This is a genomic window from Neomesorhizobium albiziae (genome assembly GCF_900114255.1).
GTDB lineage: Bacteria > Pseudomonadota > Alphaproteobacteria > Rhizobiales > Rhizobiaceae > Neomesorhizobium > Neomesorhizobium albiziae.
In genome coordinates this window covers 1-55412 of sequence record NZ_FOSL01000005.1, presented here as the reverse complement: position 1 = coordinate 55412, position 55412 = coordinate 1, and the positions used below count along the sequence as shown (strand labels likewise).

The following is a 55412-nucleotide window of genomic DNA, read 5'->3' as shown; positions in this document are numbered from 1 at the left end:
CTGCGGACATCGATCTCCACCATCTCGACACCGAGTTCAATGGCGCTGGCAATTCCCTCGAAAGAGTTCTCGGGGTGCACGATCATGCCTTTTTCCATCCAGCCACCGCGATGCGCGACGATCATCACGTGGTCGCGCCACTGGTTGGCGTGCTCGAACCGTTCGAGAATCTGGCTGGCGCGCGTGGTTTCTGCAAAGGCCGGCGCCGCAAGCCAGAGGGCAACCGCCGCAAGGATCGCGCCCAAACGAATCATCCGCATCCAATCGCTCCATCGGAGGCTGTCAGACGCATGACGCCCTAAACACGATGGATGACAGCGCAATGAATCAACGTGACGAGGCGATGACAGCCGGACCCGGACAAACGTGACGAAAGGGGTCGCATTTCGGAAAAGAATGTCCAATAAGAGCCGTTCCGAAGATGACAGAGGGGACACCAAATGCCATCGACTTCGATCGACAACGCCTTCACCGCACGCAAGACGACGGGTGCCGCCAGTGACCCGACCTATGCCGGCGCGCTCTCTTTCATGCGCCGCAAGTTCAGCAAGGACGTGAAGGGCGCCGATGCCGTGGTGTGGGGAATCCCGTTCGATGCTGCAGTCTCCAACCGCCCAGGCGCGCGCTTCGGCCCGCAGGCGATCCGGCGCGCATCGGCGATCTTCGACAACGATCCGCAGTATCCGTTCAACCGCGACCTGTTCGAGGCGATGAGCGTCATCGACTACGGCGACTGCCTGCTCGACTACGGCAACCACCAGAAGACGCCGGCAACCATTGAGCGCGAAGCGGCCAAGATCCTCAAATCGGGCGCATTTCTCTTGTCGCTCGGCGGCGACCATTTCGTCACCTGGCCGCTGTTGAAGGCGCATGCGGCGGTGCACGGGCCGCTGGCTCTTGTCCATTTTGACGCACACCAGGACACGTGGCTGGACGACAACAAGCGCATTGACCACGGGTCCTTCGTGGCGCGCGCGGTGCGTGATGGCATCATCGATCCCGATCGCTCCATCCAGATTGGCATCCGCACCCATGCGCCTGATGATTTCGGCATCAGGATCATCTACGGTTATGAGGTCGAGGACATGCGGCCGGCAGACATCGCCTATGCGATCGCCGAGCGCACGGGCGGCAAGAAAACCTACCTGACCTTCGATATCGACTGCCTTGACCCGGCGTTCGCGCCAGGCACCGGCACCCCGGTTTCGGGCGGCCCGACGCCGGCGAAAATCCTTTCGGTGCTGCGCCAGCTCGGCCATGTCGACATTGTCGGCGCCGACGTCGTCGAGGTTGCGCCGGCCTATGATCATGCCGATATAACGGCGATTGCCGGCGCCACCGTCGCGATGCATTTTCTCGGCCTTCTGGCCGAGCAGAAGGCGCGCAGCGCGGCGCTGGCGGATTGATTCAATAGCTTGCGGGATTGAATCCGGAAACGGGCCTATCCCTTTGAATTCTCGATCGGAATGCGACCATGAAACCGAAAATCTTCATCGACGGCGAACACGGCACCACTGGCCTGCAGATCAGGGCGCTGCTTTCCGGCCGCGATGACCTCGAAATTATCTCCATTCCAACCGAACGGCGCAAGGAAGCCGCGGCAAGGGCCGAATATCTGAACGCGGCCGATGTCGCGATCCTCTGCCTGCCCGACGATGCCGCGCGCGAAAGCGTGGCGCTGATCGCCAACGACACCACCCGCGTCATCGACGCCTCGACGGCACATCGCGTGGCCGACGGCTGGACATACGGTTTTCCAGAGATGGACAATGCGCAAACCGCGGCAATCGCCAAGGCGAAGCGCCTCGCCAATCCGGGCTGCTGGCCGCAGGGGCCGATCGCGGTGTTGCGTCCGCTGGTGACGGCGGGGCTGATGCCCGCCGATTTCCCTATAACCGTCAACGGCATTTCCGGCTATTCCGGTGGCGGTCGGCCGATGATCGAGGACTATGTCGCCAAGGGCGAGGACGCGCCGGAGTTCCTGCCCTATGGGCTGACGCTCAAGCACAAGCATGTGCCCGAACTGCGCACTTATGCCAGGCTCGAGCACGACCCGCTGATGCAGCCAGCAGTCGGCAATTTCGCGCAAGGCATGATTACGGTGGTGCCCTTGCAGCTTGGAAGCCTGAAGAATGTGCCGACCGGCGCCGAACTCCACGCGGCAATCGCCGATCACTACGCCGGCCTTGCCGGCGGCGTCGTCGAGGTCGCGCCGCTCGGCGATCTGGAGCGTACGCCGGAGATCGATCCCGAGGTCTACAACGGCACCAACCGCATGAAGCTGCACGTCTTTGCAAACGACAAAAGGGCTCAGGCGCTGCTGATCGCGGTCTACGACAATCTCGGCAAGGGCGCGTCGGGTGCTGCGGTCCAGAACATGGACCTGATGCTGGGGCTCAAACACTAACGCGAATTCGCTTCACATGGATTTGCCTTCCCTTCCGGATCGCTGGAACGTCAGCGATCCCATCCTGATTGCCGAGACGTTTTCGAGCCGCATCTGGAAGGTGCGGCGCGAGGACGGCAGCCTTGCCGTGATCAAGGCGCTCAAGCCATTCGACGATGTCGCCGACGAACTGCGCGGTGCGCATTATCTGTCGTGGCGCGATGGCGTCGGCGCGGTGCGGCTGCTCGGTTTCGAGCGGCAAAGCATGCTGCTCGAATATGCCGGCGACCGGCTGCTTGTCGACGAACTGAACGAGAATGGCGACCGGCGCGCGACAGAAATCGCAGCCGAAGTCATGGCGATGTTGTTCTCGCCGTCCGATGTCCCTCCTCCCGCCGATCTGCAGCCGTTGCGGGAGCGCTTTGCCAGCCTGTTCAAGAAAGCCGGGGCCGATCGCGACGCCGGGCTGGAGAGCCCGTACAGGGAAGCGGCGGAAATCGCGGAACGCCTGCTTTCGAACCCGGTCGAATTGCGCGTTCTGCATGGCGACCTGCACCACGACAACATCCTGCATGGCGAGCGCGGCTGGCTGGCGATCGATCCCAAGGGTATTCTCGGCGACCCCGGCTTCGACGCCGCGAACTTTCTGTTCAATCCGTTGGATCGCCACGACCTTACGCGCGATCCGGAGCGCATCGCCCACATGGCCGAGACCTTCGCCACGGTGCTCGGGCAAAGCCCCGCCGCGATCCTCGATCACGCCATCGCCTGGGGTTGCCTGTCGGCGTCATGGCATGCCGAAGACCGGAACGAGGTTGAAGAAACCAGCGAACTGGCGGTCGCCGCCGCTGTTCGCGCGGTTCGCGCTAACTTCTGAGCATGATCCAGAAAAGTGGAAACCTCTTTTCGGAAGAGATCATGCTCCAACAAAGATAGAGCCCATTCCGATTCGAGGATTAGGCTCTGAGCGCCGCCTCGCCTGGCAGGGGATAAGCCCCCTTGGTGCCACGCCAGTGGGCGGTGGCGAAAATCAGCACCACCATGGCGAAGGCCTGGTGCAGCAGCGCCCAATGCATGTGCGCCTGCATCAGCAAGGTGCCGACGCCGATCGCCGCCTGCCCCAGCACCAGCACCGCCAGCAGCCAGGCGCGGCGCGCATGCGTGCTGCCCGGCATCGCCCGCGACGTCGCGAAGGCGTGCCAGAAGGCAGCGGCGAGCACAGCGTAGGCCACCATGCGGTGCACGAACTGCACCGTTTTCGGGTTCTCGAAGAAATTGCGCCAGGCCGGGTCGATAATCAGCAAGTCGCCAGGCACGATCGCTCCGTCCATCAGCGGCCAGGTGTTGTAGCTCAAACCGGCATGCAGGCCGGCGACGAGCCCGCCGAGATAGATCTGCACCAGAATGAGTAGCACCATGATGCCGGCGAAACGCTGGACGCCGCGATCGGCGGGCGCTTCCGTGTGGGTCGCCAGTCCGCGCGCGATATAGACCGTCGCGGTGATGATGATGCAGGCGAGAGTCAGATGCGTCGCGAGCCGGTACTGGCTGACCGAAACGCGTTCAACCAGCCCCGATGCAACCATCCACCAGCCGATGAAGCCTTGTAGGCCGCCGAGCGCCAGCAGTCCGACCATCCGCCATTTCAGCGGGCGCTCCAGCCGGCCGGTCAGCCAGAAGAAAGCCAGCGGAATGGCGACGAGAAAACCGACGCCGCGGGCCAAAATGCGATGCGCCCATTCCCACCAGAAGATGCCCTTGAACTCGTCGAGGCTCATGCCCTTGTTGAGCTTTTCATACTGCGGAATCTGCTGGTACTTTTCGAACTCTTCCTGCCATTCCGCAGGGTTGAGCGGCGGAATGACGCCGTGGATTGGTTTCCACTCGGTGATCGAAAGGCCGGACCCGGTCATGCGTGTGGCGCCGCCCACCATGACGATGGCGAACAGGACGACCAGCACTGCATAGAGCCATAGCCGGACCATCCTGCGGTTGCTCTGGACTCGGTCGGTCGTGGCCGACGCAGATGTGTTGGTGATCGAAGCCATGTCGCCGTTCAGGTTCCTTATCCGCCGGATAGGTGAACCATTGGCGCAGCGCTTGCAAGGGAAAGGCTCGCGCGACACGCCGTCGCGCCGCGCTGGCCGACCGGCGGCCGGTGTTGCGCTAAGATGCGCGAAGCCTTACGACGCCTGCATGAATTCCGGAGCATGAGAGCGCCAACGATCAAGCGGCTCTCCAAAGGACAAAGATGCCCGTTCGCCTGAGGAAGCTCATCGGAACCATCCTTCTGGTTCTCCTGGTGATCGTCTACGCCATCGTCGCGACAATCATTGCCGTCGCGCAACTTGCGGAATCCGGGCCTGTCGTCCACCTGGCCTTCTTCCTGTTCAGCGGCTTGCTCTGGATCCTGCCTGCAATGGCGATCATCAAGTGGATGCTGAAGGCGCCGAAGACCACCTCCTGACTGTGGAGCCCAGGCACCTCAGACGGTGACCAGCACCTTGCCCCTGTTGGTGAGCGGCGCGGTGATGCCGGAAAGCATAGTCCGCAGATACCGGATGCGCTGGTAGCGGCCGTTGAGCGAAATGCGCGGCAACGCATGAAGATGGCCGGCATGTTGGGAGTGCAGCAGGCCGTGACGCGTTGTTACCGCCGAGACGAAGCCGGCTTCCCCCGCAATGCCGGCTTCTCGAGGGCCGACGGCTGAAACATAGCCATAGGGATAGGCCAAGTGCAGCGGCGCGCGGCCAAGCCGGTCTTCCAGGATGGCCCGGGCTTCCGTCATCTCGCGCATCGCCTTCTCCGCCGGCAACCGGCGCAGGCTGTAGTGATGCACTGTATGGGCGCCGATCGTCGCCAGCGGATGGCCGGCAATAGTGCGCAGTTCGTCCCAGTTCATCAGCGTTTTGCAGCGCGGCAGGTCGAAATCGACGCCGGCGCGACGGGCAAGTTCCCGAACCACCGCGCACTGTTCTTCTTCCGGGATTTCGCCGGTTAGATAGTTCTCCAGGCGCCGGTTCGCCTCGGCCTTCTTCTTGGGGCTCGAAGCATCGAGCGTGATAGTGCCTTTCGCAGCCGGCAGATCGATCCGGTCGCTGGCGCCGACGATATCTTCGATCACGTTCCACCACAGGTCGACGGCGCCGTCGATCAGCCCCGGTGCGACATAGATGGTGAACGGCGTTCCGTGCTTCTCGAAAACCGGCAGCGCTTCGGTCAGATTGTCCCGGTAGGCGTCGTCGGCGGTGATCGTCGCGAACAGTTCATGGCCCGTCCCTGCCCGGATACGGTCGACCGCTTCGTCCATCGAAACAAAGCGATAGCCGCGACCCTTCATGTCGCCGATCACCTGGTCGAGGAAGTCCGGCGTGATGCTCAGATGTCTGTTGAAACCAAGCGGGCCGCCCGGCTGGGCGGTGACCCGGTGCAGCATCAAAATGGCGCCGATACCGCCGACCAGCGGCTTGGCCAGCGATGCCAATCCCGAATAGTGGGCGGCATCCAGGGCGAGCTTGCGCAAAACCTCCGCCCTGTCGAACATTCATTCACCTTTTGCGGCTAGAGCATTTTGCAGCCCGGTGGATTTACCTGGCGTCGCACAAATGCGGCTAAAACGAACAGATAGAGCGAAAAGCCCATTTCAACCTGAACGCATTTCGCTCTAACGTCGCGCGGCATGAAATGCGAACGGACCATACCGCCTGCGTCGGATGATTACGCGTGAAGGATTGAAGTATGGTTGACGCGTCCTCCGAAGCCGCGACCGGAGCAGCCAGCGGGCGGACGCCCGATGCCGCGCCGAAAGCCACCGTCCACCTCGCCGCCGAAGACGCCATCGACGCCTATCGCGCGGCCTGTGCCGATGCGGTTGTCTCCCCGGCGCAGAGTTTCGCCTGGATCAACGCGTGGGTTGCCAGCATCCGGCCGGATTTCCTTGTGGCCGCGCTGGACGCCGGGGACGGCCCGGCCTTCGCCATCGCGCTTGAAGTCACGCGGTCGGGGCCATGCCGGGTCGCACGTTTCATGAGCGGCCGCCATGCCAACGGCAATTTCCCGCCCTTGCCTCGAAAAACAGCACAATCCGTCACGCCGGGCGACCTCGACGCAATCGTCGCGGCGATCAGAGTTGCCAGGCCCGATGTCGACATGCTGGCTTTCGAACGTCTCGCCGACCGGATGGAAGACCGCGAAAACCCGCTGCTTGCGCTGCCGCATTCGCCAAGCGCCAACCTGTCGCTGGGCGTCGATCTCGCCGGCGGCTTCGACGAACTTCTCGACCGCGCCAATGGCAAGCGCAAACGCAAGAAGCACCGCTCGCAAGTGCGCAAGTTCGAGGCCGCAGGCGGTTTCCGGCGGATCGAAGCGAAGACACCGACCGAAGCCACCGCCATGCTCGACGCGTTCTTCGTGATGAAGGAAGACCGCTTCCGCGAGATGGGCATCACCAATGTGTTCGGCGAACCCTCGGTCCGGTCGTTTTTTCGCGCCTTGTTCGCCGAGGCCCTTGCCGAGGAGGAGCCTGCCTTCTTGCTACATGGCCTCGAGATCGGCGGCAGGTTGCGCGCCGTCACCGGTTCCAGCCGCGCTGCGGATCGGCTGATCTGCGAATTCGGCTCGATTGCAAAGGGCGACCTCGGCAATGCCAGCCCGGGCGATTTCCTGTTCTTCGACAACATTCGCGAAGCCTGTGAGAAAGGCTTCGCGATCTACGACTTCAGCGTTGGCGACGAGCCCTACAAGCGCCTGTGGTGCGATATCGAGACCACCCATTTCGATGTCTTCGTGCCGCTGACCGTCAAAGGCCGCCTGATGGCCGCCAGCATGCGCGCGACAAGCCGCTTGAAATCCGCGGTAAAGAAGAGCCCAACGGTCTGGCGCATCGCCAAGGCGCTGCGCAGGCGCGGTAGCGCTCCTGCTCACACCCAGGACGATTAGAGCATCGGACCGAAAGTGTGAGGCGTTTTCTGACCGATTTAGCGTTCGCAGCTAAGCGGCCGAACGGTCCGGCTGCGGCGACGCCGGAGGCACGTGGCCCGACGGCGACACCAGCGTCAGCTTGTCGTAGCCGCCCGCTGCCAGGTCCGCCGCCGTTTCGGCGATTGCCTTGTCATCCGGTTGGATCACACTGACCAGTATCTCGGTGCCATCGGACACCAGGCGACGGATGCCTTCGGCGTCGGCCGGGCCGCATTCGACAACAACCACATCGTAGGCAGTCGTCAGCGAATTCATGATGATCGGCAGACGGTCGGCATGCCGCATGGCGAGTTCGGGGTCGACGGTGCCCAGCGGAATGACATGGCAATCCGAATAGAGATCGCCGTGGATCACCTCGGAGAACTGCGCTTCCAAGGCGAGCAGGTCGGTAATGCCGGGGTAAGATGCGCGTTCCAGCATCGGCAGCGATGCCGCCCCGTGCGAGGTCAGGTCGAGCAGCAGCACGCGCAGGCCGGCATCGGAGACCTCGCGGGCCACCATCACCGCCGCCGCCGCCGCCTCGTCGCCCTCGGGCGAAACGAAGATGGCGCGCGACGCGCCTCCGGCAATCAGCTTCTCGGCTGCCATCTCGACGGTGATTTCTCCGAGGCTGGACGGTTTCGCAATCTTTCGCTCTACCCGGGGCCGCGCGCGCGCCGGCGCAACCGGCTTTCGCGCCTCCGTGGGTTGCGCGGCAGGGGCCGGCTCGGCCTGCGGCTCCGGCATCGAGACCTGCTCGATTGGCTGTGGCCGCGCACCCGGAGCCGGCCGCATCGCGCGCCCGCTGAACAATTCCTGCAGCAACGTCACGATCGCCATGATCAGCAGCGAGGCGGCAAACGCCGCACCGACGATCGGCACTGTTTTGGGGAAATACGGCTCGGACGGAACGATCGCGCGCGAAAAGATGCGCGCATCGACCGGCAGGTAGTTGCGTTCCTTGCGCGAGGTCGCCTCGCGGTAGCGTGTCAGATAGGATTCGAGCAGCTCGCGCTGTGCGGCCGCTTCGCGCTCCAGCGCCCGCAATTCGACTTCCTCTTCCCCGGCGCGTGCCGATTCCGCCTTCAGCGTGTTGAGGCTCGCCACCAGCTCGTTCTCGCGGAATGACGATGTCTTGGCCTCGGTCTCCAGGCCCTTCAGCACCTTCTCCGTCTCGTTGCGGATCTGGCCGTCGAGGTCAGCAAGCTGCGAACGCAGCGCACGGATGCGCGGATGCCCATCGAGCAGCGTGGTCGACAGATCGGCAATGTCGGCCTTCAGCTGCACCTGGCGCTCGCGCAGGCGCTGGATGAGGCCGGAAGACAGCACTTCCGGCAGCGTATCGAGCGACGTGCCACTCCTCAGCGCCGCACGCACGCCTTCCGCATTAGCCTGTGCCGCCGCACGGTTGGCGCGCACGCGGGCCAGTTCGGTCGACAGTTCGGAGAGCTGCTGGGTGGCGAGCACCGAATTGTTCTGGCCGACCAGCAGGTCGGATTTCGAGCGGAAGGCCGCGACTTTCGATTCAGCCTCTTTCACTCTTGTCCTGAGATCGGCGATTTCCGGCTCCAGCCAGTCCGTCGCATCGGCATTCGACTGCGATTTCGCGTCGCGCTGCATGGCGAGATAAGTGTCGGCGAGCACGTTCGGAACTTCGGCGGCGAGCTTCGGATCCTCCGACGAAAAACCGATCACGATGACGCGCGACTTCTCCACCCGGTAGACCGTCAGCTTCTCGCGAAACGCCTTAAGCACGCGCTCCTCAGGTGGGATTTCGTTGGGATCGGACTTCAGCCCGGCCATGACCATGATCCGGCCGATCATCGACATGTCGGCCGTCTCGTCGAACTCCGGCAGGCTGGCGAGATTGAGCTTCTGCGCCACCCGCTTCAGGATGTCGGTCGAGCCGATCACCTCCACCTGGCTGGTCACCCCCTCCTCGTCGAAGATGGGGCTGGTGTCGCTGGTGTTGTTCGTATCCGGCCGCGTGAAGACAGATTCACGCGTTTCGATCAGCAGCCGTGTCTCGCCCATATAGCGCGGCGTCGCCAGCCAGGCGAAAACCAGCGCCAGACCGGTAATCACCAGCGAAACGACGAGGATGCGAAACCAGTTCGCGGCAAGGCTGGAGAAAAGCCTGCCGAGGTCGACGTCGACATCGTTCGCACTGTTATGAACGCCAGACATGCATTCCGACTCCGGACTTCCAAGCCCGCAACGTAAACAACTATGGTAACTCAGGAGTTAAGGTGCATGCCAGTGGCCGCCGCGGCGGCTGGCGGCCGGCATGTAATCCGCGCTATCCACCCGCCCCTGTTTTCCGTCGATGTCGCGGCAATTGCCCGTCTGCCAGCGGAAGTTTTACCACCCATTAACCCTAACAGGATGATAACGGGCCGATCCGAAGTGTGCCGGTGGGTGTCCGGCCGACGCTTAAAGGTAAATGCCCGGCCATGAAATGCCTTCGTTTCCTTGTTCACGCGATGCTGGCGGTGGTCGTGCTGGCCGGCTGCTCCAGCTACCGGCCGGCGCCGGCGGCGTTTCATGAGGTTCTCGATCAGCCCTACCGGCTGGGCGCCGGCGACCGCATCCGCGTCACCGTGTTCGAACAGGAAGGCCTGACCAACACCTACAGCGTCGACCAGTCCGGCTACATCGCCTTCCCGTTGGTCGGCGCCATCGCCGCACGCGGCCACTCGGCCCAGGAAATCGAAGGCCAGCTCGCCGCCAAACTGCGGCAGGGCTATCTGCGCGACCCCGATGTTTCCGTCGAGGTCGACCGTTACCGTCCAATCTTCGTCATGGGCGAAGTGGGTGCGGCCGGCCAGTATTCCTACGTTCCCGGCATGACCGTGCAGAAAGCCATTGCGGCTGCCGGCGGGTTTTCGGCTCGCGCCAACCAGGCAAATGTCGATATTACGCGAGACATCAACGGAAAGGTCATGACTGGCCGGGTATTGACGTCCGATCCGCTCTTGCCCGGCGACACGATCTATGTCCGCGAACGACTGTTTTGATCCATATGCTCCGGCGACCCGACCGTGACGACGAAGCTGCGCATCGTGCACTGCTTCCGCTCGCCCGTGGGGGGAATCTTCCGCCATGTGCGCGATCTGACCGAGGCACAGGTCGCGGCGGGTCACGTGGTAGGCATCGTCTGCGATTCGACCACCGGCGGCGAGTTCGAGGAGCGGCTCTTCGACGACCTGGAGAGCACGCTGGCGCTGGGCGTGCGGCGCACCCCGATGCAGCGTCATATCGGCCCCGGCGACATCGCCTCGGCCTGGAGAACATACAAGCTTATCAAGGAATTGCAGCCGGACGTTATACACGGGCACGGCGCCAAGGGTGGCGTCTACGCGCGTGTGTTCGGTTCATTGTTGCGGGTTTCAAGGTCTCGCGTCGCCCGCCTTTATTCGCCGCATGGCGGCAGCCTGCACTACGACGAAACGACAATGACGGGGAAATTCTTCTTCGGGCTTGAACGCCTGATGGAACACTTCACCGACCACCTGCTTTTCGTTTCCGAGTACGAGCGGCGGGCCTTCCGTCGCAAAATCGGCAGGCCCCATGCGCCCAACAGCCTCGTCTACAACGGCCTGCGGGAGAGCGAGTTCGAGCCGGTCGCGCCGGCGCCGGACGCCGCCGATCTGCTTTACATCGGCATGATGCGCGATCTGAAGGGACCGGACATCTTCATCGACGCGCTGGCCGCGGCGGAAAAGACGCTCGGCAGGCCGATCAGCGCCGTCATGGTCGGCGACGGCGACGACCTGCCGCGCTATCAGGCGCAGGTCGCCCGCCTCGGGCTTGCCGACCGCGTGCAATTCAAACCGGCCATGCCGGCGCGTCAGGCGTTCGCGCTGGCCCGCCTCGTCGTCGTGCCATCGCGCGCCGAAGCCATGCCCTACATCGTGCTCGAGGCGCTGGGCGCCGGAAAACCGATGATCGCCAGCGCTGTCGGCGGCATTCCAGAGATCTTTGGCGCCGGTGCGCCGGGCCTCGTGGTTCCAGTCCCAGCAGAATTGGCCAGCCTCATGGCGACAGCCCTTCAGGACATGTCGGCCTATTCAGCGCTGATGCCGCAACTGCCGGACCTCAGGCTCCGTTTTGGGTCCGACGTGATGGCCCACCAGATCGAACAGATCTACTTTTCGGCGCTCGGCAAAGCCGTCTGATCCGGGCCAACTGGCGCAACCGCTAAATGAAACTAGACCTGCAAGGGTTTCTTAGCCCATGTTTGATATTCGTCCGCCAACGCCTGCGGGACCGGATATGAACGAAAACGACCCCTCGAAACGCTTTTCGAAGGATGCCGTCCGCAAATTCGACGACGGCGCCAATCGCAAGAATACGCGGACCGAGCTCAACGACGTCGCCCGTCAGGTGGCTTCGCAGTACCGGCGCGACACCATGTCCCCGGTCATGGTCAGCGGCGTGCTCAGATTGGTCGAGTTCGGCCTTCTCTTCCTGTCGGGCATGGTGCTCTACGCATTCTATCTCGGTTTCTCGACACATCTTGCCTGGGAATATCCAACGATCATATTCGGCGCCTCGCTGATCGCCGTCATCCTGCTCGACGTCACCGACTGCTATCAGGTGCAGGCGCTGTTCCAGCCATGGGCCAATTTCGGGCGCATCCTTTTCGTCTGGTCGGGCACCTTCGCGCTTCTGGCGCTTGCCGGCTTCTTCTTGAAAATATCGTCGGATTTTTCCCGCTTCTGGTTCGGCTTGTGGTTCGCAAGCGGTTTCGTGCTGCTGTTCGGGCTGCGGCTGGTATTGTCCGGCATGATCAGGCGTTGGGCCCGCAACGGCACGATGGAACGCCGGGCGGTCATCGTCGGCGGCGGCCAGGCGGCGGAATCGCTGATCCGCTCGGTCGAAAAGCAGCCCTACAACGACATCCGAATCTGCGGCATCTTCGACGACCGCGACAACCGCCGCTCGCCCCCGGTGGTCGCTGGTTATCCCAAGCTCGGCAATGTCGCCGAACTCATCGAGTTCGCCCGCATCGCCCGCATCGACATGCTGATCGTTTCACTGCCGCTGACGGCCGAATCGCGCGTTCTGTCGCTGTTGAAGAAACTCTGGGTCCTGCCCGTCGATATTCGGCTGTCGGCGCATTCGAACCAGTTGCGATTCCGGCCGCGCTCCTATTCCTTCATCGGCTCGGTGCCGATGCTCGACATCTTCGACAGGCCGATCAACGATTGGGATTCGGTCGCCAAGCGGGCCTTCGACATCGTCTTTTCCGTGTTCGGCATCATCGTGTTCTCGCCGATCATGCTGGCCACGGCGATCGCCATCAAGCTGGACAGCAAGGGGCCGGTGATCTTCCGGCAGAAGCGGCACGGCTTCAACAATGAGATCATCGACGTCTACAAATTCCGTTCGATGTATGCCGACCAGGCCGATCCGACCGCCAGGAAGGCGGTCACCAAAAACGACCCGCGGGTCACCAGGGTCGGCCGTTTCATCCGCAAGACGTCGATCGACGAACTGCCGCAATTCTTCAACGCGCTGTTCGGCAGCCTGTCGCTGGTCGGCCCTCGCCCGCACGCCATCACTGCGCAGTCGCACAACAAGCTCTATCACGAGGTTGTCGACGGATACTTCGCCCGCCATCGCGTCAAGCCGGGCGTAACCGGCTGGGCGCAGATCAATGGCTGGCGCGGCGAGATCGACAATGACGAGAAGATCAAGATGCGGACGGAGTACGATCTCCACTACATCGAGAACTGGTCGCTCTGGTTCGATCTGAAGATCCTGTTCCTGACGCCGGTGCGGCTGCTCAACACGGAAAACGCCTATTGAGCGCGATCAGCCATGAACTGCCCCGGCAAGCGGTCAACGCCAAGCTGATTTCGCTGATCACGGCCGCCGCGGTGTCGCTCGGCGTCCTGCTTTCGGGCTTTGTCATCAATGAGCCGGCGCCCTACGAACTCTACATGGCCGCGCTGATCGGCGTCTGGGCGCTGTTTGGCCTGCGCATCTCGAAACCCATCGTCCCGCTGGTCGTGCTCCTCGTCACTTTCAACATCGGCGGCATGATTTCGATGACGCAGATGGCGGAGTTGTTCAACACGCCGCTCTACCTCGCCGTCTCGCTCTTCCTCGCCCTCACCGCCATTTTCTTCGCGGCGGTCACCGAAGCGCAGCCCGGCCTCTACCGGCTGATATTCGGCGCCTGGGTGACGGCCGCAATCGTCACGGCGGCGCTCGGCATTCTCGGCTATTTCCAGGCTTTTCCCGGCGCCGACATCTTCACCAAGTTCGAGCGGGCCTCAGGCGCTTTCCAGGACCCGAACGTCTTCGGCCCGTTCCTCACCCTGCCCGGCATCTACCTGCTGCACCGCCTGCTGACCGGCAGCGTGGCGAGGATGCCGCTTTACGCGGTCCCGCTGCTGATCATCGTCGGCGGTGTCTTCCTGTCGTTCTCGCGCGGAGCCTGGGGATTGTTCGGCGCATCGGCCATCCTGCTGGTCGCCGGGCTTTTCCTGCAAAGCGCCAGTGGCGTCTTCCGGCTGCGCATAGCGGTGATGACCATCGTCGCGGTCCTGCTGCTCGCCATGACCATCATGGTCGCGTTGCAGGTTCCCGCGGTCGCCGAACTCTTTTCAGCCCGCGCCAGGCTGGCGCAGGACTATGACAGCGCCCAGTTCGGCCGTTTCGCCCGCTACGGCATCGGCTTCCTGATGGCGATGGAACACCCGCTCGGCATAGGCCCGCTGAACTTCGGCCGCATCTTCAAGGAAGACACGCACGATATCTGGCTGAAAGCGCTGCTTGACTACGGCTGGCTCGGTTTCGTCTCCTATCTCATGCTGATCTGCTGGACGGTCGCCGCAGGCTTCCGCATCCTGTTCCGCGATCGGCCGTGGCAGCCCTACCTGCTCTGCGCCTATGTCGTGTTCCTCGGACACATCGCGCTCGGCACCGTCATCGATACCGACCATTGGCGGCATTTCTACCTGCTTCTCGGCCTGATCTGGGGAGCGATCGCGCTGGAGTATCGCTACCAGCGCCGGCATCGTGTGGACTTTGCGTAAGCAGCTCAAGCTCCTTCTTTCGAGCACATCGTGCCGGGAACGATTGGGCTGCGCGTCCCGCCTTTAGGTGGGCGAGTGCTCGAAACACGCTGAATTCTGTTGCTTCCTAAAGATAATTCCCCTTTCCTTGCGCAGGAAGACTTGGCGAAATGGAACCAAAATTGGTTTTTCAACAAGATACACTGCGCAACTTGCACCAGCTCCATGACGAATATGGGCAAGGAGAGAAAAACTATTTCGTCGGCACTCATCGCGCCGTTCATCCATCCGTAACGGTTGCGCGGGTGCGCGAGCTGATGCCGCTCATGGGCATTACGCGCGTCGCCAACGTCACCGGGCTCGATCGCATCGGCATCCCTGTGGTCATGGTATGCCGCCCAAATGCTCGGTCGCTTGCGGTTTCGCAAGGCAAGGGTATCGATCTGGAGGCCGCTATTGCTTCGGGCCTCATGGAAGCAGCCGAGCTCTTTCACGCTGAGCACATAGAATTGCCTTTGAAGCTCGGGAGCAATTCGGAGCTGTCCCATTCGCATAGATTTGTCGATATCGATCGCCTGCCGCGCGTTGCCGGCGGCCGGTTCGACCGGAACCTGGTGACGCTGTGGATCGAAGGTGTCGACCTCCTTTCCGACGAGCCGCGCTGGCTGCCATTCGAGTCTGTCCGCACAAACTTCACGCTTCCGTTGCCTCCAGGCAGTGGTTGCTTCGATTGCAGCAGCAACGGTCTCGCCTCCGGCAACACCGCCGCCGAGGCCAGTTGCCACGCTATCTGCGAGATCGTCGAACGCGATGCGACCGCGCTGTGGAACCGGATCGCACCGAGCGCACGCGCCGGGACCGGTGTTAACCTCGAGAGCGTGAAGGACGAAACCTGCCGCGGGATCCTTCGCAAGCTCGAACATGCGGATTTCGATGTGGCCGTCTGGGAGACAACGACCGACGTCGGTGTTCCTTCGTTCTTCTGCCTCATTGAAGACCGGCGCAGTTCCGCCAGCCACAGCGGCATCGGAGCAGGTACGCATCCAGCGCCGGAGATCGCCCTGCTCAGGGCGCTGACCGAGGCCGTCCAGGTGCGCACGACCTATATTTCGGGAACACGGGATGACATTCTGCCGGAGGAATATGGCGAGCGGCATCGCGCGGGCAGAAGGCGGATCGCTGCGCGCCTGCTGGCCGAGCACTCACCGGTCCGGGATTTCGGGGCCATCGCCGACCGATCTCAGAACTCCTTTGCCGCGGACTTGGCGTGGCTTCTCGAACGCCTGAAGGCGGTAGGCGTACGAGAAGTGGTGTCGGTCGACCTGAGCAGGTCCGGATTCGGCATATCGGTGGTGCGCGTCGTTATCCCGGGCCTCGAGGGACCCGACGATCATGACGCTTACGTGCCCGGTGAGCGGGCACGCCGACTGCTCGGGATGGCGACATGAGTGCAGTCATTTTCTGCGGGCCGACCCTACAGATGGAGGAACGCGCAGCCTACGCGGCTTTCGAGTTCCGCTCGCCCGTCCGTCAGGGCGAACTCTACGCGGCTGCCCGCGAGGCCCCGAGGGTGATCGGCGTGATCGACGGCTATTTCGACGGCCAGCCGGCCGTTTGGCACAAGGAAATACTTTGGGCGCTGGCCAACGGCGTTGCAGTGTTCGGTGCCTCGAGCATGGGCGCGCTTCGCGCAGCAGAACTCCATACCTTCGGGATGCGCGGCGTTGGATCGATCTTCGAAGCCTATCGCGACGGCCGATTGACCGACGACGACGAAGTGGCTTTGGTCCACGGCCCTGCCGAAACCGGCTATCTTCGCCTGAGCGAACCGATGGTCAATATTCGCGCAACGCTCGAGCGTGCCGTTTCAGAGCATGTTCTGGATGGGGTTGCAGCTGAAACGATCCTCGCGTTGGCGAAGGCGCAATTTTACCAGGAGCGAAGCTGGGCCAGTGTTCTAGCCGACGCCGCAAATGGACTGCCGGCGGACTCTTATGAACGTTTTTCGGCATGGCTCAAGAAAGGCAAGGTCGATCGAAAGCGTGACGATGCGCTGCTTCTGCTCGACGCGGTGCAAGCGTTTCTGGCAGAGGGAGGAAAGGCGGAATCCCCGACCTTCTCCTTCGAATGGACCGAAACATGGGCAAACGCGCCTTGGCGAAACGCACCGCCAGAAGTCGGCAACGCCGAGGACGAAGAGGCGATCCTCGACGAATTGCGGCTTGATGGAGCTTATGCGCGGGCAAGAAAGGAGGCGCTGTCGCGCCTGCTCGCCAGCAACGAGGTCGCCGCGACAGGCGCTGTTCCCGATCGCAGGGAGATAGCGCGCGAGATGATGGCGTTTCGCTCGCCGCGCGGCCTCGTTCGTCAGACCGACGTGCTTCATTGGGCGGCGGAAAACGATACCAGCGCCGAGCATTTCGAGCAGATGATGGCTGGCCGAGCAAACGTCGAGAAACTCGCCCGGTTGCGGGACGCCGAACTTCGCCCGCTCATTCTTGACCAGTTGCGGGAAGACGACGCCTATGTGGCATTGCGGGAGCGCGCGCGGAGGAAAGCGAGGCTGCATCTGGAACCGGCAAACAAGATCCCCTCGCCGCTGCTCGTCTCCTGGTATTTCGGCAAACGGCTCGGAGTTTCAACGCCGGACGATCTCGGCAACTACGCCGCATCGATCGGGCTTGCCAACCTCGACCGGTTCTACGCGCTGCTCGCCGTGGAATATGTATTTCGCAGTATTCGCTCCAAAGAAATACTCGCTGGCGGCGACTGACAAAAAGCTTTAGTATGTATATCTGTGGGCGGCGTTTGATGACTTGGCCGCCAGTTGCTGCTTTCACTCCGTCTTGCGGAGACAGAAATGCCAGAGAGGGGAAACGGAACCGGGCGTGAGGCGGGAACGCGGTTCCGGCTGTTTGCCCAGCCGCCGTTTCTGAAACCATTTCGGGAGCCGGAGACGGTATGGGTGTCATCGCCCGCTGGCTCTGTAGGCCCCGGCCCTGCCGACGATCGCATGTATGTCGTCGATCCGATCGGCAAGCGGGCAGCCTATGGCCTTTCCGAGGATCGGTTCGGCAATGCCGCCTATGTCCTGCCGCCTTGGCCCGGCCCGGCCTTTCCGCCGGCCCTCCCCGATGCCGACGGCCATTTCGATGGCATCGAGGTTGAAAGTCCGGAATTTGAGGCAGCGCACCTTTTCGGTGTCGTACGGAGAACGCTCGATGTCTGGGAGGGCTATTTCGGCCATCCAATCGAATGGCACTTCGCCCGCGACTTCGACCAACTCGAGTTGGTTCTGCAGCGCAATCTCGTAGAGAATGCCTTCATGGGATACGGCTTCCTGGAGGTAGGAATTCATCGCGCGTCCAACGGGGCCGTCCATCCCTTCAGCTTGAATTTCGACATCATCGCGCATGAAGTCGGCCATTGCATTGTCTATGCAGTGGTGGGCGTTCCCAACCCGGAGACTACATACGCCGAATATTACGGATTTCATGAATCCGCTGCCGATCTGACGGCGCTGATTGCAGCGTTGCACTTCGATTCCGTGATCGATGAGTTGCTGGCCGCCACGCACGGCAATCTCTACACGCTGAACCTCGTCAACCGCATCGCCGAACTGACGGGCAACGACCAGATTCGGCTCGCCGCAAATCCGCTTTCGCTTCTCGACTTCGTCGGCGGGTGGCGCGACGAACATGATCTGGCGCAGCCGCTGACCGGCGCGATCTTCGACATGCTCGTCGACATCTTTCACGAAGAACTGGTGGAGCGCGGACTGTTCAGCGCCGACGCCGAGGATCTTTCAGACCGGATGGAGGATCAGCCCGACTACCATCAGATAGTGCAGCCGATTTTCGATGAGACATATGCCGCCGCTCCGGACGGATTTCGCGAGGCCCTTGTCTCGGCGCGCGATACCGTCGGGATTTATCTGGCGGAAACCTGGCGCCGTCTTTCGCCGGATTATCTCGGCTACGACGATGTCGGTCGAACGCTCTTTGCTGTCGATCAAATGCTCACCGGCGGCCGTTACAGTCGCATCATCGACGTCAACCTGCGCCGCCGCGCTATTGGGGCGGCGCGCGTCGGCCCGCAACTCGCGCCTCGCGACCGGAAGAGCCACTTTGAGTTGCCGCGCGTGTTCATGCCGGAAAGGCAGAGCAACTGCTGTCGTCGACGGTCGAGTTATAGGGAGCGGCTTGAGATGTCGCGACGTCGGGTATGAGATTTCTTTTTAACAATCGACAATTTTCATTCGCGATTGAGAGTGAAGCTCATCTAATGTAAAGATAGAGAAACTTAAAATGATAGAAAATAGGAGAATTAGCGTGAATGACGACTGTTAGCCATTCCGCCTTTCAGAGGGGACGCATCGATGACTGAAACACTGCTTAGCCCGTCAAATGTTTTGCTTTTCGGACGCAAGGTTGAGGATCTTCAAATTGTCGAACCAAAAGACCTTCCCCCCCTTGTACGCAGGATGGTGCATCTCGCCTCGGCTGCTGCGGTCGATTTTGCCAACCCGCTGCCAACAGAGTTGGACAATATTAAAATTCCAACCAGGGGAAAAACAATAATATTATTGAAAAACCAACCAGCTGGTGATCCACATAAAAATGGACTTTATAAGATAAAAGATGGCGTTTGGACTCCGGTCCCACTTACAAAAAAAGTTTTAATTCATGTGCAGCTTGGCAAAAAAAATTCGGGAAAATATTTCACATTGAGTCCTTCGGGAACAGTTGCAGAACAATCAAACCAAGATGATCGGCATGGTCCGTTTTCGGCAGATAGGATAGGACTGGTTAGCCAACTTGAGGAACAGCTTCAATCGGCACAATTCCCTTGTTTTGCCCGTATTTACGGTTTCAGCTTTGAAGGCTTCTATTATGATCTGCCACGCCCGATGCTCTTCTTAGTGCACGGAGAAGGTCTCCCCGCAAGCGAACTCAGGATAAATGCTTCGGGTGCGCCGAGGATTGCACGCGCTCCCGGTAGCCCCTCATTGACCGGACTGGGGCAGGCGGATTTCCAGTTTTCAGACGACATCATGGTCTGGTCCTACGAAAAGGCCGACTATACCATCCGCATGGATGTCGAGACCGGCATGTTCGAACAGGTGCTGCTCGATGCCATGCTCGACGGGCCAGGCGGCTTCGATGCACGCGGTGCTAACGCGCGCGGCGCAAACGCCCGCGGTGCGAATGCGCGCGGCGCAAACGCCCGCGGTGCCAACGCGCGCGGCGCAAACGCCCGCGGTGGCGGGAACAGCGACTGATCGAAGCCCCGGGAGGTCTATGAATCCGGTTCCCACACCATGTCGAAGATCGGCGTGGCGTCGGGATCGATGACGCGGAAGCCGAGCCGCTCATAGAGCCCGATCGCCCTGTTCGTACGAACGACGGCGAGCGATACCGTTCTTCCCTCGCTCCGTGCGCGCTCGAGGAGTTCGGTGATTAGCCGCGTTCCAATTCCTTGCCCGCAATATTCCTCGATCAGGTGGATCTGCGCCAGATTGTAGTCCGTATCGCGCTCACTCACCTGCATCCAGCCAATGTCCGTCCCGTTGAGGGAGATGATGTTCACATCGTCGGCCTTGAAGGACCGGCGAAGCGCAGCGCTGCGCTCCACTTCGTTCCATGATCCGAGTTCGGTCATGAGTGGGCGCATCGAGTTGATATAAATCTTTTCCGCGAAGGCGAATTCATTGCGCCTTGCGCGCCTTACGTCGAATTCCGGATGCTGCACCATTTGGCAAGTATAGATAATTTACAATTATGTCGTGTGGTGAACTTCACATAAGCATGATGGGATTTCTTTGCGTGCAGTGCAATACTGTCACATGATATGTTGACCTTGTTCTGCACGACATTGGGCGCTTTAGAGAAAGGTTGAAACCAGACGATGCCAGGCACCCGCCAGGAACGGCTTAATCACAAACTGTCGGCGATTCTCTATGCCGACGTTCATGGCTATACGCGCCTGATGGACCACGACGAGGCCGGAACGGTGGTGCGCCTTACGCGCTCGCTGGCCCTCATACGCAATCTGGTGGGCGACTACGGCGGCGCTGTCGTGAATACCGCCGGTGACGGACTCGTCGCGATTTTTCCGAGCGCGAGCCAGGCGCTGCATTTCGCCATGGAAATGCAGCTGGAACTCTCCAACGAATCCGCCTGGTCCAGCGGACAGGAACCCTTTGCCTACCGTATCGGCATCACCATCGGCGACACCATCGCCGGCGACGACGGCGTCTACGGGCACAATGTCAACATGGCGGCCCGCATCCAGGCGCTCGCAACTCCCGGCGGAATTTGCATAACCGATACGGTCTACCAGCTTGTGAGGAGCAACCCTGAACTCTCCTTGCGGTCGCTCGGCAAGCAGAAGTTGAAGAATATCGAGGAGCAGGTCGAAGTCTACGCTGTCGAACTCGACGCGGCCGCGGCGCGCGCCGAGCCGATGCCCCTCATGTCGCTGTCGCGGGTGACACAGCGCCTGGTGCCGGACAGTTCGCTTGCGGTGCTGCCGCTAAGAAACGTTTCAGGCGATCCGGCCGATGCGCATCTGTGCCAGGGTGTCGTGGCCGATCTCATTTCAAACCTGTGCCGCTTCCGCAGTCTGATGGTTATTGCGCGGCACTCGTCTTTTCTCGTTTCCGCTCATCTCAAGTCGCTGCGCGAGATCGGGCAGCAACTCGGGGTCCGCTATCTCTTGTCCGGCAGGTTCCGCCGCGTCGGCAACGAGATCCGGTTTTCTTTCGACCTGAACGAGACCGACACGGAAAATACGATCTGGTCGGAACGTTATGAGGGCTCCATCGCGGATATTTTCGCTTTCCAGGACGATGTCACCGCCACCACGGCCGCGCGGCTTGCGGTTCACATCGACATGGCCGAGAACCGCCGCCTTTCGGCGCAGAACCATCCCAATCTCCATGCCTACGGCCTCATCCTGCGTGGCCAAGACCTGAGCTTCCGCTTCAGGCCGGAGAGCAACTCGCACGCAAGGCGGCTTTTCGAGGAGGCTCGCCTGCTCGACCCGCGCTACGGGCGCAGCTACGCCGCAATCTCGCGCACATTCAATTTCGAATGGCGCTACAACTGGACCACTGACCCGGACGCTGCGCTGAACGAGGCGCTCAATCTCGCCCAGCTTGCTGTCAAGTATGACGACCTCGACGCGCGAGGGTATTCGGAAATGGGCCTTGCTCATCTCTACAAGAAGGAGCACGACGAGGCGCTTGCGGCCTATGAGCGCGCATTGCAGCTCAACCCGAATGACGCCGACCTCCTGGCGGAGATGGGCGATTGCCTTGTCTACGTTCGTCAAGCCGAGCGCGCGGTGACGCTGCTTGAGCGGGCGATCAGGCTCAATCCTTATCACCCGGATTCTTATCTCTGGTATCTGGGAGATGCGTATTTCCACCTCGGCGAATATGAAAAGACAATCCAGACGCTTCGCAGGATGCGCGACAACTCGGAAGGGCACCGGCTGCTCGCGGCAAGCCACGCCCTACTCGGTCAATCGGATGAAGCCGAGAGGCACGCTCGTGCGGTGATGGAAGTGCACCCGAATTTCACCGTGGAGCATTGGCGAAAGGTTCCGCCCAATAAATTTCCGGAAGACCTGGAGGTTTTTGTAGAAGGCCTTCGCAAGGCAGGCTTGCGGTAAGTCACCGGGAACATGCCGGCCGCGGCACCGCCTATGTGGTGGGTTGACGCCACCTTCCAATTTGTTCCGTTTTGTCGCCTGCGAAAGATTTTAGCCCTTGCGCCGCAAACCTTGAGAATATAGGGCTCTTTCCGGTTCGGAGCGTAGCGCAGCCCGGTAGCGCACTTGACTGGGGGTCAAGGGGTCGTGGGTTCGAATCCCGCCGCTCCGACCAAAAATTCCGGGAAATCTCACCAGATTGGCCGCCTGCAAACGGCAGGCGGCTATCTTGCCATACACCGAGCGGCCGTGCTTTCGTAAGGGCACTTGCGGCTTTGGCGGTTTTGGCACTGGCGGCTCTGGCCGTTCCGCCGTCGCGCGTCAGATCAACGATCCGGCGCGGCGGCGGGCTGGCGGATCATCGATCGCCATCGCCAGCCAACCCTGCCTTTTTAACCACTTCGAATCTGAATGACTTCTCGTCCTCGAAAACCTGCATGGCGAGATTGAACCCGCCGGTGGCGTCGAGTTCTTTGGCGGGCATGTCGACGGTGCCGCCCAGCCTGTTGACCAGCGCAATCAGCAACTGCGGCAGCATTGCCTGCACCAGCTGCTGGTGCTCATAGGACAGGTTGCGGATCAAACTCATCGCCAGGGTCATTTCAATCGTTAGCCTGACAAATGTATGAACTCCTTGGAGACCAAAGAGTTTCGTTCCGTGCAAAAACTGTAGCAACCGTTCACAAAAGTCGAACGAGATCGCCGCCGTCTTACTCGATTCGGTGAACGGCGCTTATTCTCGCCAGTCTGATGACTGCGCGCGTCCAAGTCGATTTCGCCTCGATGATCAACGGCCTGACTGCATCGGGCTTGTCGCACCAGGAAATTACCCAATCGGCTTGTTTACGCATAGGATCTTTCCGAAAGCCGCTTCGCGCTTTTCGGTCTGATGCTCTAGCCGGTTGAGGCCCTACCGTACCTGATCGAGCAGGCGCTTGCATTCGAGCAGGTCGAACAGCGCCTCCTGCAGCAGCGCCCGGTTGTCGCGCGACAGCTTTCCCGATCCCGGCGGCACCGGGCCTTCGTCATCGGCCTTGCCGAGGCCGAAGAAGCGGCGGTTTGGCTTGGCTTTCGCTTCGCCGACCAGCATTTCGTCGTCGGGCCCGCGCGGCGCCCCCGCGGCGGCAGGCGGCGGGGCGGCTTCGGCCTGCTTGCGCTGCGTGATCGCCTCGATCGCCGTCACATCGCCGGCGCCGATCGCCACCAGGAAATGGTTGCCGTTGTCGCGCAGCAGCTTCTGCACGCCCTTGATCGTATAGCCCTGGTCGTAGAGCATATGGCGGATGCCCTTGATCAGTTCGACATCCTGCGGCCGGTAGTAGCGCCGTCCGCCGCCACGCTTCATCGGCTTGATCTGGTTGAAACGGGTCTCCCAGAAGCGCAGCACATGCTGGGGAAGGTCGAGGTCTTCGGCGACCTCGCTGATGGTACGGAATGCGTCGGGGCTCTTGTCCATGGAAATCACCCGCTGGCTTGACCGATTCGTCACCATTTCAGCGGTTTGAACGACAATATTCAAGCCCGGCGTCAGTTTCGCCGGGTTATCAACCGCTGAAAATGACGCTACGGCAACCGGCGCTTATTTCCCGGATTTGACCTTGTTCGACTGATGTGACCGAAGAATGCGGTTTTTCAAGACGTTAGAGGCCTTGAAGGTCATCACGCGGCGCGGCAGGATCGGCACTTCCTCGCCGGTCTTGGGGTTGCGCCCGACGCGTTCGTTCTTGCCGCGCACATGGAAAGTGGCAAAGGAAGACAGTTTCACTGTCTCGCCGCGCACGATCGCTTCGCAGATTTCATCGAGAACCGTTTCGACCAGTTCAGCGGATTCGGTGCGGGATAGGCCGACTTTGCGGTAAACCGCTTCGGCGAGATCGGCGCGCGTAAGTGTCTTTGCCCCCATGCGACCGTCCAGCCATCCTTAAAAACACAATCGAAACAAGCGACAACGTTAGAAAATTGGTTTGGCAAGGTCAAGGACTGTCGGGCCGGAAGACCGGAATAAAGCTTTACCAGCGCAGCAGCACCGCCCCCCAGGTGAATCCGCCCCCCATTGCCTCCAAAAGTACCAGATCGCCCTTCCTGATGCGGCCGTCCTTGACCGCTACCGCGAGAGCCAGCGGCACCGAGGCGGCCGACGTGTTGCCATGCCTGTCCACCGTGATCACCACTTTTGCGTCGGCGATGCCAAGTTTCTTTGCCGAAGCATCGATGATGCGCTTGTTGGCCTGGTGCGGCACGAACCAGTCGAGATCCTCCGCGGTGATGCCGGCCTCAGAAAACGTCGCCTCGATGACGTCGGTAATCATGCCGACCGCATGCTTGAACACCTCGCGGCCTTCCATACGCAGGTGGCCGACGGTGCCGGTCGTCGACGGCCCGCCGTCGACATAGAGCTTTTCCCTATGGGTTCCGTCGGAGCGCAGGCTGGCGGCCAGGACGCCTTGGTCGGCAATCGTGCCAGCGCCTTCCTGCGCTTCCACCACCAGCGCGCCGGCGCCGTCGCCGAACAGCACGCAGGTGGAGCGGTCGTTCCAGTCGAGAATGCGCGAAAAGGTTTCCGAGCCGATGATAAGCACCCGCCTCGCAAGACCGCCGCGAATGTAGAGGTCGGCCGTGGTGACCGCGTAGACGAAACCCGAGCACACCGCCTGCATGTCGAAGGCGAAGCCGTGGCGCATGCCAAGGCGCTGCTGGATCTCAACCGCGGTCGCGGGAAATGTGTTGTTCGGCGTCGAGGTGGCAAGCACGATCAGGTCGATGTCGTCCGGCGTCAGCCCGGCATTGTCGAGCGCTTCGCGCGCCGCCGCCTCGCCCAGCGAGGCGGTCGTCTCGTCGTCGGCTGCAATGTGGCGCTGGCGGATGCCGGTGCGCTGGGCGATCCACTCGTCGGAGGTTTCGACCATGCCCTCGAAATCGGTGTTCTTCATGATGCGCCGGGGCAGCGCCGAGCCGATGCCGCGCACGACTGATCTGATCATCATAATTCCTACTCGTCGCCGTCGCCGGCTGCTGCGGGTATTTCCGCCTGCAACTGCGGCTGGCGTGCGTGAAACGTATCGAGATCGCTCTTGATCTTCTCGATCAGGCGATTTCGCACCATATCGTAGCCGAGTTCGATGGCGGCGGCGAAACCTTCGTCGTCGGTGCCGCCATGGCTCTTCACCACGATGCCGTTGAGGCCGAGGAAGACGCCGCCATTGACCTTGCGGACGTCCATCTTCTCGCGCAGGCGGTCGAAGGCGCTCTTGGCGAACAGATAGCCGATGCGCGCCATCAGCGTGCGGCTCATGGCGGCGCGCAGATATTCGCCGATCTGCTTTGCCGTGCCCTCCGCCGTTTTCAGCGCGATATTGCCGGCGAAGCCTTCCGTCACCACCACGTCGACAGTGCCCTTGCCGAGGTCGTCGCCTTCGACGAAGCCGCGATAATCCATGGACTTGAGGTTGGCCTCGCGCAGCAGCAGCCCGGCTTCCTTGACCTCTTCCTGGCCCTTGATCTCCTCGACACCGACATTGAGCAGTCCGACAGTCGGGCGGTCGAGCGCAAGCAGGGCGCGCGCCATCGCAGCGCCCAGGATTGCGAAATCGATCAGCTGGTGGGCATCCGCGCCAATCGTCGCGCCGACATCGAGCACCACGCTTTCGCCGCGCACCGTCGGCCACAGGGCGGCGATCGCCGGCCGGTCGATCGAGGCCATGGTGCGCAAGCAGAATTTTGACATGGCCATCAGCGCGCCGGTGTTGCCGGCGGAAATGCAGACGTCGGCATGGCCGTTCTTGACCGCCTCTACCGCCTTCCACATCGAGGATTTCCAGCGCCCGTGGCGCAACGCCTGGCTCGGCTTGTCGTCCATGCGCACCGCCACCTCGCAGTGGACGAACTCGCTGACGCCGGCAAGCCTGGGCAGCTGGTCGAGAACCGGGCGCACCGCGTCGTCGCGGCCGTAGATCAGGAACCTTACGTCAGGGCGGCGCTCGATCACCTTCACGAGGGCCGGCAGGATCACTTTGGGGCCGTGATCACCGCCCATGGCGTCAATGGAGATACGTATCACGCGGCGATCATCTCACAGGTTCTCGGGGTGAAGCGAGGTTTCGAAAAGCTTGGCGAAAATAGCGGTTTTGCGTCCCGGCACAACATCGATTTCGCGCCGCAGCAGCGGAATTCAGGAGTTTTGTGTCGCACTTCCCCAGCGCTTGCCGTCCGGGTAGCATGTTTTTTCACAAGTTCCCAAACGCAAGAGCATCGGAATGGGCAGTTTGTTCCTGGCATTTCTCGGGGTCTCGATCGTCGTCATCGTGACCCCGGGACCGGATACGGCGATCACCATCCGCAACACGCTGCTCGGCGGCCGTGCCGGCGGCGTGTTCACCGCGCTCGGAATCGCGGCCGGCCAAACGGTCTGGGCTGTCGCGACGAGTGCGGGAATGGTCGCGATTCTCGTCGCTTCCGAACCGCTGTTCCTCGCCGTCAAATATGCCGGCGCCCTCTATCTCGTCTATCTCGGCATCCAGGCGCTGCGCGAAGCAATGGCGCCATCGCAGGCTGCCGCGGTCGGCAATGGCCTCGTTCAGCCGTCCTTCCGGCTGCGGCCGCCCGTCGCCTTCCGCCAGGGGCTGATCAGCGATCTCGGCAATCCGAAAATGGCCGTGTTCTTCGCCAGCCTGCTGCCGCAATTCCTACCGCCCGGCCAGGCGAGCTTTTCCGCGTTGCTGCTTCTCGGCGTGGTTTTCGCCGCGATGACGTTCGCCTGGCTGGCCTTCTACGCCGCGGTGATCGCCAAAGCCGGCGATTTCCTGCGCAGGCCGGCAATCAGGCGCGCCGTCGAAGGCGTTACAGGCGTGCTCCTCATCGGGCTCGGCATGCGCATCGCCGCCGAACAGCGATAGTCACCTCAGGAGGGCTTTTTCAGTGCCGACAGGCGCGCGAAGGGCGAATCAGGCACATCCTCGGCCTCATCCTCGGCCTGCCCCAGATCTGCCCCCTGCTTGCGCGGGTAAGGATCGATCGCCAGTTCGAAAAACTCTTCCGCCAGCGCGCCAACGTCGATCGTGTCGCCGGTAAACGTCTCCGGACTGTCCGGCCCATCGGCGGCGAGCAGGATTTCTCCGCCGGCATGGAAGCCTTCACGGCCGAGCTTGGAATCCTCGGGCAGGTAGAGCGCCGACACCTCCTCGAAAATGCGGCTCTCGACCGGTTCCAGGGTGATGATGCATTCCTGGACGATATCGGCCTCGACGTTGCCGCTGACCTTGACCCCGTTGCGCTTCCACGAGGTGACCAGCAGCTCGGCGCGGTAGCGTTCCACCGAGGCAAGCCCGTGCAATTGCGCCAGCCTCGCGCGTTGCCCGGCATCGGCCTCGATCACCACGGGCAAACCCTTGTTGGGCAGCCGCGCGACGTTGGCGAGGAAGGAGACCGGGCTTTCCGGGTTGTGTTTCATGATGGATGTCCTCCTTCCTGTTCGGGTGTCTGCTGGGGATAGCGAATGGTTCCGCCGAGAATCCCTTCGATCCCCTGCCCCGCCAGATGGCGGTCGGCCTCCATCACATAACCCGCAAGCGCGTCGGCTTCCGGCCATTCGCCACTGTCGGGCCGTATGTTGCGGGCAAGGGCTGCCGCCAGAGCCGGCCGGTCGCCGCGGTCCAGCGCCTCGGCATAGGCCATCGTGCGGCCGTAGAACATTTTTGCCAGCTTCTTCATGCGCTTCGGCACGCCGAGATCGCCGATACCGAGTTCGCGCAGCGACAATTCCACGTCGGCAAAGAACTCGTCGGTGAGAACCTGGGCGACCTCGCGCGCCGCGCCGGTTTCGTTGCGCATGCGGTGCAGGAACAGGAAGACGTGCACGGACAGCATTTCGAAGCGGCCGAGCGGCGTATCGGGCACATTCCAGTCGGAATAAAAAGCCGGCTGCCGCGCCGCTGCCACGATTTCACCGTACAGCGCGTCGGTAATCGTCCGGTTGGCTCGACGCTGACGGCCGAACAGGCGTTGGAACATGAGGCGGTCTCCTGGGGACCCGTTTCATTTGCGGCCTTGTTGCATCGGCGCGCAAGCTGGTTTACCGGTTTTGCGGCCTCGTGCAAGCCGGGCCGGGGACAGGGGAATTATGGAGTTGTTGTTGGGCTCGCCAAAATTCAAGACGGGATCGTTGTCGAATTCCGCAATCGCCATTTCACTGCTGGGAGTGGTCGCCGTGCTCAGCGGCTGCAATTCCCCCACCACGAAATCGCTTGGGCTTAATCCGAGCGAAACGCTGACGCAGGGTTACGTCATCGACCAGCAGCAGATCGATCAAGTTCCCGTCGGCTCGAGCCGTGAGCAGGTCATCCTGGCGCTGGGCAGCCCGTCGACCACCGCGACGTTCGACAACGAGGTGTTCTACTACATCTCGCAGACCCGCAAGCGTCCGGTCGCCTTCTTGAACCCGCGCATCGTCGACCAGCGCGTGCTTGCCGTCTATTTCGGCGAGGATGGCCGGGTCGCCAACATCGCCAACTACGGCAAGAAGGACGGCAAGGTGTTCGATTTCATCTCGCGCACGACGCCGACCGCCGGCAAGGACCAGAATTTCATCGGCCAGCTCATGGCCGGCGCCAGTGGCATGCCCCAGAGCCTGCCAGGCATGCCGCAACAGCAGTGATGCGGCTGAGCCGTTAGAGTATTTGCAGCACCGCGCGGCAACGGCCGAGGCGCTCTCAAAGAAAAACCCGCGGGAGCGATCCCGCGGGTTTTGTTTTGTCCGCCCGGTAGAACCGGTCAGGCGCTGTGCGCCAGCACCGCCAGCAGCAGCAAGGCCACGATGTTGGTGATCTTGATCGCCGGGTTGACGGCCGGTCCGGCGGTATCCTTGTAGGGATCGCCGACGGTATCGCCGGTCACCGAAGCCTTGTGCGCCTCGGAGCCCTTGAGGTGCTTGACGCCGTCCTTGTCGACGAAGCCGTCCTCGAAGCTCTTCTTGGCGTTATCCCACGCGCCGCCGCCGGAGGTCATCGAGATGGCGACGAACAGGCCGTTGACGATAACGCCGAGCAGCGAGGCGCCGAGCGCGGCAAAGGCCGAAGCCTTGGAGCCGGAGATCAGCAGCACGCCGAAATAGACGACCAGCGGCGCCAGCACCGGCAGCAGCGACGGGATGATCATCTCCTTGATAGCCGCCTTGGTCAAAAGGTCGACGGCGCGGGCATAATCGGGTTTGGAAGTGCCCTTCATGATGCCCGAATCCTCACGGAACTGACGCCGCACTTCCTCGACGATCGAACCCGCCGCACGGCCGACCGCCGTCATCGCGATGCCGCCGAACAGGTACGGGATCAGGCCGCCGAAGATCAGGCCCGCGACCACATACGGGTTCGACAGGTCGAACGAGACCGTGCCGATGTCGGCGAAGTACGGGAACTGCGTCGGATTGGCCGCGAAGTACTGCAGGTCGTAGCTGTAGGCGGCAAACAGCACCAGCGCGCCGAGACCGGCGGAGCCGATCGCATAACCCTTGGTGACTGCCTTGGTGGTGTTGCCGACGGCGTCGAGCGCGTCGGTCGATTGCCGCACTTCCTTGGGCAGGCCCGACATTTCGGCGATGCCGCCGGCATTGTCCGTCACCGGTCCGAAGGCGTCGAGCGCGACGATCATGCCGGCGAGGCCGAGCATGGTGGTCACCGCGATCGCCGTGCCGTAGAGGCCGGCAAGCTGGAACGTCGCGATGATGCCGCCGACGATGACGATGGCAGGCAGCGCCGTCGATTCCAGCGAGACCGCGAGACCCTGGATGACGTTGGTGCCGTGGCCGGTCACCGACGCCTGGGCGATCGAGTTGACCGGACGCTTGTTGGTTCCGGTGTAGTACTCGGTGATGACGACGATCAGGCCGGTCACCAGAAGGCCGATGAGGCCGCAGACGAACAGGTTCTGACCGGTGATCACGACACCGCCGCCGGTGCCGATTTCGCCCCAGCCGACGGTCAGGGAGGTAGCCGCGCCGAGACCGACGATCGACAGAAGGCCGGTGACGATCAGGCCCTTGTAGAGGGCGCCCATGATCGAGCCGTTGGAGCCGAGCTTGACGAAGAAGGTGCCGACGATCGACGTGATGATGCAGGCGCCGCAGATGGCGAGCGGGTAGATCATGACGCTGCCCAGCACCGCGGTGCCGCCGAAGAAGATGGCGCCCAGAACCATGGTGGCGACCACGGTCACGGCGTAGGTTTCGAACAGATCGGCCGCCATGCCCGCGCAGTCGCCGACATTGTCGCCGACGTTGTCGGCGATGGTCGCCGGGTTGCGCGGATCGTCTTCCGGAATGCCCGCCTCGACCTTGCCGACGAGATCGCCGCCGACGTCCGCACCCTTGGTGAAGATGCCGCCGCCGAGACGCGCGAAGATCGAGATCAGCGAAGCGCCGAAGCCGAGCGCCACCAGCGAGTCGATGACCATGCGGTCGGCCGGCTGATAACCCATCGGACCAGTCAGCACCCAGTAGTAGACGGAGACGCCAAGCAGCGCGAGGCCGGCAACCAGCATGCCGGTGATGGCGCCCGACTTGAAGGCGATGTCGAGACCGGCGGCAAGGCTGTTGGAAGCGGCCTGCGCGGTGCGCACATTGGCGCGCACGGAGACGTGCATGCCGATGAAGCCGGCGGCGCCCGAAAGCACCGCACCGATCAGGAAGCCGATCGCGGCGGTGCCGGAAAGCAGCCACCAGGCAAGCAGGAAGACGACGACGCCGACAATGGCGATGGTGGTGTACTGACGAGCGAGATAGGCCTGCGCACCTTCACGGATGGCGCCGGCAATCTCCTGCATGCGTGCATTGCCCTGGTCGGACGCGAGAACCGATCGCGTTGCCCAGATGGCGTAGACGACTGAAAGCACGCCGCACAGAATGACTACGGAAAGCATGGTCATTAGCGGATTGTTCCTCGATTGTTGCCCGAAAGAACCCCTCCCCGGGCCGTTGAGCAGGGCCGGATGTCCTCAGACGGAATCCGACCCATCGCAGGCGCTTATGCGAAACAGGCTTGTGAACGTCAAGATATTGTTCGGTTTTTGCCCTGATTTCGCCTTGAAAGGTCAGGCCTGCGGTGCATCCGCCAATGGCAGGCGCATCTCCTTCGCCAATTCGAAACCGATCCTGCGATAGACGCCTTCGCCGGCATCCGAGGCGTGCAGGATGACTTTGGTGCAGCCAAGCGACTGCAAATGCCCGACCGCCGCCTTCACCAGCTCGGTTGCGATGCCTTTGCCGCGATGCTCGGCGTCCACAAAGACATGCCAGATGTAGCCGTCGAGTTGAATTTCAGGCTTTCTCACGACCGGATAAGGGGAAACGTAGAGGCCGCAAGCGGCGGAGCCGACGCGCTTGCCATCGATCAGCGCAAAGAATGCGCCGAGGCGGCGCTGCTCCCGTGCTTCTCGAATGAATTGACGCACCCTGGCATCGGCGTCGGCAAGCAGATGTTCCTTCGGCGTCCGGTAGCTCTCCCAAATCGCCAGATAATGCTGAACGAGAATATCGTCCTCATCCCCGGTGATTTCTCGGATTTCCATCATATCGTGGATTTCGCGGTGTTTCGGGCGCGGCCAACGACCAACACTCCCAAGGCCCCAAGACAAAGCGCCACGACTGGAAATACCACCCAGTTCAGCATTTCCCAGCCATAGGCATTGTAGACGGCGCCCGACATCAGCGATGCGAATGCGACGGAACCGAACAGCACGAAATCGTGGAAGCCCTGCACCCTGCCCTTCTCGGAGGGCCGGTAGCTGTCGGCCACCATGGCGGTGGCGCCGATGAAGCCGAAATTCCAGCCGAGTCCAAGCAGGATCAACGCTGTCCAGAACTGCCAGAGTTGGATGCCCGAGAGGCCGACGAGGGCGCAGGCGATCAAAAGCAGCAGCCCGGTTGCAACGATGCGTTCGGCGCCGAAGCGATGGATCAGCCGGCCGGTGAAGAAGCTCGGTCCGAACATTGCCATCACATGCCAGGAAATGCCAAGGGTGGCCTGGTCGGTGGAAAGGCCGCAGCCGACCATGGCAAGCGGTGCGCCGGTCATCACGAAGGTCATCAGCGTGTACGAGCCGATGCCGCAGACCAACCCGATGACGAAGCGCGGTTGCCGGGCTATTTCGCTGAGCGGCCTTGCCGGCATTTGTTCATGCCCATCTTCGCCGGACACGGCTGCGTGCGGGCGCAGGAACGACAGAATGATTGCACCGGCTCCGGCGACGACGATGATCGACATGAAGGAGCCGGCAAACATCACCGGCGCCAGCAATTCCTTGGTGAAGATGACGATCTGCGGTCCGAGGATCGCCGTTACGATGCCGCCGGCGAGCACGAAGGAGATGGCGCGCGCCTTGAATTCTGGGGGTGCGTTGTCGGCCGCCGCGAAGCGGAACTGCTGCACGAAGGCGCCGCCGATGCCGACGATCATCATGCCAATCGCAAACAGCCAGAAATTGCCCTGCAAAAGGGCTGTGCCCGCTAGCGCGCCGCCGCAGCCGGTGACAACTGTACCGGTCATGAAACCGTTGCGCTGTCCCATGCGGCGGATGATGGCGGCAGCCGGCAGGGCGCCGAGTGCGACGCCGAGGTTGAAGCCGGTCACCGGCGCGGTCGCCAGCGACTTGTCGGCGCCGAGCAGGTAGTGGCCCGCGAGCCCACCAATGGAGAGGCAGATCGGAGCGGCCGAGCCGACGATTGCCTGCGAGGCCGCCAGGATGATCGCCGTGCGGCGCGCCTCGCGGGGGGCTGCCGTCACCTGGCGTCCTTGCCGCGTCCTTCGCCACGCACGCGGCGAGAAACCCTGTCGAGCACCGCGTTCACCAGTTTCGGCTCGTCCTCTTCGTAGAACGCCTTGGCGATATCGACATATTCGGAAACGATCACCGCCACCGGCACGTCCGCCCGTTCGGTGAGCTCGTAGACGCCGGCGCGCAGGATGGCGCGCAAGGTCGAATCGAGCCGCGACAGCGGCCAGTCCTCGGTCAGCGACTGGCGGATGACCGGGTCGATCGTCTTCTGGTTCTCGACAACGCCGGCGAGAATGGCGCGGAACCATTGCGCATCGGCCTCGCGATACGTCGCGCCGTCGACTTCTTTGCCGAGCCGGAAGGCTTCATATTCGGCGGTGATTTCAAGCAGTCCGCTGCCAGCGACGTCCATCTGGTAAAGCGCCTGCACAGCGGCAAGCCGTGCTGCGCCGCGCTTGTTGGCGTGGCGTATGCCGTTCGATCCGTCCTTGCCGGCAGATTGCGTCACGGCGATCAAGCTCCCAGCCGTTCGCGGATGGCGATCATGGTGAGCGCGGCGCGTGCCGCAAAGCCACCCTTGTCGCCTTCGCTGCGTTTCGCCCGGACCCAGGCCTGCGCATCGTTTTCGACGGTCAGGATGCCGTTGCCGATGGCCAGCGATTCCTCGACGGCGAGATCCATCAGGGCGCGGCTCGATTCGTTGGCGACGATATCGAAATGATAGGTATCGCCGCGAATGATGGTGCCCAGCGCGACGAAACCGTCATAATCGGTGCCCTCTTCTTCCGCCGCATCCAGCGCAAATGAAATAACGGCCGGGATTTCCAGCGCGCCGGGAACCGTCACCACCTCGTAGGTGGCGCCAGCCTCGTCGAGCGCTGTCTTGGCGCCGTCGAGCAGCGCATCGGCCAGGTCGTCGTGGAACCGCGCCTCTATGATCAGCACATGCGCCTTGTCGGGGCGAATGAATGCCTTGCCGTGTTGTGAGGTGCCTGCCATTTCAGTCTCCGGGGGTCGCCGGTGACTTAGGCCGAAGCGGACGCAACCGCAAGCGATGTGTGATTGTCAGGGGCGACTATTTTGGAGCGCCAGAGTGAACCGTCATATCGACGGACACCGTATCGTCAGCTGTCACGTTGATCTTCCGCCTGACATTCGTCTTCAGCGGCAATAGATAAGTCTCGTTCTTGGGAAAGAGCGATGTGGAGAAAACGACGCCCCCAATCACGGCTTCGACGGGTATCATTCCCCATCCATAGGTGACAACCTTCGATATCCGCCTGATTTCCTCACTGTGCTGCAAAGGTATGGGCACGAAGAAGAACGGGGACGGGCCTCTCCAATAGATTACCTTAGCCTCAAATCGAAACTGAGCCATAGGATCACTGTGGCGCACGCTTCCCTCCTGCAGAGACGATTGCCGTCAAAGGCCCTCCGCCGCCGCTTCCGACAGCCTTGCCGCGTAACGCGCCATGGTGTCGATCTCCAGGTTGACGCGGTCGCCGACCTGGCGTGCCCCCCAGGTCGTTACCTGCAGCGAGTGGTTGATCAGCAATACGTCGAAGCGGACGCCTTCTACCTTGTTGACCGTCAGCGACGTGCCGTCGAGCGCCACCGAGCCTTTCGGCGCGATGAACCTGGCGAGGTCGCGCGGCGCTTCGAGGGTAAAGCGCACCGCTCCCCCCTCTTCTTCCCGCGCGACGATTTCGGCCATGCCGTCGACATGCCCGGAGACGATATGACCGCCGAGTTCGTCGCCGATCTTCAGCGCCCGCTCCAGATTGATCTGCGCGCCCGCCGACCACGTCGACGCCGTCGTCAGCCGCAACGCCTCTTCCCAGGCCTCGACCTCGAACCAGCGCCGGTTCGAGCCGTCCTCCGGCAGGCCCGTCACCGTCAGGCAGACGCCCCCGCAAGCGATCGAAGCGCCGATCGGGATCGTCGCCGGGTCGTATTTCGTCTCGATGCGCAGGCGCACACCTTCCGCCAGCGGAGAAACCCCCGCTACCGTTCCGACATCGGTGACAATTCCGGTAAACATCAGAGTGCCTTCGTCCATTCCGCCAAAGCGTCGTCGCCAAACCGTGCCTCGCGGACCAGCCGGAAGCCATCGGGTATATGATTGCGGTCGAGCGGCGAAACAATGCCTCCGGCGCCGACAGTGCCCGGCCCGGTGAACAGCGCGATGCGGTCGACCAATCCTTCATCGAGGAAATTTCGGGCCGTTTCGGCGCCACCTTCGACCATCAGGCTCGACATGCCGAGGGCCGCCAGGTCTTCCAGCAGTTCGGGCAGCGCGATACGGCCTTCATAGGTTTCGGTGGCGAGGAATTTCACGCCCAGTGCTTCCAGCGCCGATTTCCTCGCTGCATCCGCGTCCAGTCCCACGGCGGCGAGCACGGGCACGCTGCGCGCTGTCGTTGCTAGCTTCGACGCCGGCGAAAGACGAGCCTCCCGGTCGAGCACGATGCGCGCCGGCGAACGGCCTTCCAGCCCCGGCAGCCTGACCGTCAACTCCGGGTCGTCGGCCAGCGCCGTGCCGATGCCGACCAGGATCGCATCCGACGCGGCGCGCATCAGGCGCACCTGGCGGCGGGCGACGGCGCCGGTGATCGCCACTTGCCCTTCACCCAGCCGGCCGATCATGCCGTCGGCGGAAACCGCAAGCTTCAGAGTCACTTCCGGGCGTTTTTGGAGAGATCGAACGAGGTATCCGGCGATGCGCTCGGCGGCTTCGTCGGCCAGCACCCGCTCGACCACCTCCACGCCGGCCGCGCGCAGAATGGCGTAACCCCTGCCCGAAACCCGCGGATCGGGATCGCTCGCCGCTCCCACTACCCGCACGATGCCTGCCGAGACAAGCGCGTTGGCGCATGGCGGCGTGCGGCCATGATGAGCGCAGGGTTCGAGCGTGACATAGGCGGTCGCGCCCCGCGCCAGTTCGCCGGCCTCCGCCAGCGCCTCGGTCTCGGCATGCGGCCGCCCGCCGATCGCGGTGACGCCGCTGCCGACGATCACCGGCCCGGCGCCGTCGTCGCGCACGACCAGCGTGCCGACCGAGGGATTGGTCGAGGTGCGGCCCGAATTTTTCTGCGCCAGCCTGATCGCCGCCGCCATGAAACGGCGATCGGCGGCTTCCTGTTCAGCGCTGGCCGGCGTGGAGACCATCGTTCACTCGAGGTCCTCGTCGCCCTTCAACTCGCCAAGGACATCGTGGAAATCCTTGGCTTCGCGGAAATTGCGGTAGACCGAGGCGAAGCGCACATAGGCGACGTCGTCGAGCGACTTCAGCGCCTCCATCACCAGCCGTCCGATCTCGCCCGACGGCACCTCGGTCTCGCCCGAGCTTTCGAGCTGGCGCACGATGCCGGTCACCGCGCGGTCGATGCGTTCCGGGTCGACATTGCGCTTGCGCACCGCGATTTCCATCGAGCGCAGCAGCTTGTCGCGGCTGAAAGGCACCTTGCGCCCGGATTTCTTGACCACCACCAGGTCGCGCAGTTGCACGCGTTCGAAGGTGGTGAAGCGGCCGCCGCAATCCGGACAGACGCGCCGCCTGCGGATCGCCGCCCCGTCTTCGGCGGGGCGCGAATCCTTCACCTGCGTATCTTCGGACTGGCAGTACGGACAACGCATGGATCGATCCTCGACTGCGATTCTGTTTCGCGAAGAGGCTTAAAGCATTTTGCAGCCAGGTGGAATCATCTGGCGTCGCACAAATGCGGCCAAACAACCTGCATTTTGCAGCCAGGTGGAATCACCTGGCGTCGCACAAATGCGGCCAAATAAACGAAGCCTTTCAGAATTTTTGTAAAAGCCGCGAGGCGCGCGGGGACCGTGCGCGCCTCGCGGAAAGGTCACCCGAGATAGGGATAGAGCGGAAAACGGTCGGCCAGCGCGACCACCTTCTGCTTCACCGCCGCCTCGACCGAAGCGTTGCCTTCGTCGGAGTTGGCGGCCTTCAGCCCGTCCAGCACTTCGGTGATCAGGTTGCCGATCTCGCGGAACTCGGCCTGGCCGAAGCCGCGCGTCGTGCCGGCAGGCGTGCCGAGGCGCACGCCCGAGGTGACGAACGGCTTTTCCGGATCGAACGGGATGCCGTTCTTGTTGCAGGTGATGTTGGCGCGTCCGAGTGCGGCTTCCGCGCGCTTGCCCGTAGCGTTCTTCGGGCGCAGGTCGACCAGCATCAGATGGTTGTCGGTGCCGCCCGACACGATGTCGAGGCCGGCCTCCTTCAGGCTCGAAGCCAGCGCCTTGGCGTTGGCCACGACATCCTGCGCGTAGGCCTTGAACTCCGGCCGCAGCGCCTCGCCGAAGGCAACCGCCTTGGCCGCGATCACATGCATCAGCGGGCCGCCCTGCAGGCCGGGGAACACCGCCGAATTCATCTTCTTGGCGATGTCCTCGTCATTGGTGAGGATCATGCCGCCACGCGGGCCGCGCAGCGATTTGTGGGTGGTCGTGGTCACCACATGCGCATGCGGCAGCGGCGAAGGATGGACGCCGCCGGCGACCAGGCCAGCGATATGCGCCATGTCGACCATCAGGTAAGCGCCGACGCTGTCTGCGATCTCGCGGAAGCGCTTCCAGTCCCAGATGCGGGAATAGGCGGTGCCGCCGGCCAGGATCAACTTCGGCTTGGTCTCATGCGCCTGCTTCTCGATGGCGTCCATGTCAAGGAGATGGTCGTCCTTGCGCACGCCGTAGGAGACGACCTTGAACCACTTGCCGGACATGTTGACCGGCGAGCCATGGGTCAGATGCCCGCCGGAATTGAGATCGAGACCCATGAAGGTATCGCCGGGCTGCAGAAGGGCCAGGAAAACCGCCTGGTTCATCTGGCTGCCGGAGTTGGGCTGCACATTGGCGAAATTGCAGGAAAACAGCTTTTTCGCCCGCTCGATGGCCAGTTCTTCAGCGATATCGACGAATTGGCAGCCGCCGTAATAGCGCTTGCCGGGGTAACCCTCGGCATATTTGTTGGTCATGATCGAGCCCTGCGCTTCCAGCACGGCGCGCGACACGATGTTCTCGGAAGCAATCAACTCGATCTCGTGCCGCTGGCGGCCAAGCTCGCTGCGGATCGAGCCGAAAACCTCGGGATCGGCCTCCGAAAGCGGCGTGTTGAAGAAGGATTCGAAATCTTTCGAGGCGGCCGTTGCAATTGCCATGGCGGTAATCCTTGCTTTCCGGGGTCAGCGGTTGCGCGCATTAGAGCGCCGCGCGTCCTTTTGGACGCGCAAAGGACGCTCTAAGACTTTGAATCTCTGCATCGTGCTTTCCGAAAATCGGAATCGATTTTCGGGCCGATGCAGTAACACAGTTGCGCACGCCCCGCCACGTTCGCGGTGCGAAATTTGATGGCCGCTTTGCGCCAGCGGAAAATGAAAAAGCCGCCCTTTCGAGGCGGCCTTTCCAGAAAACCGGAGGGTTTTCGCAAGTATCAGAGCGTGGTCGAGGAAATCTGCAATTCGTCGACGCCGTCGCGGCCGTAGATGTCGTCGCGGAAATGCACCACGCCGTCGCCGGTCGACCAGGCCGAGATATAGGTGAAATAGACCGGCACCGGGTTGGTGACGGCCACGGGGATGTTCTCGCCGCTCTTGATCGCCTGCTCGAAATGCTGGCGGTCCCAGCCTGGCGTGTCGCGCAGGATCCAGGTGACGAGGTCGCGGACGTTCTGGACGCGCACGCAGCCCGAAGAATCGAAGCGCATCAGCTTCGAGAACAGGCTCTGCTGCGGGGTGTCGTGCATGTAGACACCGTCCGGACTCGGGAAGTTGATTTTCACCGACGACATGGCGTTGCCGGCGCCCGGATCCTGGCGCAGCCGGAACTTCGCCGCGTCCTCGGTGTTCCAGTCGATGGTGGTCGGGTCGATCTCGCCTTCCGGCCCAAGAATGCGGATGTTGTTCTTGGAGAGGTAGGTCGGGTCCTTGCGCATCAGCGGGATGATGTCCTTGCGGACGATCGATTCCGGCGCGTTCCAGTAAGGATTGACGACGATCTCGTTGATCTTGGAGTTGAGGATCGGCGTCTGGCGGTCGACCTTGCCTACGATCGCGGTGTGGCGCAGCACGACGCGGTCGTTTTCGACGGCCTCGATCTGCGCGGCCGGAACGTTGACCATCACATAGCGCTGGCCGAGTTCGCCCGACATAGAGCGCAGCCGCACCAGATTGGTCTCAAGCTGGCCGAGGCGGACCGGCGCCGAGATGTTCATGGCGGCGTAGCTGTATTTGCCGAGCACGCCGTCAGCCGGCAGGCCGTGACGGGCCTGGAAACGCTTCACCGCCGCGTCGACATAAGTATCGAAGGCTTCGGAAATGCCGGCGCTCTGCGGCAGGTCGCCGGAAACCATCAGGCGCTTGCGCAACGGCACCACGTCGGGATCGACGACACCAAGCTTGAGCTTCTTGGTGTCCGGCACCGGCTGCCAGCCGCCCTGAGCGACAATGTTGGAATACTGCGCGATCGCCTGCTCCACATAGCCGACGGTATGCAGGCTGAAGATCGGAAGGTTGGAAGCCACCTTGCCGCCTTCGGCGGCGCGCGCGTCGAACGTATCGTCCCAATTGCCGCGGCTTGGCGAATTGAGGATATCCCCGATCACGTCCTGCGCACTGGCGGCCCCGGAAAATGCGGCAGCAGCAGCGATGGCGCTCGCACCGGTGATGAAAAGGCGACGGTTTGTTTTCATGAACATTCCAGACATCTACACCCAATTACTGCCGACAGAAATTGACACATCGCACAGGCTAGTTGGTCACTCTTAACAATTTGCCAACCATAAGAGGCACGTCACAGGCTCGCACAATGCGCAAATGTGAACTTGAGTTCCCCGCCGCTTGCATTCGGCACGGCAATACTCTCCGACCTTGGGTAAGTCATCGGAATATGGCGGCAGCGTGACCATCCACCACACAACGGTGTGAAGCATCGCTCAAAACGGCAAAACCGGCGCCGTGCGGGCGCCGGTTTTTGATTGGGCATGTTCGGTTCCGGTTACATGCGGTAGGCGATGGTGTCGTTCCAGAAGCGGTCGAGGCGCTGCAGGGCGCGGTTCATCTGCTTGAACTCGTCGGTGTTGATACCGCCGACCTGCTCGATCGAACCGATGTGGCGCTCGTAAAGACCGGCGACCACTTCGGCCACGTCATTGCCCTTCGGGGTTAGGCTGACGCGGACCGAACGGCGGTCGATGCGCGAGCGCTGGTGGTTGATGAAACCGAGGTCGACCAGCTTCTTCAGGTTGTAGGAAACGTTGGAGCCGAGATAGTAGCCACGCGAGCGCAGCTCGCCGGCGGTCAGTTCGGCATTGCCGATATTGAACAGCAGCAGCGCCTGGATAGCATTGATGTCGCTGCGGCCGTTGCGATCGAACTCATCCTTGATGACATCGAGCAAACGGCGGTGCAACCGCTCAACAAGCTGCAGCGATTCCATATAAAGGGAACGGATCGCTTCACGGCGATCGTCGGATACACTTGCGGTCTTTGCCGCGGGACGCGAATTGATCATTGTCTTGCCTCTCGTTTGTCGCCCGGTGATTGTTTTTTATTTCTCACCTTGATCGCGACCCTATCGAATACACCTAAAATTCGACTTAAAGGCCAAGGCTAACAAGAGCTTACCGGAGAGAGGTTTCGAAAGAGGATTAACAAAACCTTTCACGAGGGTAAGTTGTTAACCATGCGTGTTCGCACATTGCGGAGCGCGTGCGCGAAAGCCTGGGAAGAGTGGCTTCCCGTCTAGCGGGTGGCGGCGCGTTTCTGGGCACTGAGAACCGGAAGCGGAGTAAGCCGCCATTTGCAGGCCGGCATCACCTGAACATCAATACGTCCTAGCGGGCAGCGGCGCGTTTCTGGAAATAGATGACCAGCCGCAAGGCCGCATAGAGCAAAGCCACGCACAGATGCGAGACGACGATCAGGAGCTTGTCGGCGAAGAGTTCGGGGAAGCCGGCATACATCACTGTTTCAGTGGCTGCGCAGATGAACCATATCACCGGCCCCCACGAGGCAAGCATCCACAGGCCGATTGCCGCGAATGGGAAAAACACGGCCAGGATCACGCTCGGCACCTGCCAGTAGGTGGGCATCAGGTCGAAGCGCCACGTCGGGCCGTCGTAGATGCCGATCAGCCGGACCCAATAGAGCATGCCGAACATCAGGCAGTAGGCGGCGACCACGCGGTGGAACCAGTAGAAGGTCAGTTCCGCCGTCGAAGGCTCTAGGCTCGACTGCCTGGTCACTTCGTCGTTCAAAGCGCCAGTTCCTTTTCGAGCGGTGCGAAATAGGCATCGATCGCTGCCGGGTCAACATCGCTCAACGCGGCAGGACGCCACTGCGGCTTGGAGCCCTTCTCTATAATCGCCGCGCGGATGCCTTCGTAGAAATCGTCACCGGTCAGCATGCGGTTGAGAATGCGGAACTCCATCCGCATGCAGTCGTCCATGGAAAGCGTCAGCCCGGCGGAGATCTGGCGAAAGGCGACATTGAGGCTGGTCGGAGACTTCAGCCGAATGGTGGCAAGGGTCTTGGCCGCGAATTCGTCGCTGTCGGCGGAACGCCGCAGGCTTTCCACCACGTCGTACAACGAGGCTTGCGAAAAATGCTTGGCGATGGCTTCGAGCGTCGGCCGATCCGTTTCGCGCCGGGCGGCGCTGAAATAGCTGCGCAACACCGCCTCCGGCTCGCCGGTTTCGGTCAGGCGCTGGATAAAACCGGGCTGTCCTTCGGCCTTGATCGTATGCGTCGCCAGGCCCGACCAGAGCGCATCGCCATAACCGATGCGGTTTCCCGTCAGCGCCAGATACATGCCGAAGCTGCCGCCGAGGTCGGGGAGCAGGTGGCTGCCGCCGACATCAGGGAAGAAGCCGATGCCGACTTCCGGCATGGCGAACTGGGCGTTTTCGGTAAGCACGCGGTGCGAGCCATGAAACGACAGGCCGACGCCGCCGCCCATGACGATGCCGTCGATCAGCGCCACATAGGGCTTCCTGAAACGTGCGATCTGGGCATTGAGCCGGTACTCGTCGGCGAAAAACCCGACCATCGAACCGCTGTTTGCCCTGCCCGCGTAAACCGCCTGGATATCGCCGCCAGCGGAAAAGGCCCTGCCCTCGCCCTTGATCAGCACCACCGCGACACTTGCGTCGTGTTCCCACGCGGTCAGGGCCCTGGACAGCGCCTTGATCATGCGGTGCGTAAGGGCGTTGAGCGCTTGCGGACGCGTCAGCGTTACGACACCCGCCACACCGATCCGTTCGAATCGGATTTCGTCACCGCCATCAAAATCCACGCACAAATCCTTTTCGGACATCAGGAGACGTGCAGTGCTAGCGCATGGTCCCGCTTGCGGCAATGCTGCTGCTGGTGGCGAGTGTCCGTTTGAATTTCAGCTTAGGATAGAATCGAAAGGGCGGTTTCGCGCCAATTGACGCCCACCCAGGCCAGTGAGAAATTGCAGACGAGAGCATAGCGGTCGGCCACAATCACGGGGATGCGCCGTGTTCTGTTTGCACGTTTTCGCACGCTCCCGGAAAAAACGGAGTAGCCATCATGAACGGAAAATGGGTAACGACGCTCGGCACCGCAGCATTGCTGATGGCGGCTGCTCTCTTTTCTGCCACCGCGCAGACGCAGCCCCAACCAGCAACGGAAGCAGGCGCAATTTCGATCCCTGACGAAGAAGCGCAGGCCATCGCGAGGGACGCCTATGTCTACGCCTATCCGTTGATGTTGACGAATGCCATGCTAAGGAAGTTGAGCAACTTCGCGGAGGCTCCTCCCGGAGACGCGTTCGGGCCGCCGAACCAGTTTCACCACGCCCGCGCCTTTCCAAATCCCGACGACAGGCTCGTCATTCGCACGAATGGCGGCAAAGACTGGGTCTACACGACCCGCAGCGGCACCTATGGAACGGACTATCTCTACCGCGCGGCCATCGCTCAATGCTGCGTTGGCGAAAATCTGCCACAGGACGCGGTGTACCCCTCGCTATCCAGCGACAGCGAGGGCCCCGCGCTCGATGGCGGCAGCAACTACGTGCTGCACTTCGACAAGGGCAAGCTGCCGCCGGTGGATGCGTTCTGGTCGGTGACGGCCTATGACATCGAGGGCTATTTCATCCCCAACTCACTGAAGCGGCAGGCGATTGGCGATCGCGACAAGCTTGTCACCAACAGCGACGGTTCAGTGGACATCTACGTTCAGGCGACCTCGCCCGGCAGCGACAAGGAGGCAAACTGGCTCCCTGTCGGCAAGGGCCCCGTCACATTGCCGATGCGGCTCTACTCGCCGCGGGAGGAGTTTCTTAAAGGAGCCTGGGCGCCACCGCCCGTTAAGAAGGTGGACTGAGGAAACGCACTCCGGATCGAAAGCCGCATCAACTGCGACACCGCTGCGGCCGGGACGGGACTTGGTTCGCAAACGGCGCGCGTGTTAGAAGGCGCGGGTCTGGAGAGCCGAGATGAACAAGATCAGCCGTCCGAAAGCCGCGGGGAACCGCAGCGTTGACGAAATCACCGGCAGCCGCAGGCTGAGGCGCATGCGCAAGGCCGACTGGTCGCGCCGCCTGGTTCAGGAAAATCACCTGACCGTCGACGACCTGATCTGGCCGATCTTCATCATCGACGGCGAAAGCAGGCGCGAGCCGATCCCGGCAATGCCCGGCGTCTTCCGGCTGACGCCCGATCTCGCCGTCAAGGAAGCCGAACGCGCCGCCAGGCTCGGCATTCCGGCACTCGCCACCTTCCCCAACGTCGACATGAAGTTCCGCGACCAGACCGGTTCGCACATTCTGGAAGCCGACAATCTGATCAACCGCGTGACCCGCGCCATCAAGGACGCGGTGCCGGAAATCGGCGTCATCACCGATGTCGCGCTCGACCCCTTCACCACGCATGGCCATGACGGCATCCTGCGTGACGGCATCATCGTCAACGACGAGACGGTGGAACAGGTGGCGGCAGCGGCGGTGCTGCAGGCAGCCGCCGGCGCCGACATCATCGCGCCGTCGGACATGATGGACGGGCGCGTCGGCGCCATCCGCGACGCGCTCGACGCCAACGGTTTTTCCGATGTGGCGATCATGTCCTACGCGACGAAGTTCGCTTCCGCCTTCTACGGCCCATACCGCGAGGCGATCGGCACCAGCGGCCTGCTCAAGGGCGACAAGAAAACCTATTACCTCGACCACGCCAATTCCGACGAGGCGGTGCGCGAGGCCGAGCAGGACCTTGCCGAAGGCGCCGACATGCTGATGGTGAAACCCGGCCTGCCCTATCTCGACATCATCCGGCGGCTGAAGGACGAGTTCCAGATGCCGACCTTCGCCTACCAGGTGTCGGGCGAGTATTCGATGATCAAGGCAGCTGCCGCCAATGGCTGGATCGACGGCGACAAGGCCATGATGGAAAGCCTGCTCGCCTTCAAGCGCGCTGGCTGCGACGGCATCCTGACCTATTTCGCGCCGCAGGTGGCGGAGATGCTGAAGGGCTGACGAATTGCCCCGACAGCATATATAGTCGCTGCATGCGACGCACCGAGATTATACGCACACTGCGACACAACGCCGATGCGGTGAAACGCATGGGCGCTACATCGCTTTACCTGTTCGGGTCCGTTGCGCGGGGAGACGCGCGAGCAGACAGCGACGTGGATATTTTCATCGACTATGACGGCTCCAGCGGGTTTTCTCTGGTCGAGCTCGTCGGCATCAAGCAGTTCCTCGAGGAAAAGATTGCGATGGAAGTCGACGTGACGACCCGCGACAGCCTTCATCCCACGCTGAAGAAAGACATCGAGAACACAGCCTATCGTGTGTTTTGATGGCGCAACGCAAAGTCGAACCCGTTCTGGTCGAAATCCTTGCCGCCATTGACGGAATCGTTGCTGCAACAAAAGGCAAGACAATCAGCGACTTCCGCAGCGAATGGCTGCTACGGCATGGCGTCGAGCGCGGTATCGAGATCATTTCGGAAGCGGCGCGGCATCTTCCCGAGAGTTATGCAGCCCGTGCTCCCGAAATTCCCTGGAAAGAGATACGAGGCATCGGAAACGTCCTTCGGCACGAATATCACAAGTCATCCGATCGTCTGGGCGGTCGTCACCAACCACCTGCCGCCGTTGCGATCCGCCGTTCAACGCATGATGTCCGAGAAGTAGGCCAGGCTCGTTTCCTCGCGCCACCTCAGTTTCTAATACTTCTCCGGCACATAAAGCTCGCGCGGCAGCACCTGGCGCTCGTATTCCGGGTTGAACACCCGCTCCGGCAAGGTGATCTCCTCGTGCGGCACGTCCTCGTAGGGCACCCGCTGCAGCAGGTGGTCGATGCAGTTTAGCCGCGCCCGCTTCTTGTCGTTTCCTTCGACGATGTACCAGGGCGCTTCCGGGATGTTGGTGCGCGCGAACATCTCTTCCTTGGCCTTGGTGTACTGTTCCCAGCGGACCCGCGATTCCAGATCCATCGGCGACAGTTTCCATTGCTTCATCGGATCGTGGATGCGCATCAGGAAGCGCATCTGCTGTTCCTCGTCCGTGATCGAGAACCAGTATTTGACGAGCGTGATGCCGGAGCGCACCAGCATGCGCTCGAAATCCGGCACGTCACGGAAGAATTCCTCGACCTGGCCGTCGTCGGCAAAGCCCATCACCCGCTCGACCCCGGCCCGGTTGTACCAGGAACGGTCGAACAGCACGATCTCGCCGCCGGCCGGCAGATGCGGCACGTAACGCTGGAAATACCATTGCGACCGTTCGCGCTCGGTGGGCGCAGGCAGCGCGACGACGCGGCAGATGCGCGGGTTGAGCCGCTGCGAGATGCGCTTGATGACGCCGCCCTTGCCGGCGGAGTCGCGGCCTTCGAAAACCACCACCACCTTCGACTTGGTGTAGGCCACCCATGACTGCAGCCGGATCAGTTCGGACTGGAGCCTGAGCAGTTCGCGGAAATAGAGATGGCGGTCGATCGCCGCCGGATGCGCCTTCTTGTAGATTTTGGCGATCTCCAGCGAAAGCGTCGGTTCCGAAATCTCCAGTTCGTAGTCTTCGTCGAGCGTGTCGGCGAGTTCGGCCTCCAGCCAATCCCGGGCGCCGTTCCTGTCTACAGATTCTTTCATCTCCACTCCCCTGACCAGGTATTGCCCTGCCCGACTTCCTCCCGCAGAGCCGGAAGATGCCGCTGAGCCAACTCAGTATCCGCAACCGGTGACGGTTTTATTTCAAGCATCGCACATTGCGCCGTTCGATGCGCCCGCCACGCGCAATGCCATGAATGCGACCGCCAGACGGTTTCCAAAACGCGGCGGCCCCGGCTATGAGAAGCGGCAATCATCCATGGGGCTTCGAATGATCCAGCGTATCCTGATATTGGCCGCAGGACTTTGCGGTGCGGCGGGCGTCGCCCTGTCGGCGGCGGCAGCGCATGGCGGTGGTGGCAACACCTCCACCGCGGCATCGTTCCTGCTTATGCATGCGCCGGTTTTCCTCGCTATCGGGCTGACCGGCGCCAACAGATTGCTGCGCGGCGGTGGCCTGACGCTGCTTGCCGGCCTTCTCGTGTTCGCTGGCGATCTGCTCATGCGCGACCATGCCGGCGTCAGGCTGTTTCCGATGGCGGCGCCGGCCGGCGGCATGCTTCTTATTGCCGGCTGGCTGATCGTCGCGGCCTCGGCTTTCGGAAAAATTTCGAGAACGGACTGAACGTCGGCGTCAAACCGCCGAGCTCGTCCTGTATGGTGACCGCAATCTCGGACAATGGCGGTTGTCTTTGGCCGCCAATACCCCTACGCAGCCCTGAACAGAAAGAGGAACGGCATGGCGCGGACACCGAACTACAATTACGAACGCCAGGAACGCGACCGGCAGAAGGCCGCCAAGAAGGCCGAAAAGCTCGCCGCCAAGGCAGCGGCGAAGGAAGACCGGACGAAATCCGGCGCGGCGACAGACACTGAATCGGAAACCGAGGAATAATTCCCGACAGGCAGAAGGCCTCAGCCCGGCGCCCTGTCGCTGATGAAGACGTTGACCTCGCGTGCCGCCGCAATGAAGGCGCGGCGCGCGTTCATCGCCGGCTTGTCGCCAGCCAGCGCATCGTGGCAGGCCTGCAGGGCCGCCCGATGCTTCGGGCTCTTCTTGCCCGGCCAGTTGTTCATCAGATTATGCGAAATCTCACGAACGGTGTGCAGCAACTGGCTGCCTGTTTCGCCGGATTTGACGGTGACGGGTATGTCGAAACGGTTGTTTTCCATCGCTGCTCTTAACACCAACGGCGGCGGCGAAGCGAGTGTAAAGCGCCGAAGGCCCGCGGAATTGTCGGCGATCGGCATGCAGGCCAGCGCGAACCGACAAGATCACTACCCCGCGCGCATGCGGTTCCAGGCGGCGGCAAGCGCGGAATTCGAACCGCCGCCGCTCAGAGTGGCAAAACCTTGAATCGCGGTTGCGATTTAACCATCTGAAGAGTGAAGCCTTGCCGCCATGACGGCCAAGGCAGGGAAGGACGCGATGAACACGACTGTACTCGACGGCGAGATCATGACGAACAGGTTCGACGACACCCGTGTCTACGAGGGCGTGAGGACCCGGCGTGTTCTCGCGTTCTGCATCGACTACCTGATCGTCGGGTTGCTCCTGATCCCCTTCGCCATCCTCGTCTTCCTGTTCGGCATTTTAACGCTCGGCCTCGGCTGGATGCTGTTCGGCATTCTCGTTCCGGCCGTCGCACTCGTCTATATCTGGAACACGCTCGGCGGCCCCAGGCAGGCGACCACCGGCATGCAGATGATGGGTATCCGCCTCGACCGCCTCGACGGCAAGCCAGTCGACGGGCTGTTCGCGATCGTCCACTCGGTGCTTTTCTGGGCGGGGAACGTGGTGCTTTCGCCGCTGATCCTGCTCGCGACGCTGTTCCTCGACCGCAAGCGCACCGTTCACGACCTGCTTCTCGGCACGGTTGTCACCCGCAGCGACCGCTAATTATGAGCATTTTGCAGCCAGGTGGAAATCACCTGGCGTCGCACAAATGCGGCTAAAAGAAACCGATAGAGCGGGATGCCCGTGCAGCGGGAGAGCATTCCGCTCTAGCGGGCGCTGCGAAAAGCTCATGCAAGATGCAGAATTTTTGAAGGCTGCTCCGCGTCCGGCCTTCATTCTTCTGTTGAATTTTTTGCGGCTAGCGCCAAGGTATGGTGATTCGAGGATCCAACCCGACGAGCGATGACGCACCACCCGACACAGTCTCCCCAATTCTTCCTGACCGCACCCTCGCCGTGCCCCTACATTGAAGGTCAGTTCGAACGGAAGGTGTTTACGCACCTGGTCGGCGACAAGGCTCCGGAACTCAACGACCTCTTGACGCAAGGCGGTTTCCGCCGTTCACAGAACATTGCCTACCGGCCGGCCTGCGAAAGCTGCCGGGCCTGCATTTCGGTGCGCATCCTGGCGGGTGAATTCAAGCCGACGAAAAACATGCGGCGGGTGTCGCAGCGCAATGCCGACCTCATCGGTGCGTTGCACGACGCCGAACCGAGCACCGAGCAATATTCGCTGTTCCGATCCTATCTCGACCATCGGCACCGCAAGGGCGGCATGTCGGACATGACGGTGCTCGACTACGCGATGATGGTCGAAGACACTCATGTGACGACCAAGATCATCGAGTACCGCAAGCGCGGGCCCGATACCTTTATCACCGGCAAGGGCGTCGGCGAACTGATCGCGGTGGCGCTGACCGACCAGATGTCGGACGGGCTGTCGATGGTCTACTCCTACTTCAACCCGGAACTGGAGGACCGCTCGCTCGGTACCTTCATGATCCTCGACCACATCGCGCGCGCCCGCGCCGCCGGCCTGCCCCACGTCTATCTCGGCTACTGGGTCAACGGTTCGCGCAAGATGAACTATAAGGTCCGCTTCACGCCACAGGAACATCTCGGCCCGAAAGGCTGGGAACGCTACGACCACGAAGCCGTCACGCCGTGAGCTTCGTAAAACGCTAGCCACCCGAAGAGTGTTTCAAGGAAGACGCCGCTGGTTCAGCTGCTGGCTGCGCTGTAGGCACGTTTCTGCTGCGACTGCGTTTTCCGTCTTGCCGTGAAAGTTCCTGAAGAATGTCTTCCCCGGATACCCATCTGAAAGGCCTGCTGCTCACCGCCATCGGCGGCATGACGCTGACTGTCGACATTCCGCTGATCCGGCTCGCCGATGGCGACCACTGGACGATCCTGCTCTTGCGCTCCTCGACCACGCTTGTTGCCACGCTGCTGATCTGGCTTGCCTGGCGCGCGCTTCGCGGCGATGCGCCAAGACTTGTGCCGGGCCGCAGCGGCCTCGTCGTCGCCGCCCTCTACGGCCTGGCGTCGATCACCTTCATTTCGGCCGTCTACAACACCTCCACCGCCAACCTGGTGTTCATTCTGGCCTTCAACACCATGTTTGCAGCACTTCTGTCCTGGATATTCCTGAAGGAGCGGCCGCGCCCGGTGACGCTTGCCGCGATGGCCGCGATGATCGTCGGCGTGCTGATCATCGTCTTCGACGGCATCGGCACGGGCAATTTCCTTGGCGACATGCTGGCGGTCACTTCGGCCTTCCTGCTGGCCTCGGCCATCACCATCACCCGGGCGACAGGCAAGGATATGGGTTTCACCGCCCTGGTGGCGGTGGTGCTGCCGATGATCGTTGCCGCCATAATGGTTCAGAAGACCGGCTTCCGGGTCGAAGCGCCGTGGTGGATCATCTTCAATGGCGCCGTCATCATGCCGATCTCGTTCTTCTGCCTGGCGACCGGCCCGCGCTATATATCGGCGCCGGAAGTATCGATGTTCTACCTCCTGGAAACGATCCTGGCACCGGTATGGATCTGGATGATCTTTGCCGAGGTGCCGAGCCGCAACAGCCTGATTGGCGGCATGATCCTGATCGTCACCCTGGTCATCCATTCGCTGTGGCAGCTGAACGAGGGCCGCAAGCGCCGCACGGCACCAGTGCGCAGCCCCGCCTGAAAACACGAAAGGCGCCGGCCGAAGCCTGGCGCCTTCCAACTTGTCGTTTCCGCGTAAGGCGGGCGACCGAATTACCTGTCGAACTGATTCGTCGGCGTCGGCCCATTGCTGGAATGGGTGCGCGAGAGCGCCGCGCTGCCGGAATAGTTCGGGGCGGAAGGCGCCTTGACCACGACTGAGCGCGGAGCAGCGTCGCCATAGCGGTTGTTGTGCATCTGGTGACTTGCCTTGGGGGTCTCGTATTGGAGCCCGCCAGTGTAGTCGTTGGCCATGGCAATACCCGAAGTCGCCAAAACGGCGGCAAGCGCAACAATAGTCTTCTTCATTTCATTCTCCATTCGGAAAGCCAGGCGATAAGCCCCTGATTCTCCTTGAAATTACCAGACTCGGGGGATCAATCGCCGCCCGCCCTGTTTCCCGTCTCTTGCAGAACCCGGGAATTTGTCGGGCGCCTTGAGCCCCGCCTGGCCTTACGTCATCGAAAGGCTTCCGCGTTCCGATGGATGTGAGGTAAGAGCGTCGTTCAACACCTTCAAATCAACTGGGCGCGACAGTGGAACGGCACCGCTTCACATGTTCGTGTGGAGCTTGAACGCTGCAGCTTTGTCGCCTAAGCGGCAGGCCGCATTGGAAAATTCCAATGCCGTAACCTACTTGTCATGGTGCCGGGACAGCCTCGTTCGGAACCCTTGGAGCATCCTGCAGTTGTTTCCAATGCCAGGGTTTTCGTTTAGGAAGCCCGCTTCTCAAAATTCGAAAGTCGCCCGGTGCCCGCATGACCAAGCGTTTCATTATTGCCCTGATCCTCCTTGTAATCGTTTGCGGAGGCATCGTCGGCTACAACCTCTTTCGCGACAAAATGATCGCGCAGTACTTCGCCAACATGCAGCCGCCGGCGGCTACGGTGTCGACCGTCGTGGTGAAGCCGATAAGCTGGAGCCCCGGCATCGAGGCGATCGGCACCGTCAGCGCGGTGCGCGGCGTCGACCTGAATGTCGAGACGAGCGGCATCGTCAAGGATATCCTGTTCAGCGCCAATCAGAAGGTCGAAGCCGGCGACGTGCTCGTGCAACTCGACGACGCGATCCAGAAAGCCGACCTCGATGCCACCAAGGCACAGGCCGTGCTGGACAAGACCTCGCTCGAACGGGCGTTGGAACTGCAGAAGCGGCGCGTCGGATCGGACGTCAATGTGGATTCCGCCCGCGCGGCCGCCGAAGCGTCCCAATCGAGGGTCGCCAGCCTGCAGGCAGCACTCAACCAGAAACAGCTGAAGGCGCCGTTCGACGGCACCGTCGGCATTTCGCGCATCGACCTCGGCCAGTACATCGCGCCGGGCACCACTGTCGTCACGCTGCAGGATCTCGAGACCATGCGTGTCGACTTCACCGTTCCCGAGCAGCAGTTCGCCAACCTGAAGATCGGCCAGGCGGTGCGTCTGGGCACGGGCGGCGAAGCCTCGGACGAACTGCCGTTCACCGGCACGATCCGGGGTATCGACCCCAAGATCGATCCTGCGTCGCGGCTGGTTACGGTGCGCGCGGAAGTCGCCAACCCGGAAGGCAAGCTCACCCCCGGCCAGTTCGTGCAGGTCCGCGTGGAGCTGCCGAAGGAAGACAATGTGATGGCGCTGCCGCAAACCGCGCTGACCACCAGCCTCTATGGCGATTATGTCTTCGTGGTGCGTCCGGCCGAGGCAGCCGGAAAGCCTGCCGCCGATGCCGCCGCATCCGAAGCTGAAAAACCCGCCGACGCCGCCAAACCGGCCGACGACGCATCGAAAGCCGCCGAGGAACAGAAGCCGCATCTCGTTCTGAACCAGGTGTTCGTCAAGCCCGGCCGCCGCTACGCCGGGCTGGTGGAGATCCTGGAAGGCATCTCGGCCGGCGACGAAGTCGTCACCGCCGGCCAGAACCGGCTGTCCAACGGCATGTCCGTCGCTGTCGACAACTCCATCGATCCGTCTAGGCCCGCCAACCAGCAGGCAGCGCAGAAATGAGTTTTTCCGACCTCTTCATCCGCCGTCCGGTCCTCTCGACCGTGCTCGGCTTCATGATCCTGCTGCTCGGTTTCCAGGGCATCTTCAACCTTTCGATCCGGCAGTATCCCGAGGTCGAGGAAACGGCGATCACGATCACGACCGCCTATCCCGGCGCCAGCGCCGACCTGATCCAGGGCTTCATCTCGGCGCCGATCGCGCGCGCTGTCGCGTCGACCGAAAACATCGACTACGTCACCTCGTCGAGCCGGCCCTCGTCGAGCACGGTGACGGTGCAGATGAAGCTCGGCTCCAATCCGGACGTGGCGCTAACCGAGGTGCTGTCCAAGGTGCAGGGCGTGCGCGGCCTGCTGCCGGAGGAAGCCAAGGACCCGGTGATCGTCAAGGGCACCGGCCAGGATTTCGCGATGATGTATATCGCGATGCAAAACCCCAACATGACGGATGAGCAGCTCACCGAATACATCGAGCGCGTCATCCGGCCTCGCATGACGACGGTCGAGGGTGTCGCCGACGTGCAGATCTTCGGCGCCGCCGAATATTCGATGCGCGTCTGGGTCGATCCGGTCAAGCTTGCCGCGCGCGGCGTGACGGCGGCCGAAGTGCTGACCGCGATCAACGAATCGAACTTCCTGTCGGCGCCCGGCAAGACCGAAAACGAATATGTCGTGTCCTCGATCACCGTGCGCTCGACCTTGCAGACGCCGGAGGCCTTCGCGGCCCTGCCGCTGCGCTCCAAGGACGGCCAGGTGGTGCGGCTGCGCGACGTGGCGCGCGTCGAGCTTGCGGCGGAAAACACCGACGCCAGGATTACGTTCAACGGCAAGTCGGGCACCTTCCTTGCGGTGTTCCCGACGCCCGCCGCCAACCCGCTGACCACGGCGGAGGCGATCCAGAAGCTGGTTCCGACGATCCAGGAAACGCTTCCCGTCGGCATGACGATCGAGGTCGTCTATGATTCGACCGAGCAGATCAGCGCCTCGATCGAGGAGGTGTTCAAGACGATCGGCGAAGCGGTCGCGATCGTGGTCGTCGTCATCCTGCTCTTCCTCGGCTCGTTCCGCTCGGTGCTGATGCCGATCCTGACCATTCCGCTGTCGCTGATCGGCGTCTGCTTCGTGCTGTTCTTCATGGGTTACTCGATCAACCTCCTGTCGCTGCTGGCGATGGTGCTGGCGATCGGCCTCGTCGTCGACGACGCCATCGTGGTGGTGGAAAACATCCACCGCCACATGGAAGAAGACCACATGTCGGCGATCCAGGCGGCGTTCAACGGCATGCGGGAAATCTCCTCCGCCGTGGTCGCCATGACAATCACGCTGGCCGCCGTTTTCGCGCCGCTCGCCTTCACCGGCGGCCTCACCGGCGCGCTGTTCCGCGAATTCGCGGTGACGCTCGCGGGCTCGGTGATCATCTCCGGCATCGTCGCCTTGACCATCACGCCGATGATGTCGGCGCGCTTGCTCAAGGCCGGCCAGCACAGCCGCTTCCAGCGCATCGTCGACGGGGCCTTCGAGCGCGTCGAGCGCGTCTACGAACGGCTGGTCGCCGGCTCGCTCAACTACCGTCCGGTGACGCTGATGATCGTGATTGCGCTGGTCGCGGTGACCGGCTTCATGTTCACCAAGACAGCGACGGAACTGGCGCCCGAAGAGGACCAGGGCTTCCTGATGTCCATCGTGACGGCGCCGCGTTACGCCACGTCGGACTACACCGCCACCTATGTCGACCAGTTGCTCGGCATGGTCAGCGACCTGCCGGAAACGCGGGCGGTGTTTTCGGCCGTCGCCTTCGGCGGCGATACCAATTCGGCTTTCGTCGGCTTCGCCTTCAAGGACTGGGCCGAACGCGAACGCTCCACCAAGCAGATCCAGGAGGATATCCAGGGCCGCATCGGCAAGCTGGCGGGCGTGGAAGCCTTCGTCTTCGCGCCACCGACCCTGCCCGGCTCGGGTGGCGGCCTGCCGATCTCGGTGGTGGTGCGTTCGACCGGCGAATCCTCCCAGGTCTTCGAAGTGGCCGAAGAGATCAAGAACAAGGCGCAGGCTTCCGGCCGCTTCATCGTCGTGCAGAACTCGATGACCTTCGATGCGCCGCAGATCACGGTGACGATCGACCGCGACCGCGCCGCCGCGCTCAACATACCGGTCGCCGACATCGGCCGCACGCTGACGCTTCTGGTCGGCGGCGGCGAAATCGCGCAATTCGACCGCGATTCCAACAGCTACGACATCATCCTTCAAGTGCCAAAGGAATATCGCAACAATCCGCAGAAGCTCGGCGAATTCTTCGTGCGCAGCGTCACCGGCGAGATGGTACCGCTGTCGGCGGTGGTGACGATCTCCAACAACGCCGCACCCGCCGCGATCGAACAGTTCAACCAGCTGAACTCGGCGACGATTTCGGCGCTGCCCCTGCCCGGCGTGACGACCGGCGACGGGCTAGCCGCGATCGAACAGATCGCCAGCCAAGTGCTGCCCGAAAGCTTCTTCATCGACTATTCCGGCCAGTCGCGGCAGGAGAAGGAACAGGGCAACACCATCCTGATCGCCTTCATTCTGGCCGTCATCGTCATCTACCTGGTGCTGGCTGCGCAGTTCGAAAGCTTCCGCGACCCGCTGATCATCATGATGTCGGTGCCGCTTTCGATCTTCGGCGCCCTCATCCCGCTCAATCTCGGCCTGGGCACGCTCAACATCTACACCCAGGTCGGACTGATCACGCTGATCGGCCTGATCACCAAGCACGGCATCCTGCTCGTGGAATTCGCCAACCAGCAGCGCGAAGTCCACGGCATGCGGCGGCGCGATGCCATCATCGCCTCGGCCAGGGTACGGCTCAGGCCGATCCTGATGACGACCGCGGCGATGGCGCTCGGCGTGGTGCCACTGATCGTCGCGCAAGGTGCGGGCGCTGCCGCGCGCTATTCGATGGGTCTGGTGATCTTCACCGGCATCATCGTGGGCACGATGTTCACGCTGTTCGTGGTGCCGATGTTCTACACCTACATTGCCAGCAAGGACCTGCCGCACCACGCCGAGAAGCCCGATCCCAAGCTGATGCCGGTGTTGCCCGACTGACGCAAACGGCCTCCTCGGGAGGCCGTTTTGCTTTTCCGTCCCCAATGTCGGCGATTGGCGGCGGCCGCAGCGCCGGCCTTATCTCCCCCCTCGTGGGAGAGAATGCCCGCCCCCTGTCACCATCTGTCAGCAGTCTTCATTTTGTTTTATCCACACCCCTTTCGGGCTGCCGCATAGTTGTCGGCAGTTTCTCCTGCGGGAACGCCGATCATGACGGTGGTTTGCGGGGAGGAACCGGCGCTTCGGGCAAGCGGCTAACGTGGCCGTGGAGACGAAGGGCTGTCCCAGAGTCTCTACGATTTCCCGCGTTGACGGGAACCAGGCGCGGTATGATCTGGCGCTGACACGTAGAAACCACCGGTGCATACCGGAAGGTCCGATGTTGGGAGATGGGATGGCCGAAAAACGCCGGCGGGGCGCTGGGAAGGCGCCAGATTACTTACTTACGAGGTGCTGACCCAGCGCCCCGCTTCCCACT

Annotated in this window: 55 protein-coding genes, 1 tRNA gene and 1 pseudogene (1 of these 57 running past the window's edge); 28 read left to right on the top strand and 29 right to left on the bottom strand. The window is 62.1% G+C overall.

Annotation, left to right across the window (positions count from 1 at the left end):
- Nucleotides 1-260, bottom strand: the start of a protein-coding gene (locus F3H98_RS10475; protein WP_149760091.1) for a glycerophosphodiester phosphodiesterase family protein. Its footprint begins 763 nt before the window's first position; 260 of the gene's 1023 nt are visible here — the first part of the coding sequence; its start codon is at nucleotides 258-260; its stop codon lies beyond the left edge, outside the window.
- Nucleotides 261-440: 180 nt separating this feature from the next.
- On the opposite strand from F3H98_RS10475, the gene speB reads away from it, so the two are divergent.
- The 3 genes from speB to F3H98_RS10460 all read left to right on the top strand — a co-directional run bounded on the left by speB (nucleotide 441) and on the right by F3H98_RS10460 (nucleotide 3263).
- Entirely contained in the window at nucleotides 441-1406 is a 966-nt protein-coding gene (gene speB / locus F3H98_RS10470; RefSeq protein ID WP_149760090.1) for an agmatinase, read from the top strand.
- Nucleotides 1407-1474: 68 nt separating this feature from the next.
- A complete protein-coding gene (argC, locus tag F3H98_RS10465) occupies nucleotides 1475-2407 on the top strand; it encodes an N-acetyl-gamma-glutamyl-phosphate reductase (RefSeq protein ID WP_149760089.1) in 933 nt (310 codons plus the stop codon).
- Nucleotides 2408-2423: 16 nt separating this feature from the next.
- The gene (locus F3H98_RS10460) at nucleotides 2424-3263 is read left to right on the top strand and encodes an aminoglycoside phosphotransferase family protein (protein WP_149760088.1); all 840 of its coding nucleotides are present in this window, start codon (nucleotides 2424-2426) and stop codon (nucleotides 3261-3263) included.
- Between the two features lie 79 nt (nucleotides 3264-3342).
- Here F3H98_RS10460 and F3H98_RS10455 read toward each other — a convergent pair whose 3' ends face one another.
- A complete protein-coding gene (locus F3H98_RS10455; protein WP_149760087.1) occupies nucleotides 3343-4434 on the bottom strand; it encodes a COX15/CtaA family protein in 1092 nt (363 codons plus the stop codon).
- A 203-nt stretch (nucleotides 4435-4637) separates the two neighbouring features.
- Between F3H98_RS10455 and F3H98_RS10450 the strand changes: the two genes are divergently transcribed.
- Nucleotides 4638-4853, top strand: coding sequence for a DUF2842 domain-containing protein (locus F3H98_RS10450; protein ID WP_149760086.1), 216 nt, complete (start codon nucleotides 4638-4640; stop codon nucleotides 4851-4853).
- Between the two features lie 18 nt (nucleotides 4854-4871).
- Here F3H98_RS10450 and F3H98_RS10445 read toward each other — a convergent pair whose 3' ends face one another.
- The gene (locus F3H98_RS10445) at nucleotides 4872-5930 is read right to left on the bottom strand and encodes a polysaccharide deacetylase family protein (RefSeq protein WP_149760085.1); all 1059 of its coding nucleotides are present in this window, start codon (nucleotides 5928-5930) and stop codon (nucleotides 4872-4874) included.
- 194 nt (nucleotides 5931-6124) lie between these two features.
- Between F3H98_RS10445 and F3H98_RS10440 the strand changes: the two genes are divergently transcribed.
- The gene (locus F3H98_RS10440; protein ID WP_149760084.1) at nucleotides 6125-7324 is read left to right on the top strand and encodes a GNAT family N-acetyltransferase; all 1200 of its coding nucleotides are present in this window, start codon (nucleotides 6125-6127) and stop codon (nucleotides 7322-7324) included.
- A 51-nt stretch (nucleotides 7325-7375) separates the two neighbouring features.
- Here the strand turns inward: F3H98_RS10440 and F3H98_RS10435 are convergent, their stop codons facing one another.
- Nucleotides 7376-9532, bottom strand: coding sequence for a GumC family protein (locus tag F3H98_RS10435; RefSeq protein ID WP_149760083.1), 2157 nt, complete (start codon nucleotides 9530-9532; stop codon nucleotides 7376-7378).
- A gap of 266 nt (nucleotides 9533-9798) precedes the next feature.
- On the opposite strand from F3H98_RS10435, the gene F3H98_RS10430 reads away from it, so the two are divergent.
- The 8 genes from F3H98_RS10430 (at nucleotide 9799) to F3H98_RS31060 (ending at nucleotide 19654) form a co-directional block, all read left to right on the top strand.
- Nucleotides 9799-10362, top strand: a complete 564-nt coding sequence (locus F3H98_RS10430; RefSeq protein WP_149760082.1) for a polysaccharide biosynthesis/export family protein — start codon at nucleotides 9799-9801, stop codon at nucleotides 10360-10362.
- 24 nt (nucleotides 10363-10386) lie between these two features.
- Nucleotides 10387-11523 (top strand): glycosyltransferase, encoded by a 1137-nt coding sequence (locus F3H98_RS10425; RefSeq protein WP_149760081.1) that lies wholly within the window; start codon nucleotides 10387-10389, stop codon nucleotides 11521-11523.
- 97 nt (nucleotides 11524-11620) lie between these two features.
- Nucleotides 11621-13159: an undecaprenyl-phosphate glucose phosphotransferase gene (locus F3H98_RS10420; protein WP_149760080.1), complete on the top strand. Its 1539-nt coding sequence runs from the start codon at nucleotides 11621-11623 to the stop codon at nucleotides 13157-13159.
- Nucleotides 13156-14394, top strand: coding sequence for an O-antigen ligase family protein (locus F3H98_RS10415; protein ID WP_149760079.1), 1239 nt, complete (start codon nucleotides 13156-13158; stop codon nucleotides 14392-14394). The genes F3H98_RS10420 and F3H98_RS10415 overlap by 4 nt, the downstream gene beginning before the upstream one ends.
- Nucleotides 14395-14543: 149 nt before the next feature.
- The gene (locus tag F3H98_RS10410) at nucleotides 14544-15821 is read left to right on the top strand and encodes a YcaO-like family protein (RefSeq protein ID WP_149760078.1); all 1278 of its coding nucleotides are present in this window, start codon (nucleotides 14544-14546) and stop codon (nucleotides 15819-15821) included.
- A complete protein-coding gene (locus F3H98_RS10405) occupies nucleotides 15818-17146 on the top strand; it encodes a TfuA-like protein (RefSeq protein ID WP_149760077.1) in 1329 nt (442 codons plus the stop codon). Before F3H98_RS10410 ends, F3H98_RS10405 begins: the two co-directional genes overlap by 4 nt.
- Before the next feature lie 87 nt (nucleotides 17147-17233).
- Nucleotides 17234-18601, top strand: a complete 1368-nt coding sequence (locus F3H98_RS10400) for a gluzincin family metallopeptidase (RefSeq protein ID WP_188130390.1) — start codon at nucleotides 17234-17236, stop codon at nucleotides 18599-18601.
- A gap of 150 nt (nucleotides 18602-18751) precedes the next feature.
- Nucleotides 18752-19654, top strand: a complete 903-nt coding sequence (locus F3H98_RS31060; RefSeq protein ID WP_188130399.1) for a pentapeptide repeat-containing protein — start codon at nucleotides 18752-18754, stop codon at nucleotides 19652-19654.
- Nucleotides 19655-19671: 17 nt separating this feature from the next.
- On the opposite strand, the gene F3H98_RS10390 is transcribed toward F3H98_RS31060, so the two are convergent.
- Nucleotides 19672-20034 (bottom strand): GNAT family N-acetyltransferase, encoded by a 363-nt coding sequence (locus F3H98_RS10390; RefSeq protein WP_188130389.1) that lies wholly within the window; start codon nucleotides 20032-20034, stop codon nucleotides 19672-19674.
- A gap of 246 nt (nucleotides 20035-20280) precedes the next feature.
- Between F3H98_RS10390 and F3H98_RS10385 the strand changes: the two genes are divergently transcribed.
- Both F3H98_RS10385 and F3H98_RS10380 read left to right on the top strand, forming a co-directional pair.
- Entirely contained in the window at nucleotides 20281-22050 is a 1770-nt protein-coding gene (locus tag F3H98_RS10385; protein WP_149760075.1) for an adenylate/guanylate cyclase domain-containing protein, read from the top strand.
- A gap of 137 nt (nucleotides 22051-22187) precedes the next feature.
- Nucleotides 22188-22264: transfer RNA gene (locus tag F3H98_RS10380), tRNA-Pro, on the top strand.
- A gap of 183 nt (nucleotides 22265-22447) precedes the next feature.
- On the opposite strand, the gene F3H98_RS10375 is transcribed toward F3H98_RS10380, so the two are convergent.
- From F3H98_RS10375 to plsX, 5 genes are all read right to left on the bottom strand, one after another.
- Nucleotides 22448-22690 (bottom strand): hypothetical protein, encoded by a 243-nt coding sequence (locus tag F3H98_RS10375; RefSeq protein ID WP_149760074.1) that lies wholly within the window; start codon nucleotides 22688-22690, stop codon nucleotides 22448-22450.
- A 309-nt stretch (nucleotides 22691-22999) separates the two neighbouring features.
- Nucleotides 23000-23545 carry a MerR family transcriptional regulator gene (locus F3H98_RS10370; protein WP_149760073.1) on the bottom strand — a complete coding sequence of 182 codons (546 nt, stop codon included), beginning with the start codon at nucleotides 23543-23545 and terminating at the stop codon, nucleotides 23000-23002.
- Nucleotides 23546-23668: 123 nt separating this feature from the next.
- Nucleotides 23669-23992, bottom strand: coding sequence for an integration host factor subunit alpha (locus F3H98_RS10365; RefSeq protein WP_149760072.1), 324 nt, complete (start codon nucleotides 23990-23992; stop codon nucleotides 23669-23671).
- A 106-nt stretch (nucleotides 23993-24098) separates the two neighbouring features.
- Nucleotides 24099-25070 carry a beta-ketoacyl-ACP synthase III gene (locus F3H98_RS10360; RefSeq protein WP_149760337.1) on the bottom strand — a complete coding sequence of 324 codons (972 nt, stop codon included), beginning with the start codon at nucleotides 25068-25070 and terminating at the stop codon, nucleotides 24099-24101.
- An 8-nt stretch (nucleotides 25071-25078) separates the two neighbouring features.
- Entirely contained in the window at nucleotides 25079-26146 is a 1068-nt protein-coding gene (plsX, locus tag F3H98_RS10355) for a phosphate acyltransferase PlsX (protein WP_149760071.1), read from the bottom strand.
- Between the two features lie 196 nt (nucleotides 26147-26342).
- Here plsX and F3H98_RS10350 point away from each other — a divergent pair, with 196 nt between their 5' ends.
- Complete coding sequence (locus tag F3H98_RS10350) at nucleotides 26343-26981, top strand: LysE family translocator (protein ID WP_149760070.1); 639 nt, start codon at nucleotides 26343-26345, stop codon at nucleotides 26979-26981.
- Nucleotides 26982-26986: 5 nt separating this feature from the next.
- Here F3H98_RS10350 and F3H98_RS10345 read toward each other — a convergent pair whose 3' ends face one another.
- Nucleotides 26987-27535, bottom strand: a complete 549-nt coding sequence (locus F3H98_RS10345) for a YceD family protein (protein ID WP_149760069.1) — start codon at nucleotides 27533-27535, stop codon at nucleotides 26987-26989.
- Nucleotides 27532-28095, bottom strand: a complete 564-nt coding sequence (locus F3H98_RS10340; RefSeq protein WP_149760068.1) for a ubiquinol-cytochrome C chaperone family protein — start codon at nucleotides 28093-28095, stop codon at nucleotides 27532-27534. The genes F3H98_RS10345 and F3H98_RS10340 overlap by 4 nt, the downstream gene beginning before the upstream one ends.
- 121 nt (nucleotides 28096-28216) lie before the next feature.
- On the opposite strand from F3H98_RS10340, the gene F3H98_RS10335 reads away from it, so the two are divergent.
- Complete coding sequence (locus F3H98_RS10335; RefSeq protein WP_149760067.1) at nucleotides 28217-28738, top strand: outer membrane protein assembly factor BamE; 522 nt, start codon at nucleotides 28217-28219, stop codon at nucleotides 28736-28738.
- 116 nt (nucleotides 28739-28854) lie between these two features.
- Here F3H98_RS10335 and F3H98_RS10330 read toward each other — a convergent pair whose 3' ends face one another.
- From F3H98_RS10330 to F3H98_RS10265, 14 genes are all read right to left on the bottom strand, one after another.
- A complete protein-coding gene (locus F3H98_RS10330; protein WP_149760066.1) occupies nucleotides 28855-30999 on the bottom strand; it encodes a sodium-translocating pyrophosphatase in 2145 nt (714 codons plus the stop codon).
- A gap of 165 nt (nucleotides 31000-31164) precedes the next feature.
- Nucleotides 31165-31644 (bottom strand): GNAT family N-acetyltransferase, encoded by a 480-nt coding sequence (locus tag F3H98_RS10325; protein WP_244621666.1) that lies wholly within the window; start codon nucleotides 31642-31644, stop codon nucleotides 31165-31167.
- Nucleotides 31641-32855 carry an MFS transporter gene (locus tag F3H98_RS10320; protein WP_149760065.1) on the bottom strand — a complete coding sequence of 405 codons (1215 nt, stop codon included), beginning with the start codon at nucleotides 32853-32855 and terminating at the stop codon, nucleotides 31641-31643. The genes F3H98_RS10325 and F3H98_RS10320 overlap by 4 nt, the downstream gene beginning before the upstream one ends.
- Nucleotides 32852-33355 (bottom strand): transcription antitermination factor NusB, encoded by a 504-nt coding sequence (nusB, locus tag F3H98_RS10315; protein ID WP_244621665.1) that lies wholly within the window; start codon nucleotides 33353-33355, stop codon nucleotides 32852-32854. Before nusB ends, F3H98_RS10320 begins: the two co-directional genes overlap by 4 nt.
- Before the next feature lie 5 nt (nucleotides 33356-33360).
- Complete coding sequence (gene ribH / locus F3H98_RS10310) at nucleotides 33361-33846, bottom strand: 6,7-dimethyl-8-ribityllumazine synthase (RefSeq protein WP_149760064.1); 486 nt, start codon at nucleotides 33844-33846, stop codon at nucleotides 33361-33363.
- Between the two features lie 76 nt (nucleotides 33847-33922).
- The gene (locus F3H98_RS10305) at nucleotides 33923-34225 is read right to left on the bottom strand and encodes a DUF1905 domain-containing protein (protein WP_149760334.1); all 303 of its coding nucleotides are present in this window, start codon (nucleotides 34223-34225) and stop codon (nucleotides 33923-33925) included.
- Between the two features lie 45 nt (nucleotides 34226-34270).
- Entirely contained in the window at nucleotides 34271-34888 is a 618-nt protein-coding gene (locus F3H98_RS10300; RefSeq protein ID WP_149760063.1) for a riboflavin synthase, read from the bottom strand.
- The gene (gene ribD / locus F3H98_RS10295) at nucleotides 34888-36015 is read right to left on the bottom strand and encodes a bifunctional diaminohydroxyphosphoribosylaminopyrimidine deaminase/5-amino-6-(5-phosphoribosylamino)uracil reductase RibD (protein ID WP_149760062.1); all 1128 of its coding nucleotides are present in this window, start codon (nucleotides 36013-36015) and stop codon (nucleotides 34888-34890) included. Before ribD ends, F3H98_RS10300 begins: the two co-directional genes overlap by 1 nt.
- A gap of 3 nt (nucleotides 36016-36018) precedes the next feature.
- On the bottom strand, nucleotides 36019-36483 hold the full coding sequence (gene nrdR, locus F3H98_RS10290) for a transcriptional regulator NrdR (RefSeq protein WP_149760061.1): 465 nt from the start codon (nucleotides 36481-36483) through the stop codon (nucleotides 36019-36021).
- Nucleotides 36484-36704: 221 nt separating this feature from the next.
- Complete coding sequence (gene glyA, locus F3H98_RS10285) at nucleotides 36705-38018, bottom strand: serine hydroxymethyltransferase (RefSeq protein ID WP_149760060.1); 1314 nt, start codon at nucleotides 38016-38018, stop codon at nucleotides 36705-36707.
- A gap of 272 nt (nucleotides 38019-38290) precedes the next feature.
- Nucleotides 38291-39547: a L,D-transpeptidase family protein gene (locus tag F3H98_RS10280; RefSeq protein WP_149760059.1), complete on the bottom strand. Its 1257-nt coding sequence runs from the start codon at nucleotides 39545-39547 to the stop codon at nucleotides 38291-38293.
- Nucleotides 39548-39852: 305 nt separating this feature from the next.
- Entirely contained in the window at nucleotides 39853-40368 is a 516-nt protein-coding gene (gene ldtR, locus F3H98_RS10275) for a transcriptional regulator LdtR (protein ID WP_149760058.1), read from the bottom strand.
- Between the two features lie 322 nt (nucleotides 40369-40690).
- Nucleotides 40691-41113 carry a DUF6163 family protein gene (locus tag F3H98_RS10270; RefSeq protein WP_149760057.1) on the bottom strand — a complete coding sequence of 141 codons (423 nt, stop codon included), beginning with the start codon at nucleotides 41111-41113 and terminating at the stop codon, nucleotides 40691-40693.
- Entirely contained in the window at nucleotides 41110-42150 is a 1041-nt protein-coding gene (locus F3H98_RS10265; protein WP_149760056.1) for an enoyl-CoA hydratase/isomerase family protein, read from the bottom strand. Before F3H98_RS10265 ends, F3H98_RS10270 begins: the two co-directional genes overlap by 4 nt.
- A gap of 260 nt (nucleotides 42151-42410) precedes the next feature.
- Between F3H98_RS10265 and F3H98_RS10260 the strand changes: the two genes are divergently transcribed.
- The 4 genes and pseudogenes from F3H98_RS10260 to F3H98_RS32405 form a co-directional block, all read left to right on the top strand.
- A complete protein-coding gene (locus F3H98_RS10260) occupies nucleotides 42411-43208 on the top strand; it encodes a DUF1214 domain-containing protein (protein WP_244621664.1) in 798 nt (265 codons plus the stop codon).
- A gap of 112 nt (nucleotides 43209-43320) precedes the next feature.
- Nucleotides 43321-44352, top strand: a complete 1032-nt coding sequence (gene hemB / locus F3H98_RS10255) for a porphobilinogen synthase (RefSeq protein WP_149760055.1) — start codon at nucleotides 43321-43323, stop codon at nucleotides 44350-44352.
- 32 nt (nucleotides 44353-44384) lie between these two features.
- Nucleotides 44385-44681, top strand: coding sequence for a nucleotidyltransferase family protein (locus tag F3H98_RS10250; RefSeq protein WP_149760054.1), 297 nt, complete (start codon nucleotides 44385-44387; stop codon nucleotides 44679-44681).
- Nucleotides 44681-44884 (top strand): annotated as a pseudogene (locus F3H98_RS32405) (HepT-like ribonuclease domain-containing protein); the annotation flags it as partial. The gene F3H98_RS10250 and the pseudogene F3H98_RS32405, both read left to right, overlap by 1 nt.
- Nucleotides 44885-45049: 165 nt before the next feature.
- Here F3H98_RS32405 and ppk2 read toward each other — a convergent pair.
- Nucleotides 45050-45970 (bottom strand): polyphosphate kinase 2, encoded by a 921-nt coding sequence (ppk2, locus tag F3H98_RS10240; protein ID WP_149760053.1) that lies wholly within the window; start codon nucleotides 45968-45970, stop codon nucleotides 45050-45052.
- Nucleotides 45971-46199: 229 nt separating this feature from the next.
- Between ppk2 and F3H98_RS10235 the strand changes: the two genes are divergently transcribed.
- Together F3H98_RS10235 and F3H98_RS31055 are read left to right on the top strand one after the other, a co-directional pair.
- Entirely contained in the window at nucleotides 46200-46553 is a 354-nt protein-coding gene (locus F3H98_RS10235) for a DUF423 domain-containing protein (protein ID WP_244621663.1), read from the top strand.
- A 114-nt stretch (nucleotides 46554-46667) separates the two neighbouring features.
- On the top strand, nucleotides 46668-46823 hold the full coding sequence (locus F3H98_RS31055) for a hypothetical protein (protein WP_188130387.1): 156 nt from the start codon (nucleotides 46668-46670) through the stop codon (nucleotides 46821-46823).
- Between the two features lie 20 nt (nucleotides 46824-46843).
- Here the strand turns inward: F3H98_RS31055 and F3H98_RS10230 are convergent, their stop codons facing one another.
- Nucleotides 46844-47101, bottom strand: a complete 258-nt coding sequence (locus F3H98_RS10230; RefSeq protein ID WP_149760051.1) for a DUF982 domain-containing protein — start codon at nucleotides 47099-47101, stop codon at nucleotides 46844-46846.
- A 256-nt stretch (nucleotides 47102-47357) separates the two neighbouring features.
- On the opposite strand from F3H98_RS10230, the gene F3H98_RS10225 reads away from it, so the two are divergent.
- The 3 genes from F3H98_RS10225 (at nucleotide 47358) to F3H98_RS10215 (ending at nucleotide 49855) form a co-directional block, all read left to right on the top strand.
- A complete protein-coding gene (locus F3H98_RS10225; protein ID WP_149760050.1) occupies nucleotides 47358-47828 on the top strand; it encodes an RDD family protein in 471 nt (156 codons plus the stop codon).
- Between the two features lie 240 nt (nucleotides 47829-48068).
- Entirely contained in the window at nucleotides 48069-48833 is a 765-nt protein-coding gene (locus F3H98_RS10220; RefSeq protein WP_149760049.1) for an arginyltransferase, read from the top strand.
- Nucleotides 48834-48961: 128 nt separating this feature from the next.
- Nucleotides 48962-49855, top strand: coding sequence for a DMT family transporter (locus F3H98_RS10215; protein WP_149760048.1), 894 nt, complete (start codon nucleotides 48962-48964; stop codon nucleotides 49853-49855).
- Nucleotides 49856-49926: 71 nt separating this feature from the next.
- Here F3H98_RS10215 and F3H98_RS10210 read toward each other — a convergent pair whose 3' ends face one another.
- Nucleotides 49927-50181 (bottom strand): hypothetical protein, encoded by a 255-nt coding sequence (locus F3H98_RS10210; RefSeq protein WP_149760047.1) that lies wholly within the window; start codon nucleotides 50179-50181, stop codon nucleotides 49927-49929.
- A gap of 449 nt (nucleotides 50182-50630) precedes the next feature.
- On the opposite strand from F3H98_RS10210, the gene F3H98_RS10205 reads away from it, so the two are divergent.
- Both F3H98_RS10205 and F3H98_RS10200 read left to right on the top strand, forming a co-directional pair.
- Nucleotides 50631-51854 (top strand): efflux RND transporter periplasmic adaptor subunit, encoded by a 1224-nt coding sequence (locus F3H98_RS10205; RefSeq protein WP_149760046.1) that lies wholly within the window; start codon nucleotides 50631-50633, stop codon nucleotides 51852-51854.
- Nucleotides 51851-54934: an efflux RND transporter permease subunit gene (locus F3H98_RS10200; RefSeq protein WP_149760045.1), complete on the top strand. Its 3084-nt coding sequence runs from the start codon at nucleotides 51851-51853 to the stop codon at nucleotides 54932-54934. The genes F3H98_RS10205 and F3H98_RS10200 overlap by 4 nt, the downstream gene beginning before the upstream one ends.
- The last annotated feature ends 478 nt before the right edge of the window (nucleotides 54935-55412 follow it).

What these genes read in the sequence shown, in the direction of transcription:
- speB (WP_149760090.1), top strand. Translation starts at nt 441, where the DNA reads ATGCCATCGACTTCGATCGACAACGCCTTCACCGCACGCAAGACGACG.
- argC (WP_149760089.1), top strand. Translation starts at nt 1,475, where the DNA reads ATGAAACCGAAAATCTTCATCGACGGCGAACACGGCACCACTGGCCTG.
- F3H98_RS10460 (WP_149760088.1), top strand. Translation starts at nt 2,424, where the DNA reads ATGGATTTGCCTTCCCTTCCGGATCGCTGGAACGTCAGCGATCCCATC.
- F3H98_RS10455 (WP_149760087.1), bottom strand. Translation starts at nt 4,434, where the DNA reads ATGGCTTCGATCACCAACACATCTGCGTCGGCCACGACCGACCGAGTC.
- F3H98_RS10450 (WP_149760086.1), top strand. Translation starts at nt 4,638, where the DNA reads ATGCCCGTTCGCCTGAGGAAGCTCATCGGAACCATCCTTCTGGTTCTC.
- F3H98_RS10445 (WP_149760085.1), bottom strand. Translation starts at nt 5,930, where the DNA reads ATGTTCGACAGGGCGGAGGTTTTGCGCAAGCTCGCCCTGGATGCCGCC.
- F3H98_RS10440 (WP_149760084.1), top strand. Translation starts at nt 6,125, where the DNA reads ATGGTTGACGCGTCCTCCGAAGCCGCGACCGGAGCAGCCAGCGGGCGG.
- F3H98_RS10435 (WP_149760083.1), bottom strand. Translation starts at nt 9,532, where the DNA reads ATGTCTGGCGTTCATAACAGTGCGAACGATGTCGACGTCGACCTCGGC.
- F3H98_RS10430 (WP_149760082.1), top strand. Translation starts at nt 9,799, where the DNA reads ATGAAATGCCTTCGTTTCCTTGTTCACGCGATGCTGGCGGTGGTCGTG.
- F3H98_RS10420 (WP_149760080.1), top strand. Translation starts at nt 11,621, where the DNA reads ATGAACGAAAACGACCCCTCGAAACGCTTTTCGAAGGATGCCGTCCGC.
- F3H98_RS10410 (WP_149760078.1), top strand. Translation starts at nt 14,544, where the DNA reads ATGGAACCAAAATTGGTTTTTCAACAAGATACACTGCGCAACTTGCAC.
- F3H98_RS10405 (WP_149760077.1), top strand. Translation starts at nt 15,818, where the DNA reads ATGAGTGCAGTCATTTTCTGCGGGCCGACCCTACAGATGGAGGAACGC.
- F3H98_RS10400 (WP_188130390.1), top strand. Translation starts at nt 17,234, where the DNA reads ATGCCAGAGAGGGGAAACGGAACCGGGCGTGAGGCGGGAACGCGGTTC.
- F3H98_RS31060 (WP_188130399.1), top strand. Translation starts at nt 18,752, where the DNA reads ATGACTGAAACACTGCTTAGCCCGTCAAATGTTTTGCTTTTCGGACGC.
- F3H98_RS10390 (WP_188130389.1), bottom strand. Translation starts at nt 20,034, where the DNA reads ATGACCGAACTCGGATCATGGAACGAAGTGGAGCGCAGCGCTGCGCTT.
- F3H98_RS10385 (WP_149760075.1), top strand. Translation starts at nt 20,281, where the DNA reads ATGCCAGGCACCCGCCAGGAACGGCTTAATCACAAACTGTCGGCGATT.
- F3H98_RS10375 (WP_149760074.1), bottom strand. Translation starts at nt 22,690, where the DNA reads ATGACCCTGGCGATGAGTTTGATCCGCAACCTGTCCTATGAGCACCAG.
- F3H98_RS10370 (WP_149760073.1), bottom strand. Translation starts at nt 23,545, where the DNA reads ATGGACAAGAGCCCCGACGCATTCCGTACCATCAGCGAGGTCGCCGAA.
- F3H98_RS10365 (WP_149760072.1), bottom strand. Translation starts at nt 23,992, where the DNA reads ATGGGGGCAAAGACACTTACGCGCGCCGATCTCGCCGAAGCGGTTTAC.
- F3H98_RS10360 (WP_149760337.1), bottom strand. Translation starts at nt 25,070, where the DNA reads ATGATCAGATCAGTCGTGCGCGGCATCGGCTCGGCGCTGCCCCGGCGC.
- F3H98_RS10350 (WP_149760070.1), top strand. Translation starts at nt 26,343, where the DNA reads ATGGGCAGTTTGTTCCTGGCATTTCTCGGGGTCTCGATCGTCGTCATC.
- F3H98_RS10345 (WP_149760069.1), bottom strand. Translation starts at nt 27,535, where the DNA reads ATGAAACACAACCCGGAAAGCCCGGTCTCCTTCCTCGCCAACGTCGCG.
- F3H98_RS10340 (WP_149760068.1), bottom strand. Translation starts at nt 28,095, where the DNA reads ATGTTCCAACGCCTGTTCGGCCGTCAGCGTCGAGCCAACCGGACGATT.
- F3H98_RS10330 (WP_149760066.1), bottom strand. Translation starts at nt 30,999, where the DNA reads ATGACCATGCTTTCCGTAGTCATTCTGTGCGGCGTGCTTTCAGTCGTC.
- F3H98_RS10325 (WP_244621666.1), bottom strand. Translation starts at nt 31,644, where the DNA reads ATGATGGAAATCCGAGAAATCACCGGGGATGAGGACGATATTCTCGTT.
- ribH (WP_149760064.1), bottom strand. Translation starts at nt 33,846, where the DNA reads ATGGCAGGCACCTCACAACACGGCAAGGCATTCATTCGCCCCGACAAG.
- F3H98_RS10305 (WP_149760334.1), bottom strand. Translation starts at nt 34,225, where the DNA reads ATGGCTCAGTTTCGATTTGAGGCTAAGGTAATCTATTGGAGAGGCCCG.
- F3H98_RS10300 (WP_149760063.1), bottom strand. Translation starts at nt 34,888, where the DNA reads ATGTTTACCGGAATTGTCACCGATGTCGGAACGGTAGCGGGGGTTTCT.
- ribD (WP_149760062.1), bottom strand. Translation starts at nt 36,015, where the DNA reads ATGGTCTCCACGCCGGCCAGCGCTGAACAGGAAGCCGCCGATCGCCGT.
- nrdR (WP_149760061.1), bottom strand. Translation starts at nt 36,483, where the DNA reads ATGCGTTGTCCGTACTGCCAGTCCGAAGATACGCAGGTGAAGGATTCG.
- glyA (WP_149760060.1), bottom strand. Translation starts at nt 38,018, where the DNA reads ATGGCAATTGCAACGGCCGCCTCGAAAGATTTCGAATCCTTCTTCAAC.
- F3H98_RS10280 (WP_149760059.1), bottom strand. Translation starts at nt 39,547, where the DNA reads ATGAAAACAAACCGTCGCCTTTTCATCACCGGTGCGAGCGCCATCGCT.
- ldtR (WP_149760058.1), bottom strand. Translation starts at nt 40,368, where the DNA reads ATGATCAATTCGCGTCCCGCGGCAAAGACCGCAAGTGTATCCGACGAT.
- F3H98_RS10260 (WP_244621664.1), top strand. Translation starts at nt 42,411, where the DNA reads ATGAACGGAAAATGGGTAACGACGCTCGGCACCGCAGCATTGCTGATG.
- hemB (WP_149760055.1), top strand. Translation starts at nt 43,321, where the DNA reads ATGAACAAGATCAGCCGTCCGAAAGCCGCGGGGAACCGCAGCGTTGAC.
- F3H98_RS10250 (WP_149760054.1), top strand. Translation starts at nt 44,385, where the DNA reads ATGCGACGCACCGAGATTATACGCACACTGCGACACAACGCCGATGCG.
- ppk2 (WP_149760053.1), bottom strand. Translation starts at nt 45,970, where the DNA reads ATGAAAGAATCTGTAGACAGGAACGGCGCCCGGGATTGGCTGGAGGCC.
- F3H98_RS10235 (WP_244621663.1), top strand. Translation starts at nt 46,200, where the DNA reads ATGATCCAGCGTATCCTGATATTGGCCGCAGGACTTTGCGGTGCGGCG.
- F3H98_RS31055 (WP_188130387.1), top strand. Translation starts at nt 46,668, where the DNA reads ATGGCGCGGACACCGAACTACAATTACGAACGCCAGGAACGCGACCGG.
- F3H98_RS10230 (WP_149760051.1), bottom strand. Translation starts at nt 47,101, where the DNA reads ATGGAAAACAACCGTTTCGACATACCCGTCACCGTCAAATCCGGCGAA.
- F3H98_RS10225 (WP_149760050.1), top strand. Translation starts at nt 47,358, where the DNA reads ATGAACACGACTGTACTCGACGGCGAGATCATGACGAACAGGTTCGAC.
- F3H98_RS10220 (WP_149760049.1), top strand. Translation starts at nt 48,069, where the DNA reads ATGACGCACCACCCGACACAGTCTCCCCAATTCTTCCTGACCGCACCC.
- F3H98_RS10215 (WP_149760048.1), top strand. Translation starts at nt 48,962, where the DNA reads ATGTCTTCCCCGGATACCCATCTGAAAGGCCTGCTGCTCACCGCCATC.
- F3H98_RS10210 (WP_149760047.1), bottom strand. Translation starts at nt 50,181, where the DNA reads ATGAAGAAGACTATTGTTGCGCTTGCCGCCGTTTTGGCGACTTCGGGT.
- F3H98_RS10205 (WP_149760046.1), top strand. Translation starts at nt 50,631, where the DNA reads ATGACCAAGCGTTTCATTATTGCCCTGATCCTCCTTGTAATCGTTTGC.
- F3H98_RS10200 (WP_149760045.1), top strand. Translation starts at nt 51,851, where the DNA reads ATGAGTTTTTCCGACCTCTTCATCCGCCGTCCGGTCCTCTCGACCGTG.